The organism is Deinococcus detaillensis (genome assembly GCF_007280555.1).
GTDB lineage: Bacteria > Deinococcota > Deinococci > Deinococcales > Deinococcaceae > Deinococcus > Deinococcus detaillensis.
On record NZ_VKDB01000022.1, the window covers coordinates 1 to 53,997 of the forward strand.

The 53,997-nt window shown below is 56.0% G+C and carries 49 protein-coding genes and 3 pseudogenes; 36 read left to right on the forward strand and 16 right to left on the reverse strand.

The window, feature by feature from the left end:
- Positions 1-304 precede the first annotated feature (304 nt).
- Positions 305-685: a hypothetical protein gene (locus tag FNU79_RS14950; protein ID WP_143721615.1), complete on the forward strand. Its 381-nt coding sequence runs from the start codon at positions 305-307 to the stop codon at positions 683-685.
- Between the two features lie 244 nt (positions 686-929).
- Here FNU79_RS14950 and FNU79_RS14955 read toward each other — a convergent pair whose 3' ends face one another.
- Complete coding sequence (locus FNU79_RS14955) at positions 930-2,510, reverse strand: CAP domain-containing protein (protein WP_143721616.1); 1,581 nt, start codon at positions 2,508-2,510, stop codon at positions 930-932.
- Positions 2,511-2,688: 178 nt separating this feature from the next.
- Positions 2,689-4,560 carry an autotransporter outer membrane beta-barrel domain-containing protein gene (locus tag FNU79_RS14960; RefSeq protein WP_143721617.1) on the reverse strand — a complete coding sequence of 624 codons (1,872 nt, stop codon included), beginning with the start codon at positions 4,558-4,560 and terminating at the stop codon, positions 2,689-2,691.
- A gap of 201 nt (positions 4,561-4,761) precedes the next feature.
- Between FNU79_RS14960 and FNU79_RS14965 the strand changes: the two genes are divergently transcribed.
- The 6 genes from FNU79_RS14965 (at position 4,762) to FNU79_RS14995 (ending at position 15,788) form a co-directional block, all read left to right on the forward strand.
- The gene (locus tag FNU79_RS14965) at positions 4,762-6,027 is read left to right on the forward strand and encodes a hypothetical protein (protein WP_143721618.1); all 1,266 of its coding nucleotides are present in this window, start codon (positions 4,762-4,764) and stop codon (positions 6,025-6,027) included.
- 281 nt (positions 6,028-6,308) lie between these two features.
- Positions 6,309-7,793, forward strand: a complete 1,485-nt coding sequence (locus FNU79_RS14970; RefSeq protein ID WP_143721619.1) for a caspase family protein — start codon at positions 6,309-6,311, stop codon at positions 7,791-7,793.
- Complete coding sequence (locus tag FNU79_RS14975) at positions 7,790-9,109, forward strand: hypothetical protein (RefSeq protein WP_143721620.1); 1,320 nt, start codon at positions 7,790-7,792, stop codon at positions 9,107-9,109. The genes FNU79_RS14970 and FNU79_RS14975 overlap by 4 nt, the downstream gene beginning before the upstream one ends.
- 24 nt (positions 9,110-9,133) lie before the next feature.
- Complete coding sequence (locus FNU79_RS14980) at positions 9,134-11,215, forward strand: caspase family protein (RefSeq protein ID WP_143721621.1); 2,082 nt, start codon at positions 9,134-9,136, stop codon at positions 11,213-11,215.
- A gap of 81 nt (positions 11,216-11,296) precedes the next feature.
- On the forward strand, positions 11,297-13,981 hold the full coding sequence (locus FNU79_RS19185) for a hypothetical protein (protein WP_185974741.1): 2,685 nt from the start codon (positions 11,297-11,299) through the stop codon (positions 13,979-13,981).
- 577 nt (positions 13,982-14,558) lie between these two features.
- Entirely contained in the window at positions 14,559-15,788 is a 1,230-nt protein-coding gene (locus FNU79_RS14995) for an MFS transporter (RefSeq protein ID WP_143721623.1), read from the forward strand.
- 193 nt (positions 15,789-15,981) lie between these two features.
- Here the strand turns inward: FNU79_RS14995 and FNU79_RS15000 are convergent, their stop codons facing one another.
- The gene (locus FNU79_RS15000) at positions 15,982-16,575 is read right to left on the reverse strand and encodes a nucleotidyl transferase AbiEii/AbiGii toxin family protein (RefSeq protein WP_225430104.1); all 594 of its coding nucleotides are present in this window, start codon (positions 16,573-16,575) and stop codon (positions 15,982-15,984) included.
- Positions 16,576-17,282: 707 nt separating this feature from the next.
- Positions 17,283-18,416, reverse strand: coding sequence for a GGDEF domain-containing protein (locus FNU79_RS15005; protein ID WP_143721625.1), 1,134 nt, complete (start codon positions 18,414-18,416; stop codon positions 17,283-17,285).
- Between the two features lie 294 nt (positions 18,417-18,710).
- On the opposite strand from FNU79_RS15005, the gene FNU79_RS15010 reads away from it, so the two are divergent.
- From FNU79_RS15010 to FNU79_RS15035, 6 genes are all read left to right on the forward strand, one after another.
- Entirely contained in the window at positions 18,711-19,088 is a 378-nt protein-coding gene (locus FNU79_RS15010) for a hypothetical protein (RefSeq protein WP_143721626.1), read from the forward strand.
- A complete protein-coding gene (locus FNU79_RS15015) occupies positions 19,089-19,454 on the forward strand; it encodes a type II toxin-antitoxin system RelE family toxin (protein ID WP_143721627.1) in 366 nt (121 codons plus the stop codon).
- 279 nt (positions 19,455-19,733) lie between these two features.
- The gene (locus tag FNU79_RS15020) at positions 19,734-20,216 is read left to right on the forward strand and encodes a hypothetical protein (RefSeq protein ID WP_143721628.1); all 483 of its coding nucleotides are present in this window, start codon (positions 19,734-19,736) and stop codon (positions 20,214-20,216) included.
- A 219-nt stretch (positions 20,217-20,435) separates the two neighbouring features.
- Entirely contained in the window at positions 20,436-20,864 is a 429-nt protein-coding gene (locus FNU79_RS15025) for a helix-turn-helix domain-containing protein (protein ID WP_143721629.1), read from the forward strand.
- Between the two features lie 201 nt (positions 20,865-21,065).
- Positions 21,066-21,308, forward strand: coding sequence for a type II toxin-antitoxin system prevent-host-death family antitoxin (locus tag FNU79_RS15030; protein ID WP_143721630.1), 243 nt, complete (start codon positions 21,066-21,068; stop codon positions 21,306-21,308).
- Entirely contained in the window at positions 21,305-21,742 is a 438-nt protein-coding gene (locus FNU79_RS15035; protein ID WP_225430105.1) for a type II toxin-antitoxin system VapC family toxin, read from the forward strand. Before FNU79_RS15030 ends, FNU79_RS15035 begins: the two co-directional genes overlap by 4 nt.
- A 172-nt stretch (positions 21,743-21,914) precedes the next feature.
- Here the strand turns inward: FNU79_RS15035 and FNU79_RS15040 are convergent, their stop codons facing one another.
- Entirely contained in the window at positions 21,915-22,520 is a 606-nt protein-coding gene (locus tag FNU79_RS15040; protein WP_143721631.1) for a hypothetical protein, read from the reverse strand.
- A gap of 315 nt (positions 22,521-22,835) precedes the next feature.
- Here FNU79_RS15040 and FNU79_RS15045 point away from each other — a divergent pair, with 315 nt between their 5' ends.
- Together FNU79_RS15045 and FNU79_RS15050 are read left to right on the forward strand one after the other, a co-directional pair.
- Positions 22,836-23,213 carry a hypothetical protein gene (locus tag FNU79_RS15045; RefSeq protein ID WP_143721632.1) on the forward strand — a complete coding sequence of 126 codons (378 nt, stop codon included), beginning with the start codon at positions 22,836-22,838 and terminating at the stop codon, positions 23,211-23,213.
- 168 nt (positions 23,214-23,381) lie between these two features.
- Positions 23,382-24,956, forward strand: coding sequence for a M20/M25/M40 family metallo-hydrolase (locus FNU79_RS15050; RefSeq protein ID WP_225430106.1), 1,575 nt, complete (start codon positions 23,382-23,384; stop codon positions 24,954-24,956).
- A 302-nt stretch (positions 24,957-25,258) separates the two neighbouring features.
- Here FNU79_RS15050 and FNU79_RS15055 read toward each other — a convergent pair whose 3' ends face one another.
- The 4 genes and pseudogenes from FNU79_RS15055 to FNU79_RS19820 form a co-directional block, all read right to left on the reverse strand.
- Positions 25,259-25,525 carry a hypothetical protein gene (locus FNU79_RS15055; RefSeq protein ID WP_143721634.1) on the reverse strand — a complete coding sequence of 89 codons (267 nt, stop codon included), beginning with the start codon at positions 25,523-25,525 and terminating at the stop codon, positions 25,259-25,261.
- A gap of 411 nt (positions 25,526-25,936) precedes the next feature.
- Positions 25,937-26,377, reverse strand: a complete 441-nt coding sequence (locus FNU79_RS15060) for a hypothetical protein (protein ID WP_143721635.1) — start codon at positions 26,375-26,377, stop codon at positions 25,937-25,939.
- Between the two features lie 47 nt (positions 26,378-26,424).
- Positions 26,425-26,895, reverse strand: a complete 471-nt coding sequence (locus FNU79_RS15065; RefSeq protein WP_143721636.1) for a ParB/RepB/Spo0J family partition protein — start codon at positions 26,893-26,895, stop codon at positions 26,425-26,427.
- Positions 26,870-27,895 (reverse strand): annotated as a pseudogene (locus FNU79_RS19820) (AAA family ATPase). The gene FNU79_RS15065 and the pseudogene FNU79_RS19820 overlap by 26 nt, the downstream one beginning before the upstream one ends.
- A 318-nt stretch (positions 27,896-28,213) precedes the next feature.
- Between FNU79_RS19820 and FNU79_RS19190 the strand changes: the two are divergent.
- From FNU79_RS19190 to FNU79_RS19520, 21 genes and pseudogenes are all read left to right on the forward strand, one after another.
- A complete protein-coding gene (locus tag FNU79_RS19190) occupies positions 28,214-28,354 on the forward strand; it encodes a hypothetical protein (protein WP_185974742.1) in 141 nt (46 codons plus the stop codon).
- A 45-nt stretch (positions 28,355-28,399) separates the two neighbouring features.
- Positions 28,400-28,618, forward strand: a pseudogene (locus tag FNU79_RS19825) (replication initiator protein A); the annotation flags it as partial.
- 5 nt (positions 28,619-28,623) lie between these two features.
- The gene (locus FNU79_RS19675; RefSeq protein WP_143721640.1) at positions 28,624-28,935 is read left to right on the forward strand and encodes a replication initiation protein; all 312 of its coding nucleotides are present in this window, start codon (positions 28,624-28,626) and stop codon (positions 28,933-28,935) included.
- Positions 28,936-28,938: 3 nt separating this feature from the next.
- The gene (locus tag FNU79_RS15090) at positions 28,939-29,208 is read left to right on the forward strand and encodes a hypothetical protein (protein ID WP_143721641.1); all 270 of its coding nucleotides are present in this window, start codon (positions 28,939-28,941) and stop codon (positions 29,206-29,208) included.
- Positions 29,205-29,552 carry a hypothetical protein gene (locus FNU79_RS15095; RefSeq protein WP_143721642.1) on the forward strand — a complete coding sequence of 116 codons (348 nt, stop codon included), beginning with the start codon at positions 29,205-29,207 and terminating at the stop codon, positions 29,550-29,552. The genes FNU79_RS15090 and FNU79_RS15095 overlap by 4 nt, the downstream gene beginning before the upstream one ends.
- A gap of 604 nt (positions 29,553-30,156) precedes the next feature.
- Complete coding sequence (locus tag FNU79_RS15100; RefSeq protein ID WP_143721643.1) at positions 30,157-31,107, forward strand: NAD-dependent epimerase/dehydratase family protein; 951 nt, start codon at positions 30,157-30,159, stop codon at positions 31,105-31,107.
- 380 nt (positions 31,108-31,487) lie between these two features.
- The gene (locus tag FNU79_RS15105) at positions 31,488-31,667 is read left to right on the forward strand and encodes a transposase (protein ID WP_225430107.1); all 180 of its coding nucleotides are present in this window, start codon (positions 31,488-31,490) and stop codon (positions 31,665-31,667) included.
- Between the two features lie 151 nt (positions 31,668-31,818).
- Positions 31,819-32,097, forward strand: coding sequence for a hypothetical protein (locus FNU79_RS15110; protein ID WP_143721644.1), 279 nt, complete (start codon positions 31,819-31,821; stop codon positions 32,095-32,097).
- Positions 32,098-32,220: 123 nt separating this feature from the next.
- Positions 32,221-32,820, forward strand: a complete 600-nt coding sequence (locus FNU79_RS15115; protein WP_143721645.1) for a transposase — start codon at positions 32,221-32,223, stop codon at positions 32,818-32,820.
- A gap of 535 nt (positions 32,821-33,355) precedes the next feature.
- Complete coding sequence (locus FNU79_RS15120; RefSeq protein ID WP_185974744.1) at positions 33,356-34,297, forward strand: sugar transferase; 942 nt, start codon at positions 33,356-33,358, stop codon at positions 34,295-34,297.
- A 253-nt stretch (positions 34,298-34,550) separates the two neighbouring features.
- Entirely contained in the window at positions 34,551-35,888 is a 1,338-nt protein-coding gene (locus tag FNU79_RS15125) for a nucleotide sugar dehydrogenase (RefSeq protein WP_143721647.1), read from the forward strand.
- Positions 35,885-36,847, forward strand: coding sequence for a Gfo/Idh/MocA family protein (locus FNU79_RS15130; RefSeq protein ID WP_143721648.1), 963 nt, complete (start codon positions 35,885-35,887; stop codon positions 36,845-36,847). The genes FNU79_RS15125 and FNU79_RS15130 overlap by 4 nt, the downstream gene beginning before the upstream one ends.
- Before the next feature lies 1 nt (position 36,848).
- On the forward strand, positions 36,849-37,427 hold the full coding sequence (locus tag FNU79_RS15135) for an acyltransferase (RefSeq protein ID WP_143721649.1): 579 nt from the start codon (positions 36,849-36,851) through the stop codon (positions 37,425-37,427).
- Positions 37,424-38,533, forward strand: a complete 1,110-nt coding sequence (locus FNU79_RS15140; RefSeq protein ID WP_143721650.1) for a DegT/DnrJ/EryC1/StrS family aminotransferase — start codon at positions 37,424-37,426, stop codon at positions 38,531-38,533. Before FNU79_RS15135 ends, FNU79_RS15140 begins: the two co-directional genes overlap by 4 nt.
- On the forward strand, positions 38,533-39,996 hold the full coding sequence (locus FNU79_RS15145) for a lipopolysaccharide biosynthesis protein (RefSeq protein ID WP_143721651.1): 1,464 nt from the start codon (positions 38,533-38,535) through the stop codon (positions 39,994-39,996). Before FNU79_RS15140 ends, FNU79_RS15145 begins: the two co-directional genes overlap by 1 nt.
- 162 nt (positions 39,997-40,158) lie before the next feature.
- The gene (locus FNU79_RS15150; protein ID WP_185974745.1) at positions 40,159-41,280 is read left to right on the forward strand and encodes an O-antigen ligase family protein; all 1,122 of its coding nucleotides are present in this window, start codon (positions 40,159-40,161) and stop codon (positions 41,278-41,280) included.
- Positions 41,243-42,400, forward strand: coding sequence for a glycosyltransferase (locus tag FNU79_RS15155; RefSeq protein ID WP_143721653.1), 1,158 nt, complete (start codon positions 41,243-41,245; stop codon positions 42,398-42,400). Before FNU79_RS15150 ends, FNU79_RS15155 begins: the two co-directional genes overlap by 38 nt.
- An 11-nt stretch (positions 42,401-42,411) precedes the next feature.
- The gene (locus tag FNU79_RS15160) at positions 42,412-43,506 is read left to right on the forward strand and encodes a glycosyltransferase (protein ID WP_185974746.1); all 1,095 of its coding nucleotides are present in this window, start codon (positions 42,412-42,414) and stop codon (positions 43,504-43,506) included.
- Positions 43,503-44,585: a non-hydrolyzing UDP-N-acetylglucosamine 2-epimerase gene (wecB, locus tag FNU79_RS15165; RefSeq protein ID WP_143721655.1), complete on the forward strand. Its 1,083-nt coding sequence runs from the start codon at positions 43,503-43,505 to the stop codon at positions 44,583-44,585. The genes FNU79_RS15160 and wecB overlap by 4 nt, the downstream gene beginning before the upstream one ends.
- 42 nt (positions 44,586-44,627) lie before the next feature.
- Positions 44,628-45,686 (forward strand): glycosyltransferase family 2 protein, encoded by a 1,059-nt coding sequence (locus tag FNU79_RS15170; protein WP_143721656.1) that lies wholly within the window; start codon positions 44,628-44,630, stop codon positions 45,684-45,686.
- 104 nt (positions 45,687-45,790) lie between these two features.
- A pseudogene (locus tag FNU79_RS19520) lies at positions 45,791-45,964 on the forward strand (IS3-like element ISDds1 family transposase); the annotation flags it as partial.
- A 156-nt stretch (positions 45,965-46,120) separates the two neighbouring features.
- On the opposite strand, the gene FNU79_RS15175 reads toward FNU79_RS19520, so the two are convergent.
- From FNU79_RS15175 to FNU79_RS15200, 7 genes are all read right to left on the reverse strand, one after another.
- Entirely contained in the window at positions 46,121-46,837 is a 717-nt protein-coding gene (locus FNU79_RS15175; protein WP_143721657.1) for a hypothetical protein, read from the reverse strand.
- 95 nt (positions 46,838-46,932) lie between these two features.
- On the reverse strand, positions 46,933-48,507 hold the full coding sequence (locus FNU79_RS15180) for an O-antigen ligase family protein (protein WP_143721658.1): 1,575 nt from the start codon (positions 48,505-48,507) through the stop codon (positions 46,933-46,935).
- 234 nt (positions 48,508-48,741) lie between these two features.
- A complete protein-coding gene (locus FNU79_RS15185; protein ID WP_143721659.1) occupies positions 48,742-50,361 on the reverse strand; it encodes a tyrosine-protein kinase domain-containing protein in 1,620 nt (539 codons plus the stop codon).
- An 803-nt stretch (positions 50,362-51,164) separates the two neighbouring features.
- On the reverse strand, positions 51,165-51,332 hold the full coding sequence (locus tag FNU79_RS19195) for a hypothetical protein (RefSeq protein WP_185974747.1): 168 nt from the start codon (positions 51,330-51,332) through the stop codon (positions 51,165-51,167).
- 251 nt (positions 51,333-51,583) lie between these two features.
- Positions 51,584-52,816 carry a chromate efflux transporter gene (gene chrA, locus FNU79_RS15190; RefSeq protein WP_225430108.1) on the reverse strand — a complete coding sequence of 411 codons (1,233 nt, stop codon included), beginning with the start codon at positions 52,814-52,816 and terminating at the stop codon, positions 51,584-51,586.
- A 116-nt stretch (positions 52,817-52,932) separates the two neighbouring features.
- The gene (locus FNU79_RS15195; RefSeq protein ID WP_143721660.1) at positions 52,933-53,355 is read right to left on the reverse strand and encodes a hypothetical protein; all 423 of its coding nucleotides are present in this window, start codon (positions 53,353-53,355) and stop codon (positions 52,933-52,935) included.
- 99 nt (positions 53,356-53,454) lie between these two features.
- Positions 53,455-53,997: tyrosine-type recombinase/integrase (locus tag FNU79_RS15200; RefSeq protein WP_143721661.1), on the reverse strand; the 543-nt coding region annotated here is incomplete at its 5' end.

Below are 53,997 nucleotides of genomic sequence, written 5' to 3' on the forward strand. Positions count from 1 at the left end.
CCCATTGCTCTGGCGAAGAGGTGACTCTCGTGCTGGGTAAAAAAACACGGTGCTGCCCCCAGCGGTAGATCAGCCTGTCCCGCCCGGGACAGCCCTCAGGCCGGATCAGCGGCAGCCCAGATCAATGAGGAAGATGGGCGGGGTCACGCCGTGTGAAGCGCCCGCCACGCTTTGAAGGTGACCGGGAAGAGGGGCGCGCACGGGCAAGAGTTGCCTTAACTGAACCCAGGGCATGAGCCGCTGTCCCGTCCGGGACAGCCTTCCAAGAGCGCGTGCGTGCGTCCGTTTCGGGTAGCCTGAGCTGATGGCATCTTCCCCCATACCCCAGTCCATCAATCTGCTTTGTTCCTCAGTGTTCTGGGCGGTCATTGCGGCCTTGCTGATGGGGGCCATCCTGCTGTCCAGCATCTACACCGGTGATTACTACCTGAACTACAGCTCCTTAGGGGCCGCTTTCGAGCAACACCCCGAATTCCAGCTGCTGATGCGCTTGGAAGGCCTCTCGGCTTGGCTGGTCCCACCCGCTCTCTTCGCCTCTGTCCTGCTCTCTCTGATGCAACGCCGCTGGAGTGCCTGGCAAATCGTTCCCCTGGTATTGCTGGCGTTGTTCACCAGTCATAGATTGAGCGATGTGCCTGCGGCAGTGCTCCAATTCCTCCACAACGCCTTATGGAAGTTGCTCTAAGGCACAGGATGTCAACTGTTCGCTGGCTGCAGTAAAGCCTTCAACTTCACCCTGTCACTGTGAGTCGTCCTCCTCCTGAGCTGGTCATAGACGGCAGATTTCTGGTTGAGGACACCGCCGCCGTTCTGGGTGGCCGTATTACCCGTGACGCTACTGCTGGTGATGGTGAGGTTGCCACTGTTGAAAAAGCCGCTACCGACGTTGCTAGGATCAGTCGCTCTAGTCTTTCAGTCAGAAAACAAGCCTATCTGATCTGTTGGCGGGTTATGTCAGGGAGGCTCTGTTCTCGCAGTGCAGCAGCAGTCATAAAGCTCCACTGCATCAGTTGCCCATTGATTTTTACGCTGGCTTGGTACGTCTTGCCGCCTTCCAGCGGTCGTTTCGGAATCATGAAGACCGCTCCACTCCTCTGAAGAATGCTGCGGCCCATTTCCTGTGCGCCGATAGGGCCACCCACATAGTCGCCCGGCTTGTCCTTTGTATTGGCGTACTGCGTACTGCCATAAGCACAGACTGGAATGTCCTGACCTGCCGAGGCCAACGTCGCTTCTGTGGCCGTGGTCGCGCCACTTATGAATGTCGCAGCGATAAGAGGCAGTCCAGTTTTCTGAGGATCCAGATCCGGACAAGCGGTAAGAGGATCGGGCCACTCTCCACCGTTGTAGCTGCTCATATCTGTCGTGGCCTTGTCGCCCGGAAACGTCATCTGCTGCGCTAAGGGTTTTTCCCCGCCCAATGAGGTGATTGCGCTGCCCAGACGAGCGTAGTTTGGATACGAGGACGCCACCGTAAAGACGCCGATGCCCACAGTCTGCTGAGTTGGCTGCAACATTCCCAGGGCATGAAATGGCGCGGTGAAGAGGGTTGAGGTACTCGGCGTGAGCACTGAGAGTTTGGAGAGCGGAACTTCGCTCCAGGCGACATTGCTACTTGTGGCGCATGCCAGCCCTTCAAGTGAGGCAAACGGCAGTGCCGGGTTTTGGTTGTGTCCGATGATTTCGTTGACCATCATGTAGCGGCCGTGCATCCAGCAATTCATACTGGCTCCGGTATCGAAGGTCACCGCAGGAAGATTGGCCTGAGCGCGCAGCTCATTAAATCGGTCATATTCACGCTCGATCAAGTCGCCGATTTCCACCGGAATTCGGAGACTGACAGCTTCCGCTCCAGCGCTAACCTTAACGGTGATGGGAATCAGACCCTGTGGGAGTGCAGCGGCACTGGCCCGAATGGTCAATTCGCTGCCGACCAGCGTGGCGCTGAGCAATTCTGGGGCCGGACTGCTGACTATGATCGGGGCAAGAGGCGTTCCGTTGGCCGGAGGTGTGATCGTCAGCGGCAAGATGACCTGCTGACCGGGCGATAGCCGAACACGATTTATTGGCGCAATGCTGGGCAAACTGGCATCCTGCGCCACTGTGACTCTGACCGTCCGAATGATGCTGTGGACATTGTCTTGGTCGTTCACCTTCAGACCGAGTGTGTACTCGCCGGGTAAGACATCCGTGGCGTCCACGCTTATCCAAGTTCCTACGGCGTCTTTGTGAATCTCTGCTTTCAACAGGGCTGCCGCCGCGCTTTGTTGGAGGACGTGCCACAGCATACCCTTGTAAGAATTCCAAACCAGTGTGAAGGCGACTTTGCCTTGCTGCTTGTTGGAAAGAGTCAGGTGTTCCGGGGTAAGGGTCACGTCAAAGGGGGGCCTGGTGTCGGGATTCGGCTGTTGTGGTTGCGCAGCCTCAGATTTGGGCGATGTGGGCGTTCCCGGTGAGTTACAGGCGCTCAGCAGCAGGAGTAGAGAAACGGCCAGAAGAGATTTGAACATAGCTGCTCCTCATGGAACACTTGGCGAGGTGAGATGAAGTGTTGGAACGGCCCCACCAGCCGTATTCGACGATGGGGCCAGTCTTTCTTGGTCAATACCGACGAGCAAATTTGTCTAGCATGGATCAGCCCCTCAAGCAGCGGAGCAAGTCCTACTGGGCCGTCAATCAAGCTGAGGGTTACTGCTCGTTGAACACATTGTCGGGCGCATTGCCCGTCACGCTGCCGCCGGGTTGGGTGTAGGTAGCGACTTTGGCGTTAAACACGCCGCCGCCTGGCATCTTGGCCGTGTTGCCCGTCACGCTGCCGCTCTGAATGATCAATTGGCCCCGATTGTTGATGCCGCCGCCCCGATTTTCGGTGGCCGTGTTGCCGCTGATGGTGGCTCCAGCCAGGGTAAAGATGGAGGCAGGCGAAGTCTGGTAAATTTCGTCGGTTTTGATCCCACCCCCGAAAGAGGCTGTGTTGTTCTTGATGCTGCCGCCACTGGCTGTGAAGGTACTCCCTGCGAACAGGCGTACACCGCCTCCGCCGTCACCTGTGTTGCCCGGTACGCTGTTGCCGCTGATCTCGCCGCCGGTCATGGTAACGGTGCCGTTGTCCAGTACGCCTCCGCCCGTCTGCACGGCGATGTTGCCGCTGATGCTGCCGCCTGCCAGCGTCATCTTCGCGCCGTTGACGATCACGCCGCCACCCCAGCGGGCGCTGTTACCACTCACTTTGGCCGTGCCGCTGATGGTGAGCACTCCGGCACTGTCGCTGATGGCGACGCCGCCGCCGTTACCGGCCGAGGTGTTGTTCTGGATGGTGCCGCCCGTGAAGTTGAGGGTGCTGCCCGTGTTGACGTTGATACCGCCACCATTGCCATTTGCAAGGGTGGCGTTGCCCTCAATGGTGCCGCCGCTGATTTCCACAGTATTTTTGGTGAAGGCGTCGATGCCGCCGCCCGTCAGCGCCGAGTTGCCCTTGATGGTGCCGCCACTCATTTTGAGAATGGCCTTGAAAGCCAGGATGCCGCCGCCGCCGCCTTCCACGAGATCGGTGGCTTTGTTGTCCTGGATCGTTCCACCAGAATAGTTCATGGTGGTCCCTTCGCCCAGCAGCACGCCACCACCGGCCCGAAGAGTGGTATTGGCGCTGATGTCGCCGCCCGACAAATTGAAGGTGGTGCCAACAACTTCAATCCCGCCACCGAAACGCGTACTGGCGTTGTCACGCACCGTGCCACCAGAGATGGTGAGGAGGCCAGTGGTATAGACCGCGCCCCCCTCACAGCCTTCGGCGGGCTTGTCCACGACTGTATAGGTGCATTTGTTGCCAGAGAGGACGCCGCCGCTGATGGTTATGCTGCCCGGCCCCAGAGTATAGATACCGCCGCCGACGTAGACCGAGCTGTTGCCGCCTACAGTACCGCCCTCCATCTTCAGCGTGCCGGAGTTGAAGATGCCGCCACCCCTGCCACTGTCCTCCTTCGCGTCTAGGGGCAGGGCCTGTGCCGTGTTGCCACTCACGCTGCTCGTTCCCTTGAGCGTCAGTGTGCCAGTCTTGAGGTTGGCAATCCCGCCGCCCACGTTGGCTTTACCGCCCGTAACCGCCGTGCCGTCCAGCGTCAGTGTTCCCTGATTGAGCAGCACGCCGCCGTAAGTCGCGACGCTCAGCGCCTGCAAGCCGATGCTCTGCACGGTGATGGGCGCTCCGGTGCCGCCTTTGAGCGTGCCGCCCTTGATGGTGACAATCACGCCATTGGGGATTTCCAGGGCGCGGCCCTTTCCGGCGGCGTCGATCACGCCGCTGCCCAGATCCAGGGTGACACTCTTGGTGACGTTCAGCGGGCCAGCCAGGGTAATCGTGCCGGAAGCGAGCTTGAGGGTGTCGCCGTCTTTGGCACTGCCCAGCAGATCGCGCAGGCTGCCAGCGCCGCTGTCAGCGGTGCTGGTGATGGCGGTACCGGATGGTGGCGGCGGCGTGACGGTACCGCCATCACCACAGGCGGTCAGCAAAAGCGTGAGTGAGACCAGCGCCAGACCTGCCATGTGCTGCCGTGTATGCATAAAGCCTCCGCACCACCTTCGACCTGTTCTGATGCATTCGATTTGACTGAAGGTGAGTAAATCATAAGACGCCGGGGGCATACCTGGCTACGCTTTTTTGTTACCGCTTGTGAACAGTTGCAGTGGCCAGGAAGTCGGATTCAACCTGACAGCCCGTACAATTAAAGCGCTCACCACATCCCCCACTGCTGAGGATCCGTTATGGGAATTCCGGCTCAGGCCACACACGGTGCTCTTGCCTCTCCAACGCTGACTGTCCAACTCGACAAGGAAATCTGCCGCCTCATCTGGAACGGCTACACCCTGCCGCTCTCAGAGAAATGGGTGGTGTTCTACGCCCTGCTGGCCGTCAACCATGAGCGCCACGTCGGCACGGACGAGATCTGCGACCACCACCCCTGGAGCCGCCTGAGTCCCAGCGTAGCGGGCCGGGATTTGTGGCGCTTTACCCGCGCGCAGGAACCAGGGCTGTTCGGGCAGCGGATCACCAGCAGTCCGGCCCGGCAAGCCTCCAAGCTCTTTAGTCTGCTCCTGGAACCGCTTTCTCAACTCCGCTTCGATCCAGCGCGCCCGGCGATCTTCGATCATCTGCGTTCCCTGCGCAGCCACCGCAATACGGTGGCTGTGGAACTGGGGGAATGCACGCTGCTGCTCCAGAGTGGACTGGTTGCCCAGGCGCTTGAGCGCCTGGAGGCCATGCAGGACTGCACCTTGTCGGCGAACGAACAGGCCCAGATTTTGACCCTGACCACCATGGGTCTGGAGGAACAGGGCGGGATCGACGCGACGAGGCCCCAGATCCCCCTGCTCCTCTCGGCGCTGCATCTTCCCGGCCTCAACCGGCTTAACCGTGCCCGCTTACTGGTCCGGGTGGCGCGGTATAACACCCTCAAGGGACACTATGATCAGGCGCACCGGTATTTCGTGAGCCTGCGGTCGCTGCTGGTTCCCGAAGACGGCGTGGAGTACTGCTGGTTTCACATCAATTACGGCGTGTATCTGCGCCGGACCGGACATCTGGAGCGGGCTATCCATCACCAGCGTCTGGCGCACGATGTGGCGCAGGTGGCGCAGTGGTGGCACGGCGTGTATTCCGCGCGTTCCAACCTGACGCTGATGCACCTGGCTTTGGCCGAAAAAAGCCCGCCGCTGCACCGTCAGCGCTTACTGCGTCAGGCGCTCGACTGGGCCTTGCGGGCGCATTCGACCGTCACCCTGACCCGGCAGCCGCTGGCGATGGCCGAAACGTCGGTGCTGGTGGCGCGCACGTACCGACTGCTGGAACAGACCAGGGAGGCGCGTCACTGGCTCGAGAATGCCCGCCAAGTGGAGCATCACCCGGAGTTGTCGCTGCATCTGGCGGTCGTGTGGGACGAACAGGCCCTGCTGGAAGAGCAGGGCGGTCACCACTTTCACGCCCACTTGGCCCGCGTGCAGGCGGCCACCTGCCGGGGCGAGCAGGAATAGCTTCCTGGTCGCCGCAACTGTTCACAAGCGGTAACAAAAAAGCGTAGCCAGACACCTGCTCAGGGTCTTATGATTTGCTCACCTTCAGTGAAGTCGAATAGACCAGGACAGTTCGAAGGTGGTGTGAAGGGAGCATCAGCACCCACGCCCGGTCCAGCTTCTGGCTTGGATAGATCAGCTTCGGCAAATGATAGACCATACTTTCCATTTCCCAATTCATTCTTAATCGCCCTACATGGCTATCTTCTCGATCTTCTTGCAAGACAAGCAAAGGAGTCATTATGTTCGGAACACGCCACCACCGCCGAGTGTCGTTCCCAACCGCCATCGTTGTGCTGGCTGCAGCACTGTTCGCCTCCCAGGCACAGGCCGAAGACCGCGCCCTGTTAATCGGCATCGGCCAGTATCAAGGTGGCGTGACTCTGCCGGGAGTTTCTGACGATCCGGTGCTGATGCGCGACATCGTCAAAAAAATGGGCTTTGCTGACAATCAGATCAAGTTGCTGGAAGACCGCGACGCCACCAAAGCGGGGATTTTGAGCAGCATGAAAAATTGGCTGGGGCAAAGCAAAGCCGGTGAGCGGGTGGTGTTTTATTTTAGCGGTCACGGCTCCCGGGTCAAAGACTTGAACGGCGACGAGGCCGACGGCTGCGACGAAGCGCTGGTGCCATATGACCTCGACAACCTTCTGATCGACGACGAACTGGGCGAGGCGATTGCCGCCCTGCCGAGCAACAACGTCTTGGTGGTACTGGACAGCTGCTTTAGCGGCACCGCCACAAAATCGCAAATCACTGGGCAAAGTGCTGGAAGCCGCCTGCGCCCCAAAGTGCTGCAAAAGAGCGGCGCTATGGCCTGCGACAAGGCGATTAACATCAGCAAGGGCGCGCGCGGCACGGGGGTTGTCGGCCTGAAAGAAGAGAGCCTCCGGGTAATTCCCACCCCTGCCGACCCTGCGCCCACCGCTCGCAACCAAACCTTGATTGAATTTGACGCCGCCGCGCCCAACGAAGTGGCCCTGACCGATGAGGGCGGCAGCTTGTTTACCCTGGGACTGCACGAAAAAGTCATGGCCACCAAGGGGCCGGTCAGCTTCGCCGAATTGCGCGAGTATACGGCCCAGTACATCCGTACCAAAGTCAACGCGTTGGGTGACATCGGCTTTCTGGCCTACCATCCGCAGCTCCAAGGCCCCGAAGCGCTGCTCAGTCAGAATATGTTGCAGTTTGGCCGTGCTGCGCAGGCCGCCCCGTCACTGCCCGAAATCACTGCTGTTAACTCTGGGCGCGAGCTGCTTGACCGCTACCTCAACACCAGCGCTTTTAAGGTGGAGATCCACAGCAATCAGCCAACGTACAAGCTGGGCGAAGCGATTCGCTATCAGATTTACAGCAGCGACGACGGCTACCTCAATTTGCTGGAACTCGACGAACAAGGCAACATCGCCGTGCTGTTTCCCAACAAGTACAACCCAAACAATCAAATCATTGGCGGGGAGACCAACCGCTTTCCCAGCCTTCAGTTTGGCAATTACGATTTCCGGGCGGTTGAGCCGTATGGCAAAACCCGTGTGGTCGCCCTGATTACGCCGGAGCCGCTCAACCTCTACAACGCTCCCGGCAATATCAACGGCGACTTTCGGGTGCTGCTCAACGTTGCTCAGTTCCAAAAACTGGCCGCCATGCTGAAAGCCACCGGAGTCATGCCGCTCCCGACCGGCACCACTTTTGGAGCCAGCAGCGCCGATATTGAGGTCAGGCCATGAACAAAATTGGGCGGGCGACCTTGCTGAGCTTGTCCCTGCTGAGCGCCAGCGCTGCCGCCCAGCCTGCCAGTTCACCGACCCGCGACGCTTTGCTGGCCCGCTTGAAGAGCATTGGTGTCCAACAAATTATGCGCGTGGCCCTCTGCCCTGACGGACGCCGCTTCACGCTCGGCGCAGTGCGCCCTCCCCTCTCGCCCAAGCTGCCCGGTACGCTTGCCGCCTCTGACGCTATACCGCAAGGTTTCATTCAAGTCCAGCAAGGCGAGAGCCGCAGCCTGACGGTATTCGCCCTGATCAGTGGGCAACCCAAAGCATTGGCCTGCACGCTGGTCAAAGGCCAACTGGCCGTTTTTGTGGTTGCAGATACGGCGCAAGGCGTTCAGGTCACGCGCCTTAATGGTCAAACGCGGACGGTGGACTGGGAGGTGATCAGCGCTTCGGGCGACGCACGGGGCACGGATGTGGCTGTCGACGAGCGCGGAGAGGTGTTCGTGGTTTCCACCGTCAACGACCTGCTGCCGCTGGGCACCCACAGCGGTGTCGTCAGGCAAACGGTGCTGGTGCAGCGGCTGAGCAAAGAAGGCAAAGTCCTGTGGAACCAGCGACTGACCTCAGCAGGCCCAAACGCCGAGGACGGGGCGGCCCACATCGCGCTGCAAGGCCAAAACGCCGTCTGGGTGACGGGACAGACCAGCGGTTGGTTTGGGACCCTGCCGCCCGCTGAAGCGGCACTGAAGGCCAACGCGGGGCAAAAAGATATCTTTTTGGCGCGGCTGGAAAGTGGGCAGGGCCGTGTGATAGCCCAGACCCAAGTGGGCAGCGACCAAAATGACGTGGTTTCGGCACTGCTGACCACTCCAACCGGCGTCTGGCTGGCCGGTTATACCTACGGCGCACTGACGGGTGAGGCGGGCGGCGGCGCAGACGCCTTTGCCGCCAAATTCAACAATCTGGGCCAACTCCACTGGCTCAGGCAATTTGCTACCCCCCAGGTCGAAGCGTTCACGTCGCTGGTCAGCTTGCCGGGTGGCCAAATCATGGCGGCGGGCTACAGCGAAGAAACCCCGCAAAACAGCGGCCTGACCCAACGCTTTTCCAGTAGCGGTCAAGTCCTGGCGCGGCAACTCCTCACGCGGGCGCAGGGGATGAGCATTTTTACTTTGGCCGCCGACCCAGCGGGCCGCGTGTATCTGGGCGGCGTCTCTGGCAGCGGCGCACTGTTCGCTCAACTTAGCGCCGACTTGCAGCCGGTCTGGGCGCTGCCGTTTGATCAATTGGCCGAACACCTTGACCCCGAACCCTCCGCCACACCGTAAGGCCAGTTCTTCAGGAGACTCCCCATGCCGTATTCGCGTTTTTTTCCTTTGTGGGCACTGTGGGCGCTGCTGGCTGGTTTGGCGCTCAATCAGTCCAGTCTGGCTCAGAGTAGCCCAGCCTCGCCGCAACTCAGCGTCACGGACTACACCTGGAGCGAAAACGGCGACAGCGTAGAACTCAAGTTAAAAATTGCAGGCCTGAGCGAGCGGGCCGAGTTGCGCCCTTACCTGCGCGGCGGCACCGCTTCACGCGCCGAGACCAAAGGCACCGGGGTCTTTCCCTCGGCGGGTCCGCAGCAAGTTATCCTGACACTCGCAGTGCCGCCCGCTCAGCGCTGGCAGCCGCTGAGTATTGGTATCGGTGGATTTGGGAACAATCAAGAAGCCGATTTTAATGTGAGTGCGCCCCAAGGCGATCTGTATGTGCTGGCGGTAGGTGTCAAGACCTTCGGCGGCCCCGATTCCAGTTTCCCCGATTTGAACTACACCGTCGCTGACGCTCAGGCGCTGGTCAAGTTGCTGGATGGTCAGCACGGTAGGCTCTACCGCAAAGTCAACACCTTTTTACTGACCGAAGAAAAAGCCACCCGCACCAATGTCTTGGCAACCATGCAAAGCATCGTGCGGCAGGCCAGCGCCAACGATACGGTGATCGCCCTGTTTTCCTCGCACGGTACCGAGCAGGGGGGGCAGTATTACGCCATGCTGTACGGCGGCGACGCCCGCAAGTTTGACACTACAGCCATCACCGGTCAGGAACTGGGAGCCTTTTACAACCAAATCAAGGCCAAAACTTTGCTGCTGTTGGATACTTGCGCCTCCGGGCAGGCCATCAGCGGCCCCGGCACTGCCCGCCAACCCGCCACCCAGCAACTGATCAGTACGCTGGAAAGTGCCACCAAAAGCGCTTCAGCCAGCAAAAGCAAAGGCGGTGTCAACGAATACCGCTCGTGGATCACGGCGGCGCAGGCCAATCAGGAATCGCTCGAAGAACCGTCCCTCGGACACGGACTGTTTACCTACGCCGTTCTGGAAGCGCTCAGCGGGAAGTTTGACAGCAGCGCAGCCACCGAAGCGGGCATGGATGCCCAGCGTCAGCGTGACGACATCCAAGCCACCCAACTGCTGACCTACGTCGTAGAACGGGTGCGCGACCTCAGTTCTCAGTACGCCACCACGCTGCCGCAGCGCCACGTTCCCTATTACACCCTGATTGCCAATTCGTTTCCGGTGGTGCAACTCAATGTCACAGTCAATGTGACCATCAATGTCACGGGTAATGTTCTCCTGCCGCCCACTGTCAACGCTGATCCCACCCCGCCCGCTGCCCCAGCGGTCAACGGCCCCGCACCTGATGCAGCGCAGGGCGTGTTTGCACGGGCCTTTGGCGGCAAAGATAACAACTCCGGCGCACCAGATTTCCCGGTAAAGTCGCTGCAAAAAGCCTTAGACCTTCAAGTGGGAAGCCGCGTGACCTTGTCGCCAGGGGAATACAGCTTGCCCAAAGACGGTCTGACGATCAGCCGCCCGCTGACCATCACGGCTCAAGGCGGCGCTGTTACGCTGCGCTGCTTGCCTGACAGCGACGGGCTTATTGCGAAGGCTGAAAACGTCAAGCTCGAAGGGCTGCGCTTCGTCGGATGCGCTCTGGCCCTGGCAGTCAGGAGCGGCAGCACCCTGATCATCGGCGGCGAATTCAGGGGCAATCAACAAGCTCTGCTGGTATCCGGTGGCCAAGCCAGTGTTCAGAACACCTTGTTCGCCGAAAACGGCGCGAATGGCTCCACGACCGCCGCCGTGCGGCAAAGCGGCAGATTGAGTTTTGAGGGCGGCAGTTTCCAAAACAACGATCTTGGAGCTATTCGCGCCGATGGCGACAGTCTACTTAAAATTAACAACGTCAATTTTGTCAACAACTCCCGCAGCGTTTCCGATGGTGGCCATATCTATTTGCTCGGCAATGCCCAGCTTGATCTCAACCAAGCCAGCTTCGTGGGCGCACAGTTTTCATTGGTTTCCCTGTCTAAACCCAAGACGGCCAAACTCTGCAATTTCTCTGATCAAACCCCACACAAGACCTATCAAGTCAGTGGCGCTTGTTCCTAACAAACTTTGTTGTTTAATTTCAAAGGAGAAAGTATGAAGCATTTGAAACGAAAGCTGATTCTTAAGCTATCCGGACTTGTAATGGGTGTTTCGTTGCTGCTTACAGCTTGTTCAGGCGGTGGTGGGAGTGGTGGTGGCGGCGGTGGTGGGAGTGGCGATCAGGGCCAGCCCAAGATCGGCTTGGGTGTGGGCGTGACCAATACCGTGTCATGCCAAGCGGCCAACGGCCTGACGCGCACTGCTCCAGCGACGGCCATTACGCTGGCGCTGCGTGACAAAACTGGAACGCCGGTTGCTCCCAATGCCAATCACACGGTCACGCTCAACCTCAAAACGCCGGACGGCTCAACCTACACGTTCAAAAACCCCTACAATCCCGATACCGAAGACAACAAGACCTTTCAGGCCTCCGAGAACTACTTCATTCTCTGCGCCGCGCCGCTCAGCGGCAACTATGAGATCAGCGGCAACATTGATGGACAAGGAGTCAGCGACAATCAGCCGTTGGTGGCCGTCACACCGCCGCAGAGCCTTGGCAACTCCACCCTCAAAGTGCAGAGCTTGAATGCTGCCGAAGCCCAGTTCACCGCGCCAGCAGATACGCAGGCCGCCATCGTCAACTACTACAGGGGCAACCAGAATGACAGCGGCATCTACAGCGGCTACCGCGTCGGCTTTGGGTCCAAGAGTGCGTCGCCTGAGGTGACCATTAGCCAGACCCCTCCAGAAAAACCTAAAAAGACCTGCGACGAGGATTGCCAAGACAGAGCGCGAGAGAAAGCTCAACAAGTGCCGGATAAGACTATTCCTGGTACTCCCCCACCCGATGATGGCGGGGGGAGTAGCAACGTGGTGTTCGGTCCACCCATCCAGTTCCGAGGCGGGCTGATGTGGGCCAGCGGCGCGGTGTTCGGCAAGAATACAACGGCAGACAAAAGCGCGGGGCCCGGCCTCCGTACCCAAGCGCTCAGTGGAGCGCAAAGTATCGCGCTGACGCTGCCAGCGGGCCACATGCGCGGCGAGCCGTATTACGCCGAAATTATTACCTCGGATAAATTGTTGGGCGCTACGACTGCGCCGGAGAGCTTGGGGCGGGTGGATCTGAAGGTGGTCTATACGCCGGTGGTCACGCCGATTGACGCCGACACCACTGAGTGGCAAGCCCGTTTGTCGGCGGCCCCGATGACGGTCAAAAACCAAGCCGAAAAGGCCTACCAAAGCCTCACCACCAGCCTGATGACCAAAGACGGCTTCCCCTCAGTACGGACTTGGAGTGTCAAAGTGCGTGGCCCCGGTAACGCGCTCATCTGGGAATATAACTATCCAGCCTTCACGCCCTATGTGCTAACGGCAGCTCCGATCTATCCCGATCAGCAAATAGCGGGCAACTACACGGCTGATTTTACTGCGCCCGGCGTGGGTGTGAGGACGCAAACCTTCGCTGTAGCCAGCGCCTTACCCCTCCCAGTCCCCAACGACGCCACCCTTCGCCTCAAGCCTGATCTGAGCGGCTTTACCTTTACTGCGCCCAGCGGTCCGCGCTCGCACTGGGTGTATGTCACCGAGTCTGGCAAAGAAGGACTGGTGGCGGCCCGCACCTGCGTTGTCAATGCGGGCCAGACGTGCAACATAGACAAGAAAGTGACGCTTGCGGCCGATAAGCGCTACATGTTCACCTTGATCTCCACCGAAGCGCCGCTTGACCTTAATCCCTTGCTCAGCGGCACCGATTGGAATTTTGCCCAACCGATTCGCTGGGCCATACAATACAAGGATGCCGCCAGTAACCCGATCGTGGTCACTCCAGTCGACACCTCGGACCTGCTGGTGGCGGATGCGAGTGACCTGACCAACATCTCGGTTGAGGCCAGCAAGCCAGTGCAATTTGGCACCTTCGATGCCAAAACCAAGACGCCCCTCAACCTTCCTGGCATCAACTGGACAATCCCCAGTCCATCCAGGCCAGGGATTGTCAGTGTCGATGCTTCCACCGGCCTGGTGAAGAGCAGCGGCAAAGACCTGGGACGTTTCAAGATTGTCGCCGCCGCTAATAGCCGAACCGGCACATCCATAGAGTTTTCGGTCTTCGGCTTGGTTTGCGCGGGCGGACAATCGAGCGGCGGCGCAGCTTTGTTGTGCAAATTCAGGGACGCACAGGGCAAAATCTTCACCAACCTGCCTTATACCGTACAGGCTCCTGGCTGGAACAACGATCAGCCCTTTTTGGTCAATGAAGAAGTGATGGGGGGTAATCAAGGAGCGCTAGCCTTCGATAAATTCAATGGAATATTGCTGCCGGGTGCGGCCACCTACAATTTTGAGGTCAAGGCAGGAGGGAAAACCTTTAGGGATACTGCCAGCATCGATGCAAACGGCGCGGCGATGGACGCACCCACGCCCACCCTTCAAAGCGAAGGTGGACAAAATTACCTGACTCTCAATCTCAATACAGCCCCAGACACCAAATCGGCCCGCATCGAACTCAAGTGCGCGCAAGCCTGCACCGACACGTACATGCCGGTTATCGTCCAGGCGCAGGGAGGCGCGAGCGTGGTTACGCTCCCCAGCTTTGCCTTGCCCAGCTCCAGCGGCGGCGACTTCGGCACGCCCAAATTGCAGTACACCGTCACCACCTACAATGTAGATTTGACCCAGCCCGACCCGGATCTGCCAGATCAATTTAAATCCGCTACCGGGGGCAACTTCTTCTTTATCTGTAGCGACAACCGCATTAGGTCAAGTTGCGGCGACCCAAGGTCTCGGTAATTCGGTACTCCAGGGCCCTTATGCAGGGTTGATTCAATGAGGTGCAGCGGCTGAAGACTGAGAGTTACAGCGTAGGACTTACGCGAAACTCAGAGATGGGTTTTTCAGTTTAGGACTTATGCGAAACTGGGCAAATTCGAGATTCTGAGCTGGTGGGAAGACCTCGAAGCGTCAGTCGAAAACGGTACTGCGAGTTTTTGGTTGCAACACAGATCAATCGGACACAGACCTATTTTGCTGACCACGTCGACGACTTTGCTCACGGCGCGGCTCAGCGCTATCTGCAAAGAGACTGCCGCGACATTACCGTGGAGTCAAGGCCCAGTTGAAGGTGTGGTCAACAAGATCAAGCTCATTAAGCGGCAGGTGTATGGCCGGGCAGGCTTCTGTACCCTGCGGAGCATGGTCTTGTTTGCCTTCGAGCACCAAAGCTGAAGCAGAACCGAGATTCGGGGGTCACGTCAGTCAGCACGCCCGTTCCCGCTGGCCAGATCACCTCGAGATCGCTCCTTCACCAGCGGCGATAGCCGGTTGTCAGAGGCACCCCAGCACAATGTGCCGCTCTATGCTGAGCACCATGCCCGTAACTTCTCCTCCTCATGGAGCACCTAGGCGCTGGTCGGCGCTCGCTGGGCTGGCCACCGGCCTGTTCTTCACCATGGCACCGTGGTTCTCAGCGGCGGCGCTGTTGCCGCAGCTACGCGAGCTGTGGACACTGACCGATGTGGCTTCGGCATGGTTGACCCTGGCTGTCCAACTGGGATTCGTGCTGGGTGCCGTCCTCAGTGCCGCGCTCAACCTCGCTGACCGAGTGACGCCCCAGCGGTTGATCCTGGCGGGCGGCCTCCTCGCAGCCGCGAGTAATTTAGGCCTGCTGTTTGCCAGTGGTCTCGTTCCTGCCACGCTGCTGCGCGCGTTGACTGGGGCTGCATTGGCACTGGTTTACCCTTCGGCACTGAAAGCCATGTCGGCCTGGTTTGTCACTGGACGTGGGGTCGCGCTCGGCGTGATGGTCGGGGGACTGACGCTGGGATCGGCCTTGCCTCACTTGATCAACGGCTTCGGCGGTGCCAATTGGCGCGTGGTCATCGTGACCACCAGTCTGCTGGCGGCGCTCGGCGGCTTGATTGCCGCGCGGGTGGAAGAGGGGCCTTACCGGTTTCCGGCGGCCACCTTTCAGCCAGCCCAGGCCTGGAAGATGCTCAGCGGACGGGGCATGCGGCTGGCCACCTTGGGCTATCTGGGCCACATGTGGGAGTTATACGCCATGTGGGCCTGGTTCGCCGCTTTCTTCAGCCAGGTACTTGCAGGCCCCGCTGATCCTGGGCACCGTGAAGCGGCGTTTGCCACCTTCGCCGTGATCGGCATCGGCGCACTCGGCTGCGCTCTGGGAGGTGTGCTCGGTGATCGGTGGGGCCGGACTCGTCTCGTAATTCTGGCGTTGGCCTGCTCGGGTGGTTGCGCACTGGCCTTGGCTGGGCTGCTGCTGTTGGGCGCTTCTCCGACGGTCTTGCTGGCCGTGAGTCTCATCTGGGGGTTTTGGATCATCGCGGACTCTGCCCAGTTCTCAGCCATCACCAGCGAGATCAGTGATTCTGCTTACGTCGGCACGGCCCTGACCGCGCAGTTGGGACTGGGCTATACCTTGACGGCCGTGAGTATTGCGCTGGTGCCCATCTTGGTGCGTTTGAGCGGCTGGCCAGCGACGTTTGTGTTGCTGGCCCTGGGACCGGTGGTCGGTATTTTCGCTATTCGCCTGTTGTCCGGACTGCCTGAGGCCACTCGAACCGCCGGTGGACGCGGCTGAATGTTCTTGTTGTGAGCACCATCTAGCAAGCCGTCTGTCTTTATGCCGTGCAGGTCGTAGCACCAATCAACGGGCAGGATGACGATTCACAGCGGAGCACCTCTTGGCGGGCGGTGGGATTTCGTCTGTTCAGGCGAGCCGCCGTCCTTCAATATTCCGGCAAGCCGTCCAGTTCGTTCCAGCGCCCCCCTCGCTACTGACCGGCCCGCTGCCCTTCCAGCAACAGTGGATCGTAGAAAGCCCGGAGCAGCATCATCACTTCCCTATACGCGGGAGCGGTCAGACCCGTGCGTCTCAGGTAGTGCTGCCAGCGGGCCGTAAGGGCGGGGTTCGCAGCAAACTCAGCCCCCAGAATGATCGGCACCTGTTCTTGTAGGGTTGCCCGAGCCGCGAGGCTCCGCGTGGGGGCTTCTGCGACCGCTGCGGCCTGAAACGGCTCGGTCGTCAGAATCATCGGCAAGTCGCCAATGTCTTTCATCCGAGTGGTCAATGCGCCGAGTTCGACCAGGGCCGCAAACTTCTCGGTGATGACCGTTTCCAGGGGATAGACCGTCACGGCCACGCGCTCGTCCAGCAGCAGTGGTGGAAAGAAAAGCTTGACAGGAGCGAGCGTGATCACGTTTCCGAACGACACGTCCAGTTGAAGGGTGACCTGTGAGGGACCGGAGATGACCCGCAGCCGGGCCGTGACTCCTGGATACGTCAGGTGCGCATTGATCGGGGCCACCTGAATGCTGGCGGCGTCAAAGCTGAGTCCGTCCCCGAACAGCAGTTCGCACAACGTCACCAACCTAGGAAGCTATTACAAGATGGATTGAATACTGCTTAACGCGCTCTGGATGGGTATTTCCCAGCTGTGCTGAGGCTGTTGTGTATATTCGGCCTCTGGCCGCACCCACAAGGCAAAGTCGTCTCAGGGGTGAGCTTGGGAGCTGTCGCCGTCCAGCTTGAAGCGCATGGTTTCAAAATCCGGCAAGGTGGCCTCTGGAGTGCCATTCAGGTCAAACGCGTGCTCGACAGACACCAAATCTGCAATTTTGGATTCAGTGCATGAATTTGACATTCGCTGAATACCCGGCTATATTAAAGAAATCAAGGCGGCCTTCGGGTCGCCTTTTCTACTGCGTTTGTGGGGCCTTCGCGCTTGTCTGAAACGATGAATGGCGTTTGGCCTGTTATCACGTTAAGCTCATCCTTTGATGACTGGAGTCAGCCTGGCAACCCACACATCCAGGCTGCGCCAGCGCCTAAGCCAGAGCCGAGAAAGAAAGGGTTATTGGAACGGTGGGGGATTGGGAGAAATTGAAGGGCAGAGCCCCCCAGCATTTGAAGCATTTTAAGAATTCCAATTCACTTCTGATTTACTAATCGCTTTCTTTTTTAGAAATAGGGATTCAGGGAGTGACCTTAGCTTTCTTTGCTTACCCGCCTGGGCATTCCTGTGCGCCTGTTTTTTAGTCGATCAAGCGACGCTGGGGCGAACACCCAACCTGTTTACTCTTGGTCGACTTGTGCTGGCAGGTCTAGGCGGGTCAGGCGTCCGTCATCCATAGCGACCCGGACCCCGTTGCGCCCCTGGCGCTTGGCAGCGTATAGGGCTGCGTCGGCGCGGCGCATCACATCGTTCAGGTCTTCCCCGATGACGCACTCGGCCACCCCGAAGCTGGCGGTCAGCCCACCGACTTGGTCGAAGACATGCTGATAGAGGTCTTGTCTCGCAGTCTCGGCCAACGCCTTGCCCCCCTGTTTGTGCACATCGGGCAGCACCAGCATGAACTCTTCACCGCCCCAGCGGGCCATAAACTGCTCGCCGTGAAGGTGCCTACTCACCACCCGGCCCGTCTCACGCAGCACCATGTCTCCGGTCTGATGACCATAGGTGTCGTTGACCTGTTTGAAATGGTCGATGTCGAGCATCACCACGCTGAATTTGCGCCCGGTCCGCATCATACCTTCCAGTTGCTGCTGAGCAGAAAGGCGGTTGGGGAGGCCAGTCAGCACGTCAAGGAAGGCGACGGCGCGGACCTGATCGAGCTGCTGGCGAAGTCGGCCGACGGCGACTTGTACCAGGACCAGCGTCATGCTGGCGATCAGGAACTGCACCACCGACGCCACTATCCGGTAGGTCAGCAGACCGCCCATCTTGAGTGTCCAGAGGTGACTCAGGCAGATCAGCAAGGAAATGACGAAGATGGCAGCGCACACTTGAATGGCGCGGTCTGCGCGGAACGCGACGAAAGCTGTGGCGTACAGCACAGCGAACCAGTAAGAACTTTCGCTGAGCATCTGATGGTGGAGCACAAACCAGAAGAATTGACGGTCAAGTCCCAACAGAAAGTACACCGCCGTCGCCACAAATGAGATACGCGTGGCGAGCGTGACACTCAGCAGATTGAAGGCCACGACTCCGGTTACGACCAGTAAAATGACGGCCAGCAGGGGCAAAGCCACACGGTCAAGCGCGTCGACTTCGCTCCATTGGCTGGCCAGCGCAGCAATGCAGGCCAGCGCCCCGATCGGCCCGAGACACAGGAACACCATCCGCAGCATAGAATTCAGTGCCTGGGCGGTCATGATTTCAGTGCCGGCAGTTTTCTTGTCCGAGCTGACGCTTGAATGTGATTTCACACCAAGAGAGGAGAGCAGGCCTTTCACGAATAGAGTTTCGTAAAGGGGAAAGGTGCCTGCCAGTAGAAGAGAAGTCGGTCATTCCATAGATGGATCTGCATTGACTGTCTCGTCTCGAACATGTCATTTCTCCTAATTCCTTCCCAGAATAACCTTTGATGCGGTGGTCTGAACGGTTGTCTTAACTTAACTGGCATTACGGTAGGGGGATTCGCGCCCTTTCTGCTCTCAATATAATAACAGGTAATGTTATTAAAATAAAGTATCTGTTATTTTTCATGCTACTATCTACACATGACACGTGCAGATGAATACAACGCCGTGACGGAAGCTCCGAAGGCGGTACGGGTGCAGCTCGCCCGACTGGGCATCAATCAAGCCGAGTTGGAGCGGCGCTTAGGTGTCAAGCCGAGCGTGGTAAGCCGAGCGCTTAACGGCTCACCTTTGGATCAGCGCTCAACAACTTGGCCAGCCATGCTTGAGGAGCTGGGCTTAGAGGTGGTGATTCGGCCCAAAGACAAAGCCAGCACTGCTGAGTTTGACGCTGCTGAAACAGCCGCCGTACTCGCTGACCACCCGGAGATTCTGGAGCGCTTGAAGCGCCTAGAGCGTGATGAAGAAGAGTTCTTTCCCATCGAAGAAGTGGCCGCAAAGTACGGCGTCAAACTCTGAATGCCCCCAAAGAAGAAGTCAACAAAGCCGACCAGTACGTTGCCAGAAGTGGAAGCGGTCACGATTTACCGACTGATTTTCACAGCTTCAGCTCGTGGCGACGTGGGAGAGATCAGCGACGTAAGCACGCGGGCCGCCGTCTTGAAGCGTGTGGCCGGGCTGAACACCGAGCCGACCAGACAGGGCAAAGCTCTAGGGGATGACCTTAAAGGCCTCCGAAGTGTGCGAGCTGCTGGCCAGCGCTACCGCGTGCTGTACCGCGTCTTTGAAGAGGCGGGCCGCGTGGTGATCGTAGTGGTGGGCATCCGGCAGGAAGGCAGCAAAAAAGACGTGTACAAGGTGGCCAGCAAGCGGCTGGGTACATAACGCTGTAAAGAAGTGAGGCCACCCAGCCGGACGACGTGAAACGACAGATCCCGGCTACTGCCGAGCCGAGGGCCGCACAGCTGCACGCGCCGCCGGTCACGACGTTTCCTGACGGTATTCACGCCCCTCCGTGGTACATGATCAGGCGAACGGCACAGCCCAAGGAGGACACCGAGAATGCATAGATCACACCGGTTTTTACAGCACCGTTTCATGAGAACCCTGTCCATTGGCCTGCTGCTCAGCGTCTCGGCTCAGGCCACGTAGTACGTGGTCAAGATGACTGACGCCCGCTTTCAGCCCAACATGTTCCGCCTTTCCTTGAATGGGCGAACGGTCGCGCTGACCAACAACGAGAGCAGCAGCGTGAACTTGACGCCACTGGTCAAGGCAGGCAAGAACACCCTGATTATCGACTCCACTCCCGGCGAGAACACCGATGCTTACACCAATGTCGTGCTGACACTCGGCGCGGGCGAGAACGGGAAATGGCGCACCCTTTACAAGCAGGAGGTGGGCCAGGGGTCCACGGCAGGCCGCACCGAGTACGCCTTTGTGGCGACCCCTGATCCGTCCCCCAAGGCGGGACCAGTCAGCGTGAGCGCGAAGTTCAAAAGTTTCCAGCCCGCCGAATTTAAAGTGACGCTCAACGGTCAGGCCATCACGACGCTGACCGCCAACGGCAGCGCGGAATTGACGCCGTTTCTTAAGCCGGGCAAGAACCTGCTGACGGTCAAGTACAAACGGGGCAAGCCCAGGTAAGCAACCCGAATCTTTGCCGGTATCAATAAGGGGCTTCACTCAGCAGTGAAGCCCCTCAGATGATCTCAGGCAGGTTAAATTGGTGCTGACTTACCCGCTGAAGCTCCTCTCAAGCCGGGGGCTTGGACACCACCCACACTTCCACCTCCCTCTTCGGTACCTCGTTGAATTGACCTTTCCGAATTTGCACCACTTGCAGCTTTTGCGGTATCGTGAAGGATGACTCCAGCACGTCACGAACCCCACGCCCTGCTGACCATCGCCGAGGTCGCTCAGCTTCTCCACTTGAGCGACGACACGGTACGTCGCCAGATCAAAGAGGGTGATCTTCCGGCGATCCGTTTAGGCACCACACCCAAAGGCCGCGCACGTTACCGGGTCGCTCAGGACGTGGTGGCGCGGTTGCTGGCCGGTCACGCGCAGCCGCCTGTGCCAGCGCCCCTCCTCGCTTCTGAGCGTCTGCAAGCGGTCTTCGCCGAACTCAGTGATGAGCAGCAGGAGGCGCTGGTTGCTCAGGCCATTGAGTGGGCGCGGCGAGATCAGCTTGCTCCTTTTTCGGTAAACCGTTCACCGGAACCCAGCCGCGCTGAAATTGAACGCCGCTTCGCATCTTCTAAAGTGCTGGCGGCTGAGCGAAACGGTGGCTGAACCGCTACGACTGGTCGTTGACATTCAGGTGCTCCTCAGTGGTGAGGCCCCCCGCATCGTCTGCGACAGGAGGCGCAACAGGTCTGAACTGACTTGCCGATTCGGCTGAAACTCTGCACCGACGCGCCAAACAGTTAACGGTGTAGTCCTGGTCAGGGGAGTTGATTTACTTTGTAGTATTGTTGCTACAAAGGAGCAACCATGACCAGAATGAGTGCCAGAGAGTTCAATCAACAAGTCAGTAGAGCCCGCCAGGCCGCGCTTGAGGATCCGGTCTTCATTACTGAGCGGGGACAGCCCAAGCATGTCCTGCTGAGCATTGAGGCTTATGAAGCCCTGACCGGCAATCACCGCCCCATTGCCGATCTCCTGCACTTGGAGGAGGATCTGGAGCTTGAACTTCCCAAGGCTTCAGGGTTAGCACGCGCCGCAGAGTTCGATTGAACGGCATTCTGCTGGATACCAACGTCATCTCGGAACTGCGGAAAGTGAATGCTGGTCGAGCTGATCCACAGGTGGCGCAGTGGGCCGCTGGAGTGCAGACGAGTCAACTGTATCTGTCGGTCATCACCGTTCAGGAACTGGAGATGGGCATTTTGCTCAGGGAACGCCGGGACACGCAGCAAGGAGCCGCCTTGCGGTTGTGGTTTGAGCGGCAGGTGTTGCCCACCTTCGCAGGGCGAATTCTCCCTGTGACGCTGGCCGTGGCGAGGCAGTGTGCGGCCCTGAACCTTCCAGATCCGAAGCCAGAACGAGACGGGCTGATCGCGGCCACGGCGCTGGTTCACAACCTGATGATGGCCACGCGCAACACCAAAGACTTTCAGGGCACTGGGGTTCAGTTGCTCAATCCTTGGCAGTCCGACACAATCCATTGAACGAGAGATCGCAGGCCAGTGAACGCGCACAGCACCGCCGCCGTGAGGGAAGGGAGCAAAGGAAAAAGGCAACCCGGAGGTCGCCTTTGATTTCTTTAACATAGCGCCGTATGCGCGTCGAGTCAAATGTATTCGCTCGATTCCTTGCACAAGCGGGTCAGGCCTAACCGAACTAGGACTCAGGAGCGGTCGCCGACACTGCTCTAGACACTTTGCCGACCGCGCACATCTTGGCATTCTTCATGACTAGGCGCTGGCTTTGTGGGCGGTACTCACCCTCCAGTCGGAAGGTTTTAGATTTGCGCGGCAGCGTCTTCAGCGCGTCCAGCGAGGCCCAGACCTGCAAAGCAAAGGCTTCTTGCATGACGCCTTTGTCATTCGGCTCGATGTTGACCTCCAAGTATCCTTCCTCACTGTCCACGCTGATGAGCCGACCCGCCGCAATGAAATGAAAGCCCAGCTTGGGGGCTTCTGAGCTGATGGGCTTGTATTTGCCGAGTTCGAGGAGACTGACCCGGCCACCATCGGTGCGGGGCCACAATTCGACCTGAAGAAGCTGGTCAGCGGCAGGCGGGGCCATTTCAAAAGCCTGGCGTCTTCCGGCAGACACCAGCAAGGCCACGGTCTTATCGCCCACGGTCAGGGTTGCACCCTCTTCAGAGAGCTGAAGAAAGCCCTGGGCGTGGATGCTGGCGAAGAAGGGCAGGAAAAAGGGCTTTCTGGGCTTCTGAGCTTGGGGCTGCTCCGCTGGCGTGTCGGTCGGCTGTGGCTTGGTCATGGGGAGACCTCCTTGAATCCCGGAAACTATAGCGGGGCCAGCGCTCAAAAGGCATTACAGGCAGGTGCCTGCTCAGCGAAGGCGTGCAGGCACCTCTCCCCGGCTGGGTCCCAGATACATTCTGTCACCGATCGGCGGCGGACCTCATGGACAGCATCTGCTCAGTACGCACGCCTGAACCCTGAGCAAGCCGGTTCAGGCATCGTTCATGGGTCGTTCAGGGGCTCCCACGCATACTTCCCCCATCAAAGGAGAGCGCACCGGACAGACCGCCGAACCACCACCTCCGACTTTCCGCACACAAGGAGAACCATCATGCGTAACCTGATCACGTTGACCGCCCTGACCGCCCTCAGCCTCTTGAGCGCCAGCCACGCCCAGAGTGTTCGGAGCGCCATTCCTTCCCGCATCAACACCGCCACCGCTCTGGAGCCGGTCACCACTGAACCACTCAATACCGTCATCCATCCCTATACCGAAGTCCAACCGCCTCTCGCTGCGCCGCGTTGGTGCCGTTGGTTCAAGATGGGGGTGCCTGCGCTTCCTGTCGGCGGGTGGTATGTAACCACCACCTACAACATGTGGGAAGGAGAATACTGGGTTCTCCACTGCCGTGCTGCCACTGGCTTCAGCATGGCCCAACCCGCGAAAGTGGAGATGCAGATGGTACAGGACGTCATCAAGCTGCCCTGATCTGCACAGTCTCCACGCTCACCTCGCAATGGGTGGGCGTTTTCCTGTGAGAGCACACCGACGTCACAGGCGGCATTTCGGCAAGTTGAAGCGGCTGCTATGCTGCCCGTTATGCCTGCCGAATTTTCTGCGCGTGACCTCACCATCGAACTCGTGAACGCCGCGAGCGTGACCCATTCCCCGGGTGAAGTGGCCTTCCCAGACACTCTCCTGAACATCCTTGGACGCCTGCCCTACTTCCAAGCCAACCCACACGACCTCTGGACGGAGCAGATCGACAACGATCCGTTCGGACGCCGCAACGTCTATGCCTTGGTGCGCGGAACCGGTCCCAACACAGTGGTTCTCACCGGGCATTACGACGTCGTGCCTGTCTCGAACTATGGCCCCCACGCCGACGTTGCCTTCGATCCGGAGGCCCTGCTGCCGCGCCTGATTGCAGACCTGCGCGTCAACGCCCGCAGTGAGGCTGAGCGCCGCGCCCTGCACGACCTTGAGAGTGGTGACTTTTTGCCTGGACGCGGCGTGCTGGACATGAAATCTGGTCTGGCTGCCGGCATGGTGGCGTTGGCCGGGTTCGCCCAACAGAAACAGCGCAGTGGCAACCTGCTGTTCTTGGCTGTGGCCGATGAGGAAGTGAGTTCGCACGGCGCGCGCTGGGCGGCCCCTGCCCTTGCGAACCGGGCGGAACGCGAGGGGTGGGCGCTGCGGCTGGTGATTAACCTGGACGCGACCGGCGACAACGGTGACGGCAGCGAAGGGCAAGCGGTTTACATCGGTACCGTCGGGAAGCTTCTCGTCTCTGCTTTCGTGGTAGGCGTCGATACCCATGCCGGGTACGCGCTGGACGGTGTGAACGTCAACTTCCTCACCAGTGCACTGGCCCGCGCTTTCGAGTGCAATCCGGCCCTGACGGATCACAGTGACGGCGTCACGGGAACCCCGCCCACCATCCTCAAGCAGCAGGACCTCAAAACCGTCTACGACGTGACCACACCTGCCCGGGCGTGGCTGTGTGTCAATGCCCTGACGCACGGCATGGAAGCGCAGGCGGTTCTGGAGAACTTCACGGCAGTGGCCAAGACCGCTCTGGGTGAGGCCCTGCAGACTCTCCGTGACCGGGCTGAAGCGCTTGGCAACCATCAAAGCGCCGCCCACGGAGCCACGCCCCTGGTTCTGACCTCCGCACAGGTGCTGGATCAGGCCAGAATCAACACACCAGATTTCGACGAGGCGTATGCGAGGTTCGAGCTGACCCTCGACCCGCACCTCGACTATCCGACCCGGAGCGCACAGCTGACGGCGTGGTTGTGGGACGCGTCGGGGCTGCTCGGACCGGCGGCTGTTCTGGGGTTTGCCTCACTGCACTACCCGAACACCACACTGAGGACCGGCGAACCCAGCGTGGCGGCTACGCTTGATCTCGTCCGCGAAACCCTGCGTGAGGAGGAGGGACGGCTCGGGGTGCACATCGCGGAGCGGGCTGTATTTACCGGCATCAGTGACATGAGCTGGTTTGGGCAGACAGACCCGGCCGACATTCAGTTCGTGAACGCGAACACACCGGTCACCGCAGCGCACATTCATGCGCCGCCGGCGGGCTTGCCGTGCATCAACCTGGGGCCGTGGGGCCGCGACTATCACCAGTGGCTCGAACGCGCATACGCTCCGTATTGTTTCATTACCCTGCCGCACCTTCTGGGCACCCTGGCACAGGCTTTTCTAAAGCAGGGTTCCGAATAGGCTCTAAGTGTTGTATGGTCTGTTCTCGCTGTAAGACAAGTAAGTGCCCTCACTCTCCACCCGGTCAGGCCTGTCGAGCAATCAGTGATGGTGCGCCTGACGACGATGTTGCCCATCGAGTCCCACGCTCAATACAGTGCTGCTGGGAAATTGGCATGCGGGTTAGCTAGAAATGGCGGGTATGGATTGACGGAATTGACGCCGGAGATGGGTGGAGTGAAAGCTATAGTCTCAGGATACTTAGGCAGGCGGGTACGCCATCAATTTATCTAGGGGCATTGGTCTGCGGCGGCTTGGAAGTCTTACGCGGCATCAGCAGCAGAGATGATTTTAATCAATTCAGGATCGGCGGACTGGGTGTTCGGGAGCATCAAGTCGCTGACCTCGCCGTCGTCCATGACTTCTTCGGCGTTGAGCCAGTCGCTGCACACCGCCACGGCGGCCCGACCAAGCGCCACGGCGGGCTTGTCGGAGAAGGTGGCCGCCGCGATCTGCTGCAATTTCACCTGCACCGCTGCCAGGGCCACCCGAACGATCTTGGCATCACTCAGCGAAAGGCGCAGACTCACCGTCTACCAACTCTCCTCAGGGGATTCGTCACGGCTTTCTTTTGCACCTTGAGGGCTTGCTGACTGGTGCGGCAGATGTCGGCTTTAAGGGCCTTACTTTCGAGCATCTCCTCAACTTGGGCGCGGTTGGCATTGGCCTAAACGGCATTCTGAGCAAACGCCTGCAGGCGTCCGGGGTTCTCACGTGACAGCCGCTTACGGTCCTAGCCGAAGCCGTTCTCGCCGCCAATGCGGAAGAGATCACCTTGAGGGCGTCACTGATGATTTTGTCGTGGACAGCAGTGTGGCCGCCTTTGGAGAGCAGAAGTTGCATACGGCCGCGCCAGGCCGAGAAGAAACCTGCCTCACGGGACAAATATACATTCTATCTTCTCAGTGCGGGTGTGGCACTGAGAAGATACGATCTACGCCTCAGCCCAGCAAGCGCTCGAATTCCCCCAACAGACGCTCAAGATGAGTCTGCTCGCCGGTGCTCAGTGAGCGCCCCTCCAAGGCATGTTTGAGACGCTGCAAACGCTTCAGGTAGCCTGACGGGGGCACTTCAGCTTGCTTGGCCCAGGCCGCCAGCTCCTGCCGGGAGCGCCATGTACCGCCGGGCGCACCCAGGAACACCATTGCCTCCTCCTGACGCTCCTGGGGCGACAAGGCCAGCGAGTACGGCATTCCCGAACGCACGGCGGCCTGCAACGTTTCGGGCAGAGTGTAGACTCGCATGCGGTTGGTGTAGAACGACAGCCAGGGCATGCCGGTTACGTCCTGGATCAGCTGAGTAGCGCTGCGGTGCGGCTCAGAGAAGTTTGCTTGCCCCGCTTTGTGCTGGGTACGCATCTCGCCGAGCAACTGACGCGTCACCTCGGCTGGCTGACCCGCTCGGCCGCTGTTCAGCGCCACCAGCCGCACTACCCCTCGGTCTGCTCGAAGAGGTTCACGTCCTCGCGGCGCAGGTTCTCGTCGAGCACCGCCCGTACCACCTGAGCGTCGTCGTAGTCGCGGACGATAGCGGGAATGGCCGAGCGGTCCAGTCGCTGGAAGGCAGCCAGACGCCGGTGACCGAGCACCACCTGGTAGCGTCCAGATGGCCCGACGGGGCGTACCGTGATCGGCTGGTAGAGGTCTTGAGCCTCGATTGAGTGGGCCAGGGCCTCCACCGCCTGCTGATCTACCGTGTAGCGGTACTGGAAGAGACTCGGGTCGAGGTCGCAGAGGGGAATCCAGAAGGCTACTAGGTCTTCCCCACCGGCGGCCAGTTCAGTGGACTGCACCGGGAGGAGGTGACCGGTCGACACGTTCACTGGCGTGGCGGAAACACCCACCTGACTGCGGCGGCCCGTGAGTGCCTGGCGTTTACTCGGCACGCTGCATGACCTCACTCAGCACGGCCCGCAGTTCGTTGGCACTGACGCTGTTCGGCTCCACCAGCACCAGCGGCACCCACAGTCTCGGGGCCTGGTTGAAACGCTCAGCCTCGCTGACGTAGGCTTCCAGCAGGTACGGCGCGAGTTCCGGGCGTTGGCGAATGGTTTCCCGGATCTCGGCGTGCATGATGGTCCTGGGATTACCGAAATTCATGGCCAACCCGGCGATGCGCAGATAAGGATTGAATTCCAGGTACTGATCAACCAGCGTCATGAGCCGCTCCAGGCCGTCGAGCCCCAGATCGCTCTTGGTGAACGGCGAGATCAGCGAGTGCCCGGCCATCAGGGCATTGCGCGTCAGCGGCCCCAGGTTGGGCGGCGTGTCAATCCAGATCTCGTCGATGTCTGAGCGCACTGTGCTCAGCGCCGTGATCGCTTCGCGCAGGGCGTATTCCACTGGCTTGGTGCGGTGGAAATTGGCGCGCTCGAGATCTTGCAAGTCGTTGTGGGCCGGGACCAGCAGGAGCCGTCCCAGCATTTCGCCGTGGCCGTTGTGACCGGTGTGAGGCACGGGTTGGAGCAGGTCGGTTCAGAGAGTGTGCCATCTTTCCTGAAACTGCGGGTGATGGCGTCCCAGCTGCAGTTCGTCGTCAAGCATTTGTGCAGTGGTGCGGCTGGGGTCTACCGATAATCCCAGAAAAGTGGCAAGGTGGCCTTGCGGATCGAGGTCGATCAGGAGCACCCGGCGGCCTGCCTGAGCCCACAGGGTAGCCAGATTGACGGTGAAGGTGCTTTTCCCTGCGCCCCCCTTGGCGTTGGCCACCACGTAGACGTGGGGACCTCGCAACACCCCACTGAAGGCCAACCAGTCGCGCCCCCGCACTCGCCACTGGGCCCCGACCTTGTAACCCCGCAGATCCTGCGCTTCAAGTTTGCGGGTCAACGTCCGCTCGCTGATCTGAAATGCCTCGGCCAATTCGCGCAAGGTGTACATCTTGCCAGGATCAATGTACATGTCTGAGGTCTTGACATTTCAGACATGTATTTGCAAGTTATTGTCCTTTTTGTCAATTTTCAAGGCCCATAATACTTGGGGGGAAGGGTCAAAAAGAAGCCCGTAATACTTGGGGGATAAGTGTAGCGAGCAGCCCGTAATACTTGGAGGAAATGAGGGGAAAAAGCCCGTAATACTTGGGGGAAACATGATGCTCAATGCTGTCTGACACGCGAACTGCTTCCGACCTTATTGTTGTACAACAATCTCTAAATCTCTAAAAACAACAAAGAGGAGAACAACACAGCTTTTCAAAAATGGTTATAATGAAGGTCAGCCATGATAGACAACGCCGCTCCCCTGCTTCTCCCTCCATTGCCCACCCAAGCTGAAGGGCGGGCCAGCTACGACGAGGCGAACGTGTCACGGCTGGGACTGATTAGCATTCAGGAATGCATCCCGGAGGACTACACCAGTTGAAGTGTCGAGTTTTCCAGAGAGGGGCGGCCGTCCCGCTTGCAGTGTGTGGCGTCTGCAGAGTACGGCGGGGTGCCGCACGGCCTTGACGGCGACGTGGTGATGGCCCTGACCGATCTCTACATCGAGCAGGGCGCACCCGAGGACGGCAAGATCCGCACTAGCGCGTACGCGTTGCTCGGACGCGCCGGTCTTGGCGACGGTGGGCATTACTACGCTGTGCTGAGGCGCAGTCTGCACCGCCGGCGTTTCGCAGGGTATTCGGCCAGCGAATGCTGGCGCGAAGCCGAGCGCGAACGCTGGATCACCGTGACGTTCACCTACCTGGCGGGTCTGAATTTAGCGCCGAGGGCGGGGAGTTGCGGCTCGGGCGCAGCAGTGAACTGGAGATTGCACTGGCCGAGCCGGTTGTGCGAAGTATCCGTGCGTCGTACCTCAAACCGCTGGACTATGATTTTTTGCGGTCGCTGTCCCAGCCACTAACCCGGTCCCTTTTCCGGTTGCTCGATGCCCGGCGCTACGATCCACTCAACCTCATCAATGCGTTGCCCTCGCTCCGCGCTGGTTTGATCGAGCGCGGCTAACTCATGAGTGTCATCTATGAGGGCAAGGGCAGTCAGGAGGTCTTGGTTTACCATTTTCAGGACCCACCGAGAATGGGACCGCAGGAGCCGAGATATAACGTCAATCATCCGCTGCTGCAACGCATGGTTGAGTGCCGTATCTCAACACCGGTGGCGGTGAGGCTGCTTTCACAGCTCAGCGAAGAGCATGTGATCCGCCGCTTGCGACTGGCGGATCAGATCCTGGCCAGCGGCTTTTCTCCCAAAAACTCCGGTGCTTTCTGGTTGACGTGATCAAGGATGCGGCTGGGAAGTACGCGGGTGGGGTGTTTCCGGCGGTCACCAAAACAGTTCAGGTCATCAAAGAGGAGCGCGGCCAGGCTGACGTTGTTCAGGTAGTCCCTATGGAGGAAAAGCTGCCGAGGACACCAGCTGAGCAAGCGGCCGACGCGCTCTCGCTCCTGAAGCTGATACTTCATGCCAGCTTCTCAGCGGCCGAGTATGAACAGCTGGAGCGCTATCTGTCGTTGCCGGACGTGAGTGCTCAGGCGGTTGGCCGCGAGGGGCTGACCGCCAAAACGCGCGGCTCAATGGTCCGGTTTACTCATGAACTTCGGACTCTGGTAAGTATCCCGTAACACTTGGCGAAGCGGGTGTATACCGGTATACATTTTGTCTTGGGTTCTGGATGCAGGCCGCAAGCAGTTACTTCCGGGTGATGCTACGTACTGGGGCGCTTTTGATCTGCCGCATATTTTTGATGACTTTCATGGACACTCTGCTTGTTGAAGTGCCCCCAAAACACAGGATCAGCAAGCAAGTTACTTCTAGAGCATTTGTCCGAATGGATGCCTGAGCGTGCTCTTTGCTCAGGCATCCATTCTCCCAAACGCTCTCTCTATTTCGCTCCCGTTGGTCGGTCAAAAAAAGCTTCTTTTTTGACAAATGCTCTAGGGCCGACCCACCTTCCTGGAACACCAACTCACAAAAAACAGCCGCTTTGCACGGCTCAGGTCAGCTCGATCTCGCTGGCGTCCGATAAGGTCAATTTGAGGGTGCGGGACACGCGTCGTCCGCCCTTGACTTTGGTGCACACGCCGAGCAGGCAATAAGGAAGCACAACTGCGCCCGAACTGTAGTACCGGGGGAATCGGTGGCAGCTAGGCTCTATCATTAGAGTGTTGGAAGCCATGTTTGTCTAGTTTTTATGTCCTGTTTCGTATTTCTTATATGCTATATGGCATGCATCGTATGTTAATCAGCGGCGGCGCGGGATTCATCGGCAGTCATGTGGCCCGTCGTGCTCAAGCAGCTGGATATCACGTCACTGTGATTGACAACTTATCGAGTGGCAAGATGGAAAATTTGCCAGAAGGTGTAACTTTCGTTCATGTAGACGTACGCGACCGGGCAAGCGTATTAGACGCGGTGATGGCTGCCGCGCCGGATGTGATCAGTCATCAGGCGGCGCAGGTGAGCGTTTCCGAGAGCGTCCAAGATCCACACTTCGATGCGGCAGTCAATATAATTGGCTTGTTGAATGTGCTCGAAGCGGCACGACAGGCGGGAACCCGGCGAATCGTGTTTGCTTCATCCGGCGGTGCCATTTACGGCGAGGTGCCGGAAGGGCAGCGGGCGCAGGTAGAGTGGCAGGCCTCGCCAATCAGCCCGTACGCAGTCAGCAAGCTCGCAGGGGAGGGTTATCTGCAAGCGTACCGGGCGCAGTTCGGGCTGGAGTTTACCTCGTTGCGGTACGCCAACGTCTACGGACCCAGACAGAATCCGCACGGTGAGGCGGGCGTGGTGGCAGTGTTCGTCAACAGACTCCTCGCCGGGCAGGCGCTGCAAATTAACGCCATGGAAACGCTGGACGACGACGGTTGCATCCGGGATTACGTGTACGTTGCGGACGTCGCGCGAGCGAACATCCTGGCGGCGGCGGGGGTCTTACCGGATGTGATCAATATTGGTACCGGCATACCGGTTAGCACCCGGACGCTGGCAGAAACAATAGCGGAACTCGGCGGACTGAAACTGGAACTGATGACAGGGCCGCACAGAGCAGGTGATATTAAGCACTCGCAGATTGACCCGGCGGTGTGTGAGCACTTTCTCGGAGAAATGACCGCGTTGCGAACCGGACTGGTGGCGACGATTGAATCGTTTCGGGCGGCACTCGCCACCCCATTTTGAACCTGCGGGGCAGACCTCATCTCTGTCGCCAGTGGTACTTCGCTTTCAGGAAAGCAGCTTGGCTGCCAGGATTTGATGCATTCCTGCTGACCTACTGAGAAAGTGGGGACAAGTCCCGTCCAGGGCTCGTGGGGCGTATATCAATAATCTGAGTAATATTTAGATTTCCTAAAAGTAACTACTCAGCAGGAGAAATCGGGCATCATCACGTCACAGCGAAAAATGCTGAATAGACCCTGCCAAACATTCAAGCCTTGCCTGCGTAAAGTCGAAACATAGCTCCGAATCAGAGCGAATCCGTGGGCACTGGGCAATGCTCTAAGAAATCCTTCCAAAAACGTCCGCCCACTTGCGAGGGTGGGGCACACTGGAGGGAAGTTATGAGAAAACAACGAAAAAAGTGGCCGACCGAGACCAAAGAGCAGATCGTGCTGGCTATACTCGGTGGCCAGCTCAACGTGGCAGAGGCGGCCCGGCAGCACGGCGTCAATGAAAGCCTGATTCACATTCGGAAAGATCAATTTCTCGAGGCAAGCCGTACACCTTTAGCAAGAGACTAAACGGATGACCGTCACGGTGAACTGGAATGCGAGAACGAGCGCCTCAAGGTCTTGGTCGGCGAGAAGGGATTCTGACATCTTGCAGTTTGCAAAAAGGCTGTCCAGCACGGGTTTAAGCCTCAGTATGAGGGTATGAAAGCAAAAGAACCCCATGCTGAACACTGTTCAGGTGCTGCTCTGCCTCTCTGTCGCCGCATCTGGGCAACCTCAGCCGACCCGTGCCACGGTCAAGTCGCCCGCTGCGCTGAGCCGATTTTTCAATCTCTACACCTGGAGCACTACCTCAGCGATGCGGGCCATGCCTACTCACGCTCTGAAGCAATTACGCAGCTATAGAAAAGCCTGTAAGGATCGTCCACCACGCATCGAACTGATCGTCGATCAGACCTCTTTGGGCAAAGAAGGGAAGTTCGAGGGTCTCGGCGACTAGATGCACACCCCGAATTTGCTACATGATGTCCATCTTATGGTGATCTACCTCTGCTGCTGTGATCTGCGCTTACCCTAGTCGTTTCTGGTCTGGCGAGGGAAAGGTTAGCCCTCACCAACCCAGTTGGCGCTCAAGCTCCTGAAAGGACTTCCAGCGGAAGTCCGCGACAGCAGCAAGACGATTCACCTGCTCGCAGACAGTGGGTTCAGCAGCAAGGATTTCATCAAAGGTGTCATCGCCTTAAATTTTGCTGGGTTCATCGGTATGCGGGGCGACCGCAAAACCAGCACTGGCCAGAAGCTTCGAGAAATTACGACCCCAGGCCGGAAGATCCAACTTTATGATCTGCCGGGCGTAGACCTCTGGGTAAGCTGGGTCTGGTTTACAGCCAAGAAAGGCGATGCTCAGGAGCAGCGATTGAGGAGTGGCGTGGTCAACCGCGTCCGTTCACGACGATTTATCGTGTCAACGGTCTCACGGATGGGTCGGGCCATCAAGGGTACGGGCAGACTACACTGGAAAATTGAAGCCCTCTTCAAAACCCTTAAGAGTCGCTTCGGTTTGGGTAAGTTCGGCCAATACAGCAAATTGGGAGTGCTGCGCCATGGTTGCCTGAGCCTGTTGAGCTATTCTGAGTGGTTAGATCGCCCGAATACGGGCTATCCAACGTGGCCGAACTGGGGCGCATTGGCACAGCAGGTGAGACGGAAATTCTCCACCTAGGTGCGGCTCACAGAGCTTCCTGATGAAGTAGATCAGATATGTGCCGTGCAGGATCTGCTTCTCCGCCTTAAAACCTAAACCACAAGATGTCAGTAATCCTAAATTGTGTATAATATGATACTATACCAATTCGCAAAAGGTTCTGCTGTGAGCGTTTGGCAGTAAGTTCTCAGGGTTTCTCCCGTGAAATGACCTTATCCTTTCGTTCCTTGGAGTTATCTTGATCAGCAGGTTACATCCTTCGATTCAAACTCGCTCTCGCTCCCGCCTCTTCAACTTACTGGCGTGGAGTGACCTTGCCCTCGCAATTGGAATGAGCGTTATGGGTGCCTTATTGTTCTCCTATGACAGAGTTTGGGTAGCGTTGTGCATATGGTTGATCTCCAGCTTGATAGCTTGGATACTGACTAGAGGGCCCCGACGCACGCTAGCTCTCGATCCTTATGCCCGAGCTGTGAGCACACCTCTTTTGACTTTGCCACTTGTCTGGTGTTTAGGACAAGTAGCAGACCTAAACATGCCCTTATTAAGCCCAATGCCGCTTTTGCTGTTTTGGGGAGTAGGCATGGGTGTCGCTCGGTTGGTGTTTCGGCGTCAGATGCCTCCTGTATTGCTCGGTGTGTGCTCAGGAGAAACAAACCTGCTGCCTTCAGAATCGCGGGTACATTATGTCCGCCTGGAACACCCGGATGAAATCCGACTGGCAGAAATTGATGCGTTGCTATTCGACTCAAGATATGCCTTAACTCCAGAATGGCGAAAGCTGATCCTCCAAGCACAGACGGCAGGGACGCCAATCTTGACATTGGCTGAGCTGAATGAAGAACTGTACGGCCGTGTTGCTCTTGAGGATCTACATATAACTGGCCTCAAGACCGTTGAATCTCATGACACTTATGCAGTCGTCAAACAAGTATTAGACGTTATGGCTGTGTTCCTATCTCTGCCCATACTTCTGCCAATATCTCTTATCGTTGCGCTGTTGGTGGCCTTTGATACGGGGCGGCCGATATTGTTTTTGCAGTGGAGAATTGGGGAGAGAGGTAAACCCTTTCGTATCGTAAAGTTCCGCACAATGAAGCGCGATTCTGAATCCAATGGTGCTGCTTTCGCGTCCGTGGGAGACCTTCGGGTAACTCAACTCGGATACTTGCTCCGAAAATACAGACTAGATGAAATCCCTCAGTTTCTGAATGTTTTACGTGGCGAGATGAGCATCATCGGCCCTCGCCCAGAGCAAAAAGCGTTTGTAGAAGAATTTGAGCGTAAGATTGATTTCTATGCAGTTAGGCATTTGGTTAAGCCAGGCATTACTGGTTGGGCGCAGGTGATGCAGGGATACGCTGCTGGCGCTGATGAAACGCTAGAGAAGTTGCGCTACGACATTTTCTACATTAGGAATTTTTCATTTTGGTTGGATGCGCGTATCGTCGCCAAGACAGTGTGGACAATATTGACTGGCTTTGGTGCCCGGTAAGCTGTATTACACTTTGATGTCGAGGCGTGATGATTAAGCGACAAGTCTAGCCCACATTCAATCAAAGATTCCGATCACAAAATGTCAGGATGGTAGCCAAGTGATCACACAAGTATTACTGCGTCTGGGCATGAGACATCGATACAAAGTATTAACCGAGAATGTAGCAATGCGTGTCCATGAGAGTACAAGGTGAACTCTACTGTCACTTAGGGTACGATTAGGAGTCACTGCAGAAGTGAATGGGGGATTTGTGAAAAATGCCACTAAAGCCGAATCAGAAGTCACCAGCGCCGTTAGGTTAATTGAGAAGATAAAACAGCATACCGCTCGAATCGGCGTGGTCGGCCTGGGATACGTTGGTCTGCCTTTTTTAGTTGAGAAGGCTAAGGTCGGCTTTCATGTAGTGGGGATTGACCGGAATGAACGCCGAGCCGATATGGTGGCGCGTGGAGAAAATTATATTGGTGACGTGCGCGACGAAGATCTGAAGGAAGTTGTACAGCAAGGGTTGGTGACCACAACCACCGACTTTGAGACCATATCCGACCTCGATGTGATCGTAATCTGTGTTCCCACGCCTCTGGACCGGAACCTCAGTCCGGATCTCAGTTACGTCAGGAGCGTGACCACCGAGATCGCGTGCCACCTCCGCCCTGGTCAACTCGTCAGCCTAGAGAGCACGACCTACCCGGGTACGACCGAGGAGGTCATGAAGCCCATTTTGGAGGCCAGTGGCCTGCGGGCCGGAGTGGACTTTTTTCTGGCGCATTCCCCGGAGCGGGTCGACCCCGGCAACGCGCGCTACACCACCAAGAACACCAATAAGGTGGTGGGCGGCAACGACCCGCAGAGTCTTGAGGTGGCGCTCGTGTTCTACCAGCAGACCATCGAGCATGTCGTGGCCGTGAGCAGTGCCAAAGCTGCGGAGATGGTCAAGGTGTATGAAAACACCTTCCGTGCCGTGAACATCGCTCTGGCCAACGAGATCGCCCTGCTGTGCGACCGTATGGACATCAATGTCTGGGAAGTGCTCGACGCCGCATTTACCAAGCCCTTCGGCATCATGCCCTTCTATCCTGGCCCAGGCGTGGGCGGACACTGCATTCCGCTCGACCCCCATTACTTAGAGTGGAAAGCACGCGAGTACAACTTCCAGACCCACTTCATCGCCCTCGCCGGGGAAACCAACCGCAAAATGCCGGAATTCGTAGTGGAAAAGGCGGCACGGGTGCTGAACCAGGCCCGCAAGCCGCTGAACGGTTCGGGGGTCTTGCTGCTCGGTATGGCCTACAAAAGTGATCTCGACGATTACCGTGAGTCGCCCGCGCTGGAGATCTACAGGTTGCTGGAGCGTGCCGGAGCATGGGTCACGTTTCATGACTCTTGGACCCCCGAGATCAATGAACACGGCGTCCACGCCCACGGCGTCGCCCTGAGCGACGAGGCGCTGGAAGCAGCTGACCTCGTGATTATCACGACCCGCCACAGCAACGTGGACTACGCGCGCGTCGTGGAAAAGGCCCAGCTTGTGCTCGATACCCGCTACGCAACGCGTGGTCTCGAAAGTGAAAAGGTAACTCTGCTGTGAAGCGCTTCGCCTTGATCGGTGCGGCCGGATACATTGCCCCCCGCCACCTGAAAGCCATCAAGGACACCGGCAACACTCTGGTGGCCGCCTTCGATCCCTTTGACTCGGTCGGTATCATGGACTCGCACTTCCCGGACGCCGAGTTCTTCACCCATCCCGAGCAGTTCGAGAGCCATCTGCATGACCTCCGCCGGGCAGGCCGGGGTGTGGACATGATCAGTATCTGCAGCCCTAATCACCTGCATGATTCGCATATCCGGCTGGCCCTGCGGGCCGGTGCGGACGCCCTGTGCGAAAAACCACTTGTGCTGCATCCGCAGGACATCCACAACCTCAAAGCCATTGAGGCGGAAACGGGTCGGCGGGTCTGGACGATTCTACAGTTGCGCACGCACACAGCCCTGCTCAAGCTCAAGAAGGAGCTCGACGCACAGCCTAATTCAGGAATCAAGGACGTAGACCTCTCCTATGTGACGAGCCGCGGCGTATGGTATCAGCGCAGCTGGAAAGGCCGCTTGGAGCAGAGCGGCGGTCTGGCCAGCAACATCGGCGTCCACTTCTTCGACATGCTGACCTGGCTGTTCGGCGACGTGCAACATGCGGAGGTGCATGAGCGCAGCGACATGGTCACAGCTGGGTTTCTGCAGCTCGAACGCGCCCGTGTGCGCTGGTTCCTGTCGGTGAATATGGCTGACGTGCCGCAGGAGCTGCGGGCCAGAGGCCAGCGTACCTACCGGTCCATCACCATGGACGGCCAAGAGATCGAGTTTAGCGAGGGCTTCACCGATCTCCACAACATCGTGTATCAGCGCACGCTGGCAGGCAACGGCTTCAGCCTCGACGACACGCTCGGTGCCATCGAGACCGTCGCGCGGCTGCGAACCCTGCCGTTGGTTACCCCGGAGGCCACCCGACGTCACCCTTTACTCCCCGATGCTCGTCGCCCCGTGGATGTGTGACGTGATCTGGTGGAAGCATGACAGCGCCGTTGTGGATGACGGTGCCCAGATCGGCAGCGGCACGAAGGTCTGGCACTTCAGCCATGTGATGCCGGGGGCGGTGGTCGGCAAAGGCTGCTCGCTCGGTCAGAACGTGTTCGTGGCCAACCAAGTCACTATCGGCAACGGCGTCAAAATTCAGAACAACGTCAGTGTCTACGAGGGTGTGATCTTGGAGGACTACGTCTTCTGCGGACCCAGCATGGTCTTCACCAATGTCCGCACGCCCCGGAGCGAGTTCCCCCGCAATACGAGTGCTGACTACGCTGTCACCCGCGTTAAGCGGGGAGCCAGTATCGGTGCCAATGCCACCGTCGTCTGCGGTATAACCTTGCACGAGGGGGCCTTTGTGGCCGCTGGCGCGGTCGTAACGAAGGACGTCCCTGCCTATGCGATGGTCGCGGGCGTGCCTGCCCGGCAGATCGGCTGGATGGGTGCCAGCGGTGACCTGCTCGACTTCACGGGCGGCGACACCGTAACGGACAGCCTCCAGCACACTTACCAGAAGATCAGCGATACCGAGATCAGGAGAATCGTATGACCAGCAGCGACATCAAGCAGATTCCCATCCTCGATCTCTCCCCGGAGATTGACGAGCTGTGGGACGACCTCAATGCAGCCATCCAGCGGGTGGTGCGTTCGGGGCACTTCATCATGGGACCTGACGTCCTCGCCTTCGAGCAGGAAGTCGCTGCTTACCTGGGCGTGAAGCACGCCGTGGGGATGAACAGTGGTACGGACGCCCTGATCATCGGCCTGCGCGCTCTGGGCATCGGCCCTGGGGACGAGGTCATCACGACGCCGTTTACCTTTTTCGCCACGGCCGAAAGCATCAGCAGTGTGGGGGCCACACCGGTCTTCGCGGACATTGATCCAGCGACCTACAACATTGACCCCACCTGTATTCGGGAGCAGATCACACCCCGCACCCGGGCGATCATGCCCGTTCACCTGTATGGCAACCCCTGCGCGATGGACGAGATCATGGCGATCGCTGAGGAACACGGCCTGCTAGTGATCGAGGACTGCGCGCAGTCTTTCGGGGCGCGGTATGGGGACAGGCAGACGGGCACCATTGGCCACGTCGGTGCCTACTCCTTCTTCCCCAGCAAGAACTTGGGGGCATTCGGGGACGGCGGCCTGCTGGTGACGGACGACGACCAGGTGGCGGAGCTGGCGCGGATGCTGCGTGCCCACGGCTCGCGGAAGAAGTACCACAACGAGATGCTGGGGTACAACAGCCGCCTCGACACCATTCAGGCGGCGATTCTGCGTGTGAAGCTGCCGCATATCGATCGGTGGAATGAGGAACGCCGCCGTGTAGCCACAACGTACAACGAACTGCTCCAGAATGTGCTTGGGATTGTAACGCCCGAACTGCGCGACGGACACGTCTTTCATCAGTATACGATTCGCTTGACGGAAGCTGACCGGAATGGGTTTCAGAAACGCTTAGAGGATCAGGGAATAGGAACAATTGTGTACTATCCGATTCCTCAAGATCAGTTGCCGATCTACAGTGGAATCTATCAATCATATCCCATAAGTAAAGAGGCTGCCACCAAAGTTTTGTCACTGCCAATGGGATCCTATCTGCAGCGCAATTTACAAGACAAGATTGTACAGGTTATTAAGCAGCAAATCTGATGCAAAGAGCACGAGAAAAGATTTTAAGGCTTACCCTTAGTCCTACTGCTAAGGGAGGTGCCATAATTTTATCCGGAAATTTGCTAGGCCAATTAATAGCTGTAATATCTACCCCCCTGTTAACTCGAGTATATGATCCCAGTATTCTTGGAGTATATGGGATATTTACATCGATCGTATCAGTAGTAGCAGTAATATCTAGTATGCGCTATGAGTTGGCAATAGCTTTACCCAAAGAGGACGCCAAGGCAGCCTCTCTTCTGGTTGTTTCGGCAATCGCCTCTCTTCTTATTGCAGTACTAATTCTTATATTATGTTTCATTTTTAAAAATGAATTAATTGCGCTGACGGGATTGACAAACAGTGCATACTTATTCCTTATCCCCTTAAGTGGAGCCATCATAGGCGTTCAGCAGGCATCTCTACAATATTTATTGAGAACGAATTCTTATTATAATTATGCAATTTCACGCGTTTTTCAGGGTAGTAGTATTATAATTCTCCAAATTGTTTTTGGCCTAGTAACTGGATATGGAATATTTATAGGCGATTCTCTTGGAAAAGTTTTCATAGTGTTACTCTTGGTGTATTTTGTTTCAAAGAACTGGAGTAGGGTAAGTTTCCAATGCTCAAATCTGTTGGACATCGCTAAAGCTTACTCACAATTCCCAAAATATAATCTCCCAGCAGCAATGTTAGGGGCTTTAAGTATAAATTTACCCATAATCATAATAAACTCACATTTCACGAGCGCCGCTGGTGGACACTTTTACATGGCATATAGATTACTCTCCCTACCTGTACAGCTGTTAAGTCAAGCTATTGGACAGGTTTTCCTAGCAACAGCATCAAGAATATACGCCAATGGACTGCCAATCGATACGATAACCAAGGATACCATAAGAAATCTTTCTATTGCAGGAGGCTCATTAATTCTAGGTCTAAATCTTGTGACGCGTGACAACGTTTCAATTATACTTGGCGAAGCATGGGGCCCTCTTTATTCCTATGTGCTAATTATGTCGCCTTGGTTCATATTTATGCTTATATCTAGTCCGATAAGCCATGTAATGAATATATCAGGCAAACAAAAGCAGAGCTTGATCTTCACTATCGTTGAATTTACATTAAGATGTTCCATATTGTATGCGTCAATTATGTACAACAATATATTTTTAGCTGCTATGGGTCTTTCTATTGTTGGATCCGTCATCTCCGTTTCTGGACTATTGATGTTTGTGATCGCAGCCAAGGCGTCCGTAAGGAAAGTCATTCTTGACTTACTGAAAGTCTTACTTACGGCTTTTTCATTGCTCGCTTTGACTCTTGCATTCCGCAATGATTCTTTGTTCGTTAATTTAATTTTCTCATCGATCTCCTTATTATCATTCTTGTTAATAATAAAGTTCGTGGTTTTTAAAGATCTCAACCTCGGATTATATGATAAAGGAGGAAGATTTTAAAGTATGAGATATGGATCTAGAATAAATTTGCTAACTAAAAGCTTAGGGGATGTAGTAGTTTTTCCTATGGCATTGTTCTTTGCATTTGACGGGATCTTTCTATTTTTGTACGCCTTTACCGTCCCCCTAGAGCCCATACTATTAACTAGTACCGGATCTACCGTGACAACATTGCTCGGTGCAGCGTTCGCAATCTCAAACGGTGTCACAAGTGCATTAAATCGTCCAAAATTCATAAACACTAAGCCGAAGAAAGTTTTACTACTCTACTTGCTGATAGCAATATTTAGTTTGATTTGGTCGATTGACTTCGCCGCTACTGTTAGTTCACTTACAAATTTATTCCTTCAAATTCTAATTTTGATCTTAATTGCCAATTACATTGGTTGCAACGCTAAACGATTGAATGCATTATTGATCTCAGTTGCATCAGGGGCAAGTCTTGCCGCATTACTTGGATTGATAAACGTTGGCATATCTTCTGGTAATCGCATATCATACTTTGAAGGTGGTGATCCCGCCCACTTTGCCTCTTCAATAGTCCCCGCTGTCATGACAGCTCTAGTTATTATTATGTTTAATGACTCTATAGGTCATAAGCTATATGCGATCCCTATATTTATAATATCTACCGCATCAATTCTTTTGTCAGGAACGAGAAGTGCCTGGATAGGTATCCTTATTGCGCTAATAATGTTTGTGCTACCCCTAGTAAAATCAAAGAAGCTTGCTTACATAATTATATTTGTTTTTAGTGTTATCACCTTGATATCATACATTCCAGTAACGGCAAACTTTGTGTCAACCCGGATCGATACAGCCAATGACACTGGGGGAGCAGGAAGGACGAGTATTTGGGTCGTTGGTAGGCAGATTGCACTTGAGCATTTACCGCTAGGGGTTGGCCTAGGTGCCTTTCCAACGGCCTTTGACAACCAAGCTATTTTTAAATCATCTTTAAAGTCTATTAACTCTGAAGAGATTTATCCAGGTCGAGCACCGCACAACATATATCTATCGAATCTATCAGAAGTAGGCATCCCCGGCACCGCTCTTTTCATACTCTTTCTTTACAGCACTATGTCCTCACTTTGGACTTATCCACGCAAAAAATCCTCTATAATCATATACTCTGTCCTAATTGTTTATATATCTCAAGGATTCTTTTTAGATGTAACAAATCGCAAATATTTCTGGCTGTTCTTAGCTTTGGCTATTGGATGTGAGGCCGTAAAAAGGAGGGAACGTGAAGGTTCTTTGGCTAACTCCAAGCTATCCCTATAAGGCTGATCCAGTAAAGGGAGTTTTTTTTAAAACTCAAGTCAGCTCACTCAGTAGTTTGTCAGTTGACATAGATGTTCTCGCCCCAATTCCGTATGTTCCTTGGCCTATGGGGATCTTTAATTCTAAATGGCAAAATTATTTGAAGGTTTCAACACATTCTGCTGAGGGTAAGGTTCATATATATAGGCCGCGCTATATCTCTTTCCCTCGTGAAAATATATTCAGAACTGCACATATTTTCAAAACCCTTGCGGTATTTCCTTATATGTTTCGAAAATACGATCTTTTGCATGCCCATTTCAGTTATCCAGAAGGACTCGTAGCAGCACAAATGTCAAGGGTTTTTTCGCTACCTTATGTCCTCACTTTGCATGGCAGTGATGTAAACGTATACGCCAAGATCAGCAAAAAGCACCGTGAGTATTTCTGTTCGGCAATTAGGGGTGCGGAAACCGTAGTCACCGTTAGTAGTAATCTAGCAGACACTGTGTATGATATAACAGGCGTGAGGGCAAAAGTCTTACCGATTGGTATTCATATCATACCTCCTAACTTGCTACAAGAAAGCTCTCTTATAAGAAGTATAGCTAAAGGCAGAAAAGTTGTTTTGTTCGTAGGAAATCTTTTAAAGACAAAAGGAGTCGGCGAACTACTTGATGCTCTAGCCGCTATCAACAGCGATAGAATAGTTGGTATTTTCATTGGGGACGGCCCAATGAAAGATAGTGTGATCACTTCATCACTGACAGAGATCATCTTTTTAGGTGTACTCCAGAATGACGAAGTTAGGAAAGCCATGAAGAGTGCAGATGTTCTAGTCCTTCCCTCATATATGGAAGGTATGCCAACAGTTATTATAGAAGCTGGTTCGGCTTTATTACCTGTTATAGCGACTAAAGTCGGTGGTATTCCCGAAATTTTAGATGATTCTACGGGTTACCTAATAGATAGTCTCTCTTCTCTGGAGCAAGTTATAAAATATGTATTAGAAAACAGAGAAGAAGCTACTGAGAAAGCAAAAGTCCTATATGAGCGCATAGGCTCTAACTACGATGTGCTACATAACTCAGAGTATCTCAAGAAAATTTATGAAAGCATAGTAGAGGATGGAAAAATATGAAAATTGTCCATATGACTTCTGTCCATCATGCCTATGATACTAGAATACTGCACAGACAATGCCTAGCCGCTATAGATGCTGGCATGAAAGTGATTCTCATTGCACCTCATCGGCATGATGAACACTACAAAGGAGTTCACATAAAATCTGTGCAACAGATCGATAATCCAAGACGTAGATTGCTAGTCGGCGCGATTAACGTACTGAAACTTGCCTTGAGGGAGAGAGGGGATGTTTATCAGTTTCATGATCCGGAGCTGATACCAGTTGGAGTAGTACTGTCACTTCTCGGCAAGAAGGTAATTTATGATGTTCACGAAGAATACACTAAAGACTTTTTGACCAAAGAATGGATTCCTAGAAAGCTTAGGCGACCTGCGTCTCTCGCTATTTCCTTACTTGAGAAGGCTGCTCAAGGGTTCTTTTCCGGAATTGTCGCCGCCACGCCTACCATTGCGAATCAGTTTCCCCCATCAAAAACTATAACAGTTCAAAATTTCCCCAAAAAATCCGAATTAAGCAGCATGACTAGCCTTCCATACTCCGAGAGAGGATATAAAATCATATATATTGGAAATATAACTGAGATAAGGGGAATACGCGAGATGGTAACCTCCGTTAACTATGCTTCTAACAAACTAGCTGCCCCATTATCGCTAGAACTCGGAGGATCATTTTCTCCATTAGAATTGAGAGAAGCAGTATTACGTATACCCGGCTGGCACAATGTCAATTATTGGGGCTTTCTGAATAGAGACGAGGTAGCAGAGATTATGGGTACTGCCCGTATTGGATTACTCCTATTTCATCCAACACCAAATCATTTGGAGGCTCTTCCTAATAAGCTTTTTGAGTACATGTCTGTTGGCATTCCAATTATTGCTTCCAATTTTCCATTGTGGACCAAAATAATTAATGAGACTAGGTGCGGATTGGTAGTCAATCCAAAGATTCCTCAAGAAACCGCAGAGGCTATAGAGTATTTAATTAACAATCAAAAAGAAGCGGAGGCAATGGGGTATCGAGGGCAAGAGGCTGTAGAAAACATCTATTCATGGGAGCCGCAGGCCCAAAAGCTAATAGCTTTGTATAGGAGCATGCAGTGAGAATAGTTACTATTATTGGAGCTCGCCCACAATTTATCAAGTCATCTGTAGTGTCTTTTGAACTTCGAAAGGCTGGAATAGACGAATTGGTAATTCATACCGGCCAACATTACGATAAGTCGATGAGCGCTATTTTCTTCTCACAGCTTGGCTTGCCACAACCAGCTTATAATTTGGAAGTAGGCTCAGGTAGCCATGCTGTACAAACCTCAAAAATGCTGGTAGGTATTGAGGAAGTGTTACTTAAAGAGAAGCCAGACTTAGTTCTTATCTATGGAGACACAAATTCGACTCTAGCAGGCGCTCTGGCTGCTTCAAAAATTCACATTCCAGTTGCGCATGTGGAGGCCGGTCTAAGATCACATAATATGCGTATGCCTGAAGAAATAAACCGTCTTGTCGCAGATCGCTTATCGAGTATGCTATTTACACCAACTTTCATTGGTAAGAAGAATCTTTTATTAGAGGGATTTGTTAAGGAAAAAATATTTCTCACAGGAGATGTGATGTATGATGCTGCTATCCATTTTTCAAAGTCAATACATCCAGACGATTTATCCATAGATCCAAATATACTAAACAATCCGTTTGTTTTAGCCACTATACATAGAGCAGAGAATACTGATAATCCAGAGAATCTTAAAGGTATAATTAAAGCGCTTAAAAAAATAAGCGAACAAATTAGAGTGATTCTTCCTTTGCATCCCCGTACAAAACGTGCTCTACAAGAACTGGATCTAAACAGCTCTCTGTCTCCCTCTATAACTGTTTTAGAGCCTCTAAGCTATTTCGATATGATTTACCTCGAAAGCAGAGCTCAAGTGATCGTAACTGATTCAGGGGGAGTCCAGAAGGAAGCCTATTTTTTCAGGAAGCCATGCATCACAGTGAGAACGGAGACTGAATGGCAAGAGTTGATTGACACGAAATGGAATAGCTTAGTGAACCCTGCAGACTCCGACGGTATTATTGATGCGTTTAATAAAATAATGACTCCTGTAGATTGGCCACAACTATATGGAAGCGGAGATGCATCTAAAAAAATTGTTTTATCGATTGACACCTACCTTAGAAAATAATAGACCTTTATAGCAGTATAAAACACGATTTAAGGAGATCAGATGAGCCGCTCTTCAATTCCTTCTAACAATGCCCGTGTATCAGTGCTAGTTCCAATGCTTAATGAGGAAAAATATATCCTAAGTTCTCTATTATCAATACTGAATGGTACCTACGCGGCAAATTTGATAGAAATTATCGTTATCGATGGAGGAAGTTCAGATCAATCTCTAAATATAGTTTCCGAACTCCAGAAAAACTATAAAAATATAAAGTTAATAAACAATGCGAAACGAATTCAGGTGGCTGCTTTAAATCTAGGTTTAAGATATGCGACGGGTGAAATAATAGTGCGCGCCGATGCTCATAGTATCTATCAATCAGATTATATAGATCTAATTATTTCTCCCATCTTAAAAGGTGAGGCTGAGAATGCTGGTGGGGCTCAAATACCTTGTGGTGATACGTACATTACTTCTGGCATAGCTCGGGCATTGGCATCTCCATTTGGAAATGGGAATGCTACATATCGGGTGGGCCGTGCATCTAAATACACGGATACAGTGTATTTAGGTGCATGGCGTAAAAGTATACTGGAAGAGATTGGTGGTTTTAATGAATTAATGGCGGTTAATGAAGACTATGAATTGAATGTACGCCTTAGGAAGCGGGGAGGGCGAGTCTTATATATCCCACAACTACGTACAAAGTATTTTGTTCGAAAAAGCATTCTCCACTTAGGAAAACAATACTTTAAGTATGGGAAATGGAAAATAGCAACACTATCTATACATAGAACATCGCTACATCCTCGGCAAGCGCTTGTACCTATTGCTACAGCGCTCATTATGAGCTCGCTCATTGCCTTTATTATTTCTCGTAAAAAGCACCTTATGGTACCTTCGGCTACTTATGCTTTAGGGTGCGTTTTATTTTCATTATCACCAGATTTAAAAAAATTTAATCTAAAATATTTACCGATCACACTGCTGGCATTCCCAGTGATACATTTCAGCTGGTCAGCAGGGTTTATTTCCGGTATTATAAAGTCGCCTTTACCTAGGTCACGCGAAATCAAAGGAAATGATAGGCAATATTCTGATTACCCCTTAAGTAGATGACAGTTTCTGGGTGCAAGAGTAGACCTCTTGCGAAAGTCATGATTGGCAGGCTCGCGTAAGGTTGCAGAGGGCCGCGATCAGTTGAAATCGGAGAGCGAAACGACGACCTGAGCGTCAGTGTTTCACTCCTCCGCAAATGGATGAGTGTTGAGCACGAGAGTGGCCAGGCCGCATTTTCCGGTCATGGTAAGCAACTGCTGACTGCTGACCAGCAGGAGATTCGTAGGTTCCGTAAGGGGGTTGCAATCCTGCTCTGGGAGCGTGAGATCCTAAAAAAGCCACGGCCTGTCTTGAGCAGAACGGACGCCTGCCCGCTTTTTCGTAAAAGGGATTACTCGCTGCATGTTCTGATCATTAATCTGATCTTGGTGGGCTTGAGTCGTCGTCACTGGACTTCAGTAGACCAGATCTTCCGGATAGGCTTTTACTGGCTGTCAACGTGGCGAAAACTTGAGGCGGGTCACGATCAGATTCCGATCCGCCAAGGTTTGGTAATAAGGGTTCGTGATGGTTATGGTAATGGGCAGGGCACTCACAGTCAGACTGACCGTTTGCAACTGCGCCCGGCTGATTGGTTTGCCAAGGACTTCGCCTGCCTGCACGATAATAAGCTGGGGAAAGGCTCTATTGCCCTCACGGCCCACTAGGGTAAAAGTAAGTTGACCTGGGCCGCAGGGCACCGCTGTGAGAGCTAGACCGTTAACTAGAGTCGCTACGTTCGCTGCCGGGTACCATTTTCCCCCGGCGGCTGGCACGTCTATCTGAGGCAATACATGACAGGTCGGGCCGCTAAACCAGAAGCTTGACAGGGTCGCTATCCGAACATCCGTAAGAGTATAGTCATTAAAATAGCCTAAAATCAGACGACCCGGTTCCGAAACGTTGAGTTTCCAAGTACGTTCCTGATTGAAGGGCTGCGTATTGAGCACTTGGCCATTGAGTGCTGCGAGCAGGATTGGTTCTTCACTACCTGCCACTTCACCGTGGGCCGTAATTTCCAGCGTCCCCGCCGAGCAGAGGTCGGCTTGCAACCAAGAGGTACTCAGAAAGCGGTAAGTTTCATTTTGAATAATAAGATTATCCTTGCCGCTCTGATAGCCCACCTCAAATTTCGGCGGCTTGGTGCAGTGCAGGATCGAGGGTGGAATCACTAGGAGTGGCTGAGTAGTCAGGCGGCGGGCCACTTCACCCAGCCAGCCCGCCGCGACTAGGGGGATGCTAATTAGCAGAGCCTTCCTATACAAGTTCATGGCTGCCACTTCACGATCCAACTCCGTTGGGCCAAGGGCATCGGGCGTAGCGTCGAGTCACTGGGATAGAGCAGCAGTTCCAGACGCTGACTTGGCTGAGCGTACAGATCCTGTTTGAAAGTAAGTAACGGCGCTACGAGCCCAGCCTGAACATTGATCGGCATGCCGATCAGGTAAGTGCAACTCTTGAGGCAAGTTCGCAATTCAGTGCGATACCTGCCCGGCGGCAAATCGAATTGAACATAGAAGCTATATTTCTGAGTTGTTTTGACCGTGGTAGGCGCGATTAGAGTGGTTATCTTATAAATCGGATTGGGCGGCGGCATCTTCAGGGAAGCCAGCAGCGGCACTGATAAGACTATCATCAAGCCTGCCGCCGTCAGGCTCGCTGGCCAGCCGAGCAACGGCCAGCGGGTTGCCGAGACGTCGTTGGGCAACTGGGCTAGCACCGCTCCGACCATCACCCAGAAGACCTCAGCCACCCCCGGACTTGGCACAAGAAGGGTGTTGTCTGTGGCAGTGGCCAGTAACAGCCCAAAGATAACGGCCACACCTAATGGATCGCGTACCCATACGGCACTCACGGCTACCATGCCAAGAAGGGAAAACAGCCCTAGTAAGCCCAGCGGGCCAGTTTCAGCTAACTGCTGCAAAGTTACGTTGTGAGCAATCAGCCAAGGATAACCTAGGTGACTGATCAGATCGGAACACGGCGCACCAGTACCTTCGGGCGCAGGCCACAGCAGGCACTGGCCTCCCGGCGGCGCGAAGCGTGCGCCCAAGCGGTAGCTTCCCACACCCGCAAGCGGCGCACTTTGAATCACTGAAATTGCGTTCCACCACACTATGTCCCGGCCTGACGTGTCGGTTCTGAGCAGCCGTGTCACTGACTGAATATCAAGGCGCTGGGCCGCATACAAGCCGCTGCCCAGCAGCACCAGACCCAAGAGCAGGTTTATGGCAATTTGCCAGCGCAGCCGCACCAGAAAGCCCAACAGTGCGCCCAGACCAGCCGCCGCCAGCCCACCTCGACTGCCAGAGAGCAGCATGATAGAGATAGCGACCACGCCCAGCGGTACACGCCACCACCAACGCCCACCCGCGAACAGCGCCCACCACAAGCCGAACGCCCCCGTCAGTCCCAGGGTGATCGAGGTCATATAGGGATGAAAGAGCCGCTGCTGAGTCAGCTCCGGCGTGCCCAGCCCGCTGTAAAGGAGGGCAGTAGCGTAGACCGCCACCAGGCCCCAGGCCAAGCCACGCAGCCAGGGCGTACCCGACAGCGCCAGGCCCGTCCCAATCAAGCCGAACATCAAGAGCGTGCGAGCTAGGGCCAGGATAGTGGCCAGCAGCGGCTCGGGCGACAGCAGGGCCGGGAGTTGCTGGCTAAGTGCGTAGCCGCCCAACACCCACCACAGCGGGCGGGGCAGGTGGCGAAGTTTTGGCAGGGCCAGCAGGGCGAGCGGGGAAAGCACGTAAAGCGGTACCAACACGGCCCACCAGACCCGCCATCCCAGCGCAGGTGCGGGCCGTTGAGTGGATTCGGTTGCAAGTGGCGTGTGTGATGACAAACTCACTCCTGTTAGGTAGGTTCCTTGACGACGTCTATATTGATCGCATAAATAACCAGCGGGTGGAAAGCGAGTGAGATACTCCCCAAAAATTGGTTTGGGTTAGAACAGAGCCTCCGGTGGGCGTGGGGTGTCTTGCAAAGTCAAGTAGTGCCGCAGTGTTAGTGCCGGGATCCAGGCAACTTCCATTCCCTTCGGTGGCTGGCCGTTGCCGCTTGCCACTGATTCTTCGGTTCATTTCTGCGGTAACTCCGCGTAATTGTACCCATAGTAATAGCTCTGCTCCGAGCGAGGCACTTTGTTGATTACTGTACCGAGCAGCTTGACCCCATTTTGCTGGGCAATCTGCTGCACCCGCTCCAACTCATCCAAGCTGGTTTCACCCGACTCGACGACCAGAATGACGCCGTCAGTGCTGATGGCCAACTTGAGGGTCTCAGCCAGCGCCAGAATCGGCGGCGTGTCAATGATGACAAGGTCGTAGGCGCTGGCCCAGCGGTGCAACAGCCCGGCCAGATCGGGTCGATTGAGCAGTTGCTGGCTCTGTCGACTGGCTTGCCCGGCGGGCAGCAGGTCGACGTTCGGGTACGCCGGGTCGTGAACCGCGCATGCCAGCTCAGGATGCTGCAAGGCGAACGGCAAGGTGGCTTGCACGGCGCTCAGGTCGGCCTGTGCTCCCGGCAGCGGCACGATCTGAGTACTGGCCATATTCCAGAGCCGGTGTTGGGTAGGGCGGTGCAGATCGGCGTCGATCAGCAGCACCCTCTTGCCTTCATCGGCGAAGCTGGCACTTAGAGTGGCCGCCAGACTGCTCTTGCCCGCGCCGGGGCGGCTGCTGGTGATGGCCAGAATCTTGACCTGCTCACCGCCCACACTGCTGAGGTTGATTCGCAGAAAGCCCAGCGACTCGTAGAGGCGACCCGACCGGCTGGCCCGTAGCATCCCGCCGCCTAAATCACGCCGACCTATAAGCGGCACCTGTCCCAGCAGCGGCAGCCCCAACGGCATCAGATCGGCGGCGCTGTTCACCCGTCCACGCAGTGAGCTGAGCAGCAGGGTCAGGCCGCTGGCGGCAAATAAGGTCAGCAGGGCCGCCAGCGCCGCATTGCGGGTGGGTCGGGGAGCGACGGGCGTCACTGGGTCGCTTGGATCGGCTCCCGGCGAGAGGGTGCCGCTGGAGGTTTGCTCCAGTACCGCCACTTGCGAGAGGTTTTGCAGCAAGGTTCCGCGTGCCGCTGTCAGGCTCAGGCCGTCGGGGCTGCCCGCCGGCACGCTCGCAATCCGGATATCGAGGGCCTTGAGCTGCGCGTCGATGTTGCGCCGGGCGTTGGCCACCCCGCGCTGAGCACGCGCGCCGTCCCAGCCCAGCAGAGCGTTCACGGTGGCCCCGGCCAGCACGCGGGCGGCCCTGGGCGTCCCAGCTTGGGCCACGATCTCGTAGACGCCGCGCTGCTGAGTATCGAGGCGCGAGTTCACCTTGATCATGCTGGTGTTGCCGGTGTTGAGGCTCGCCTGTAAGCCCGCCTGAATCTGCTCTGTGGGTTTGGAGCCGAGTTGGGCCGCCGTCACGCTTTGCATGATCGCCTTTGTCACACTGCCGGAGCGCAGGGCCTCGTCGAGCGCACCCTGCGGCAGTGGCGGAGCAGTGACCAGAGTGTTATTGACCACCTGATTGCCCACGTTGCTGAATAGACTGATGATGCTGCTGCGTGACTCGTAGATGGGCGCTTGCGAACGCGACACCAAGTAGGTGCCCGCGCCGACCAGCACCGTCGCCCCCAGAATTGGCAGCAGGCTGCGGCGCAGAGTGCTGAACACCTGCAAAAGATTGATGTCGTCGTTGGCTTTAGTCATTCAAACCTCTAAGAAAGCTCGGTAAAGTGCTGCGGTTTAGATACTAAAGTGGTGCAGCGTGACAGTGACGGAGATCGGGAGGCCAACATCAGACATCTGCTTGCTGCGTCGGGGTCTGTCAGTAGGGCTGCCCGGCGCTGAATTTGTTGAGGTTCTGATTTTACACTCAGCAAAGGCGATCCCAATTTATGTTCGGCGCAGATGCAAAGCGTTGGGTTTGATCAGGCAATCAGTTTAGCGAATTTGCCTGCGACTATGTGCATACGAATGGAGGAGTGATATTGCTATGACACCGCCGTCGAGATTCTTCTCCTCCAAATTTAGCGACCACAACTCGAAAGTTCCTTAAATCCTTGCACTGGGGTTGGGTCACGTCCGATGAGGAAGACTCGGGCGGCTCCAGAAAATGATGCTTCTCTGATATGATGATTTTTAAGCTTTTTAAAAAAAACATAATCATCATATCATCATAGGCGACTTGTCTAGATAAGCTGAACGCGTGTCAGACACCTCTTTTAGCTTCAGAGGGCTGATTTTCCCCCCAAACTTTACGAACACCCGCTCAATTTGCTCTGAAAGCGGCCTCGGAAGTCTGAAAACTGAAAATGACGTCCCACACGTCATTTTCCAAAATTTCCCCCAAACTTTACGAACGGCTGAGAATATTTCCCCCCAAACTTTACGAACAAAAAAGGCTTATTTCCCCCAAACTTTACGAACGACCGGAAAAAAGTAGAAAATAACGTCTCAGAGAGGGAATATCCAGGTTTTCCGGACATTCGACTCAAGGTTTCCCCCAAACTTTACGAATCGGTTCCAGGGAGCAGGGCCAGTACGGCAGCGGCTCTCTCCGGCGCACTGAGCGGCAGGGTCCGTGCCAGCGTTTGAATCACCTGGGGCACCGAGAGTTGGCCGTTCAGGACGGCGGCGCGCAGTTGATCGCCCATCATCACCGTCAAATGCGGCGTCATTCCGCTGAAGCTGAGCTGACGCTCGAGATGCTCGGCTTGCTTCTCTCTGGGCAGGCTTTGAAATAAGGACGTAACTACTGCCCGAAAGCGTATTGAGATCAACCAACTCTGCGGTGCGCTTCATGGCGCAAAGACAAGCTCCAGAACTTTTATACCGCTAAGCGAAATCTGCCCTCCAGCCCTTCAGGCATTCCCCTTGTGCAACGTCCTCGAAGGGTAGCCCTCAACTGGTTGTGATTCACCGCACACGCTCACAGCAGCAGCCCGCCCATCAGTGCTGAGAGAGCCACGACCAGCCACGGCGGCAACTTCGCGTATTCCAGCAAGGCGAACGCGCCCAGAACCAACGCAAAATCAAGGGGTGTCGCCACAGCGGCGGTAAACACGGGCGTGTACAGCGCCGCCAGCAAAATGCCGACTACACCGGCATTCACGCCGCGCAGCGCCGACTGCACAGTGGGCCGGGTACGCAGGGCATTCCAGAACGGCAGGGCACCCGCCACCAGCAAAAATGACGGCAGGAAGATCGCCACCGAGGCCACGGCTGCCGCGACGAAGCGGTTGAGTCCCACCTGGCTGACCGCACCCAGATAGGCGCTGAAGGTAAAGAGTGGGCCAGGCACCGCTTGCGTAGCACCGTACCCGGCGAGGAAGGCGTCACGGGTGACCCAACCGGGCGGAACCACTTCCGCTTCCAGGAGTGGCAGCACGACGTGTCCGCCGCCGAAGACCAGTGAACCCGCGCGGTAAAAGCTGTCAAAGACACTGAGAAACGGTCCGCCCACAGTCTGCCGCAACAGGGGTAGACCCACCAGCAACAAGCCGAACAGCCCCAGAAAGGCCCCACCGAGGCGGCGGGACAGGGCCAGCGGCAATTCTGCGCCCCCGACCAGCCCCGCACCAGGCAGGAAGCGCCAGCCGATCAGACCCGCTGCCAGAATGACCAGGACTTGAATGAAGGTGGTGGGCAACAGCAAGACGGTGATGGCGGCACCCAGGGCCAGCGCGGCACGTGCGCGGTCCGGCGTCAGTGTTTTTGCCATGCCCAGCACAGCCCGCGCCACCACTGCCACGGCCACGATTTTCAGGCCTTGAAGCCAGCCCGCGTTCCCGAGGTCACCCACGGCAGTCACGCCCAGGGCAAACACCACCAAGACGATGGCGCTGGGCAGGGTGAAACCCAGCCAGGCGGCCAGTGCTCCCCACAGCCCTGCCCGGCTGATCCCGAGCGCCATCCCGACCTGACTGCTGGCGGGTCCAGGCAGAAACTGACACAGAGCGACCAGATCAGCGTAGTTGTGCTCGTCAAGCCAGCGGCGGCGGTGAACAAATTCCTCACGGAAGTAGCCCAGATGCGCGACTGGGCCGCCAAAACTGGTCAGACCCAGGCGGGTGAAAACCAGCAGAACCTCTAGGAAGTGCGAACGGGGAGGCAGTGGTGGAGCGGTGCCGGGTTTGAGCGGGGCGTGGGGAGCGTTCGTCACGTGTTCTCCTCGGGAGCGTCCAGAGGGTGGGAAGGGTCTTACTCAAGCGCTTCGTGGGTTAAACGATTTGATGTCAGGCTTTTCGGAGTGAATCCCAGCACTGCGCGGCGAGCATGTCATCCTTGCGAATTTTTGACTTCGCTACCAATGTCGAGATCAAAGAATTTTAAACCGCCAAAGAAAAAAGCACATGCCAGCACGGCCTTCCCAGCTTGAGCAAGCAGGTCGTGCTGCACCTGGCCCCCACCGCCTACCGCTTTGAAAAGCGGTTGAGTTCCTCGCCCGCCAGGAACTGCGGCAATCGATGCTCGCGTTTTGGCTTCTCCAGCTTGAGTTTCTTGTGGGCCTACTGGCAGATGTGGGTGAACTCGTCGTAACTCAGCCGTTTCTTGCAGGCGAGTCGGACGAGCTGGGCGACAACTTCGGATATCGCCTTTTGATCTGACATGCTGCAATGTGTGGAGTTTGGGGGCGGAATGTCGGCTCAGCAAGCCCTTTTTGGGGCAAAACATTTCGTGTTGTGTCTTTTTTTTCTGCATCGCTCCTTCTGTAAAAGGGGAGAAGCTGGCGGTTCTGCCCTTTCGTGGCGCACGGAAGGCAGGGATAATCTGATCTTCAGAATTCTTCCTGCGCTGTTTTCACCAGTCACGGTTGAGCATCTTGCCTTTACTGGCATACTGGACGTAGATCTCTGAGGTTTCAGTGCTGCTATGTCTGAGGTGGTCTCTCACCGCCAGCAGGTCGGTGGTTTCGCTGTACATGCGGGTGCCAGCGGTATGCCGTAGACCATGCACTTCGCGGCCCTCGTACTTCACGCCTGCCCGGCGACAGAGCCTGATGAGTGAATCGCGAATTCCACTGCGGCTGCGCAACCTTAAGACCCAGGGGCCGAAGTCCGGCGTCGCTGCCAACCAGATCTTGAGCGCCTGCTCGGCTCGGCGCGAGAGTCCCACCGACTGCCGCCGTCCCCCTTTGCCCAAAATGGTGATCCTAGGTTGCTCGCCGTTCAGATGAACGTCGTCGCGCCGCAAGGAGGACATCTCCGAGTTTCTCAGTCCACAGTCGGCACCAAGCAGCACGTAAACGCGTTCTTGAGGATCAGCATGCTGGAGCAGCGTGTCGATCTCCGCTTTGGTATAGGGTGCGCGTTTCTCCCAGCGTGGGGTGGGATCCGAAGCACC

What these genes read in the sequence shown, in the direction of transcription:
- FNU79_RS15015 (WP_143721627.1), top strand. Translation starts at nt 19,089, where the DNA reads ATGCCCCCAAAGAAGAAGTCAACAAAGCCGACCAGTACGTTGCCAGAA.
- FNU79_RS15105 (WP_225430107.1), top strand. Translation starts at nt 31,488, where the DNA reads ATGAGAAAACAACGAAAAAAGTGGCCGACCGAGACCAAAGAGCAGATC.
- FNU79_RS14980 (WP_143721621.1), top strand. Translation starts at nt 9,134, where the DNA reads ATGCCGTATTCGCGTTTTTTTCCTTTGTGGGCACTGTGGGCGCTGCTG.
- FNU79_RS15185 (WP_143721659.1), bottom strand. Translation starts at nt 50,361, where the DNA reads ATGACTAAAGCCAACGACGACATCAATCTTTTGCAGGTGTTCAGCACT.
- FNU79_RS15120 (WP_185974744.1), top strand. Translation starts at nt 33,356, where the DNA reads ATGCCGCTTTTGCTGTTTTGGGGAGTAGGCATGGGTGTCGCTCGGTTG.
- FNU79_RS15160 (WP_185974746.1), top strand. Translation starts at nt 42,412, where the DNA reads ATGACTTCTGTCCATCATGCCTATGATACTAGAATACTGCACAGACAA.
- FNU79_RS14960 (WP_143721617.1), bottom strand. Translation starts at nt 4,560, where the DNA reads ATGCATACACGGCAGCACATGGCAGGTCTGGCGCTGGTCTCACTCACG.
- FNU79_RS15025 (WP_143721629.1), top strand. Translation starts at nt 20,436, where the DNA reads ATGACTCCAGCACGTCACGAACCCCACGCCCTGCTGACCATCGCCGAG.
- FNU79_RS15100 (WP_143721643.1), top strand. Translation starts at nt 30,157, where the DNA reads ATGCATCGTATGTTAATCAGCGGCGGCGCGGGATTCATCGGCAGTCAT.
- FNU79_RS19190 (WP_185974742.1), top strand. Translation starts at nt 28,214, where the DNA reads ATGATAGACAACGCCGCTCCCCTGCTTCTCCCTCCATTGCCCACCCAA.
- FNU79_RS14950 (WP_143721615.1), top strand. Translation starts at nt 305, where the DNA reads ATGGCATCTTCCCCCATACCCCAGTCCATCAATCTGCTTTGTTCCTCA.
- FNU79_RS15195 (WP_143721660.1), bottom strand. Translation starts at nt 53,355, where the DNA reads ATGCAGAAAAAAAAGACACAACACGAAATGTTTTGCCCCAAAAAGGGC.
- FNU79_RS15090 (WP_143721641.1), top strand. Translation starts at nt 28,939, where the DNA reads ATGAGTGTCATCTATGAGGGCAAGGGCAGTCAGGAGGTCTTGGTTTAC.
- FNU79_RS15040 (WP_143721631.1), bottom strand. Translation starts at nt 22,520, where the DNA reads ATGACCAAGCCACAGCCGACCGACACGCCAGCGGAGCAGCCCCAAGCT.
- FNU79_RS14970 (WP_143721619.1), top strand. Translation starts at nt 6,309, where the DNA reads ATGTTCGGAACACGCCACCACCGCCGAGTGTCGTTCCCAACCGCCATC.
- FNU79_RS14965 (WP_143721618.1), top strand. Translation starts at nt 4,762, where the DNA reads ATGGGAATTCCGGCTCAGGCCACACACGGTGCTCTTGCCTCTCCAACG.
- FNU79_RS15010 (WP_143721626.1), top strand. Translation starts at nt 18,711, where the DNA reads ATGACACGTGCAGATGAATACAACGCCGTGACGGAAGCTCCGAAGGCG.
- FNU79_RS14995 (WP_143721623.1), top strand. Translation starts at nt 14,559, where the DNA reads ATGCCCGTAACTTCTCCTCCTCATGGAGCACCTAGGCGCTGGTCGGCG.
- FNU79_RS15030 (WP_143721630.1), top strand. Translation starts at nt 21,066, where the DNA reads ATGACCAGAATGAGTGCCAGAGAGTTCAATCAACAAGTCAGTAGAGCC.
- FNU79_RS19185 (WP_185974741.1), top strand. Translation starts at nt 11,297, where the DNA reads ATGGGTGTTTCGTTGCTGCTTACAGCTTGTTCAGGCGGTGGTGGGAGT.
- FNU79_RS15020 (WP_143721628.1), top strand. Translation starts at nt 19,734, where the DNA reads ATGACTGACGCCCGCTTTCAGCCCAACATGTTCCGCCTTTCCTTGAAT.
- FNU79_RS14955 (WP_143721616.1), bottom strand. Translation starts at nt 2,510, where the DNA reads ATGTTCAAATCTCTTCTGGCCGTTTCTCTACTCCTGCTGCTGAGCGCC.
- FNU79_RS15145 (WP_143721651.1), top strand. Translation starts at nt 38,533, where the DNA reads ATGCAAAGAGCACGAGAAAAGATTTTAAGGCTTACCCTTAGTCCTACT.
- FNU79_RS19675 (WP_143721640.1), top strand. Translation starts at nt 28,624, where the DNA reads ATGCTGGCGCGAAGCCGAGCGCGAACGCTGGATCACCGTGACGTTCAC.
- FNU79_RS15140 (WP_143721650.1), top strand. Translation starts at nt 37,424, where the DNA reads ATGACCAGCAGCGACATCAAGCAGATTCCCATCCTCGATCTCTCCCCG.
- FNU79_RS15110 (WP_143721644.1), top strand. Translation starts at nt 31,819, where the DNA reads ATGCTGAACACTGTTCAGGTGCTGCTCTGCCTCTCTGTCGCCGCATCT.
- FNU79_RS15170 (WP_143721656.1), top strand. Translation starts at nt 44,628, where the DNA reads ATGAGCCGCTCTTCAATTCCTTCTAACAATGCCCGTGTATCAGTGCTA.
- FNU79_RS14975 (WP_143721620.1), top strand. Translation starts at nt 7,790, where the DNA reads ATGAACAAAATTGGGCGGGCGACCTTGCTGAGCTTGTCCCTGCTGAGC.
- FNU79_RS19195 (WP_185974747.1), bottom strand. Translation starts at nt 51,332, where the DNA reads ATGACGCCGCATTTGACGGTGATGATGGGCGATCAACTGCGCGCCGCC.
- FNU79_RS15045 (WP_143721632.1), top strand. Translation starts at nt 22,836, where the DNA reads ATGCGTAACCTGATCACGTTGACCGCCCTGACCGCCCTCAGCCTCTTG.